Consider the following 57,671-nt stretch of genomic DNA (forward strand, 5'->3'; position numbering starts at 1 on the left):
GGTAACTGCGGGGGGGTGGGCAGTCGCCGGGAGGTGTGGGTGTTCCGCCTGCGGGCGGGTAGTTCTGCGGGGGCGGCGGGTAACCGCGTCCCGGCTCGTTCTTGCCGAGGTCGGGGCGTTCCGGATCGGGGCTGCTGCCGTACTGCGGTCCGTCGGGTGGGTTCTCGCTCACGGTCATCACTCCTCGTAGGGGGACTCGAACAGATTGTGACCGACTGCGTCGCGTCGGGCACTGCGAGTTGTCGGATCGAAACATTGGAATGGGAAGAGAAGTGGGCCCGTCGCCTGGAGGCGACGAGCCCACTCGCGTTGCTTTCCGGGGGATCAGCCGACCTTGACGACCTGCGTTCCACCAGCGAGTTCGTCGTGCTTGCCCTGCTTGGTGGGGCTGGAGTTGATGGTGACCGCGATGACGATGTACGCGATGAACACCAACAGTCCGCCCAGAAGCGGAACGATGTTCAGAAGCAGGAAGGCGTTCCGCTTCGCTGCCTCTGCCTGCGTCGGGTTGCCCCCCGCAGCGCCGAGGGTCCGCAGACCGAGGATCTGCTTGCCGAAGGTCTGACCGCGGCTGGACTCGAGGAACGTGAAGTATGCGAAACCGAGAAGCGCACTGACGAGTCCGAGGATGAACTGCCCGACGAAGCCGTCCCCGGCGATGAAGTACGCGATCAGAGCGATGATGCCGATGATGATTCCGTCGATGAAGCGAGCGGCGAAACGCAGTCCCAGGCTGCCGGGTTGCCCGCCGTTCGGAAGCTGCGAGCCCGACCCGTAGCCGTAGTTGCCGGTCGCCGGAGGTGGCGGGTAGTTGCCGGGCGGGGGGTAGTTACCGGGAGGCGGGTAGTTTCCCGGAGGAGGGTAGTTGCCCGCTGGACTCTGCGGGTACTGCGGCTGGTTGGGGTCCGGACTGCCGCCGTACTGCGGTCCATTGGGTGGATTCTCGCTCACTGACATTCCCCTCGGCTGGAGTATTTATAGTTGCGTACCAATTCTTTACACATGCGCTGGTGAGCGAACCGCATTCCCGAGGGTGTGTCAAGCAGTACACGAGGTCGAGGAGAACGGGCATTTTCGGACCTGTCGATTCTCGACAGGCGAGTGGGCCTGGCCCGAACTATGGTTGTGCATTCGCACCCATTCCGGGACAGGTGAGGGGCTCGCCATGGGCATCAAGGTCGCACTGGAACATCGGACGAGCTATTCGTTCGACCGCATGGTGCGGGTATATCCGCACGAGATCCGTCTGCGTCCGGCGCCGCATTCGCGGACGCCGATCGAGGCATACTCGCTGACTATCGAACCCGCCGAGCATTTCGTCAACTGGCAGCAGGATGTCTTCGGGAATTTCCTTGCGCGCGTTGTCTTTCCCGAACGCACCGATCGCATGTCCGTCACCGTCGGACTCGTCGCCGACATGGCGGTGATCAATCCTCTCGACTTCTTCGTCGAGGACTGGGCGGAACACTTCGGTTTCGAGTACGAGGAACGCGACCTTCCGGATCTGGAGCCGTACCTGCGGGCCGTCGACGAAGAGGAGCCGGGATCGGGGCCGGGGTCGGTCGTCACCGCGTGGGTGGAGAAGCTCGACGCTGCTGTGCGAGAACGTGGTTCGACGATGCGGACGATCGACTTCCTGGTCATGGCGAACAGAGCCGTCCTCGGTGACGTCGAGTACTCGGTCCGCATGGAACCCGGTGTGCAGACGCCCGATCACACGTTGACCTCCGGGGTCGGCTCGTGCCGCGACTCGGCCTGGCTGCTGGTGTCGGTCCTTCGACAGATGGGCCTGGCCGCGAGGTTCGTCTCCGGCTATCTCGTGCAATTGGCGTCGGACGTGAGATCGCTGGACGGCCCGTCGGGTCCCGCTGCCGACTTCACCGATCTGCACGCATGGACCGAGGTCTACCTGCCCGGTGCGGGCTGGGTCGGCCTGGATCCGACGTCGGGGTTGTTCGCCGGCGAAGGTCACATTCCACTGTCCGCGACGCCCCATCCCTCCACGGCCGCAGCCATTTCCGGCGCCACCGGCAAATGCGAGGCCGAACTCGACTTCTCGAACACCGTCGTGCGCGTCCACGAGGATCCCCGCACGACGTTGCCGTACACCGCCGAGCAATGGACGGCCGTTCGCGCGGCCGCAGCGGTCCTCGACGAACGGATGTCCGAGCAGGACATCCGCCTCACGGTGGGGGGCGAGCCGACGTTCGTCGCGATCGAGAATCAGGAGGCACCGGAATGGAACACGACGGCCGACGGCCCGCACAAACGTCGGCTCGCGAGCGACCTCGCCGAACGGTTGCGCACCATCTACGCTCCGGACGGGCTCGTGCAACGCAGCCAGGGCAAGTGGTATCCGGGAGAGCCGTTGCCGCGCTGGCAGATCGGGCTCTTCTGGCGTACCGACGGCGAATCCTTGTGGCGGAACTCCGATCTCGTCGCCGACCCCTGGCCGCCCGACGACCGTAGGCCCGCCCCTGTCGATCCGGCGACGTCACGTGCCCTCGTGGAGAAGCTCGTCGAGGCACTGGGTCTGCCCGAGACTCAGGCCCGCCCGGCCTACGAGGATCCGCTCGTGCGACTTCTGGATCTGGTTCGGCAACCGTACGGAGACCCGCCGCACGACGACGACATCGAGCCGGGTGCCGATTCGGCGGAGACGCGGGCGGCACTGTTGCGCCGACTCGAATCCAGCACCGACGAGCCCGCTGCGTTCGTGCTTCCGATCAGCAGGAGCGCCGACGGCGCCGGCTGGCAGAGCGCCGACTGGACGCTGCGCCGGGGCAGACTGGTTCTGCTCGAGGGCGATTCACCCGCCGGTCTTCGACTGCCGTTGAACGCGATCACGTGGGCGGGCCGACCGCCCGAGAATCCGGACGATCCGACTGCCCCGAAAGATCCACTGCAGCAACGGACACAACGTCCGCCCAGGCAGGTCGACCCGGCCGAAGCGCGCTACGCGCGGCTCGTCGAGACGAACGAGGCTGCGCGCGGTCGCGTCGGGGGCTCGGATGTGACGGCCCTCGTCGCGGAAGTCCGCGACGGAACACTGTACGTGTTCATGCCACCGACCAACCGGCTCGACGACTTCGTCGAGTTGGTCACGCTCGTCGAGAACGCAGCCGCTGCACTCGACACGCCGGTCGTGGTCGAGGGGTACGGTCCGCCGTCGGACCCACGGATCCAGACACTCACCGTGACGCCGGATCCAGGCGTCATCGAGGTCAACGTGCAGCCGACGTCGTCGTGGGGCGAACAGGACGATCTGATGCAGACGCTGTACGAGCAGGCGCGGCAGTCACGTCCGAGCACGGAAGGGTTCGACAACGACGGCACCACCCGCGGCACGGGCGGGGGCAACCACATCACTCTCGGTGGCACGACGCCGTCGGACTCGCCGATTCTGAGGCGACCCGACCTGCTCGTGTCGCTGCTGACGCACTGGCAGCGGCATCCGTCGTTGTCGTACCTGTTCACGGGCAGGTTCATCGGTACGACGTCGCAGGCGCCGCGCGTCGACGAGGGGCGCGAGGAGGCTCTCTACGAGCTCGAGGTGGCGTTCAGCGAGATCGGGCGGATGACGGATGCGGATCGAACCGCGTCACCGTGGGTGGTCGACCGCGCACTGAGACACCTGCTGACCGACATCACCGGCAACACTCACCGGGCCGAATTCTGCATCGACAAGCTGTACAGCCCGGACAGTACCCGGGGTCGGCTCGGTCTGCTCGAGCTGCGTGGATTCGAGATGCCGCCGCACCACCAGATGGCGATGGTGCAGTCGTTGCTGGTGCGGTCGTTGGTCAGCCGGTTCTGGGACGAACCGCTGAAGGCGCCCCTCGTCCGCCACGGCGCGAACCTGCACGGCCGCTACATGTTGCCGCACTTCGTGACCGCCGACATCGGACGCGTCGCCGAAGACCTGCGCGAGCACGGGATCGAATTCGACACCAGCTGGCTCGACCCGTTCACCGAGTTCCGATTTCCCAGGATCGGTACGACGGTCGTCGGCGACGCGGAACTCGAACTGCGCGGAGCCATCGAACCGTGGAACACGTTGGGCGAGGAGTCGACGTCGTCCGGCACCGCGCGGTACGTCGACTCCTCGGTCGAACGGATCCAGGTGCGTGTGGCAGGCGCCGACGACGGCCGCTACCTGGTCACCTGCAACGGCGTGCCCGTGCCACTGCTGCGCACCGATCGGAACGACGTCCAGGCTGCCGGTGTGCGCTACCGGGCGTGGCAGCCGCCGAGCGCGTTGCACCCGACCATCGAGGTACAGAGTCCGCTGCACTTCGACGTCGTCGAGAGACAGACCGGGCGTGCTGTCGGTGGGTGCACCTACCATGTCGTCCACCCGGGAGGCCGGTCGTACGACGGGCCTCCGGTCAACGCCGTCGAGGCGGAATCGCGACGTAACGGTCGGTTCGAGGAGGGCGGATTCGCCGCGGGGAAGGTGAACGTAGCAAGATTGGTCGAAATGCAAGCGCGACAGTCGATCGACGTCACCGCCCCGGGAATGCTCGATCTCCGGCGCACGGGTGTCCTGTTCTGACCGCGGTGCCCACCGGTGACCGGCGGCGTCGACTCGTCCCACGAAAGGAATGACGACTCGATGGTGCCCGTCGATACGGTCGACCCCGCGTCCGGGTCGGTCGACGGCAGCCCCGGCTCGCCTTCGGTCTCCGACCGCTTGGTGTCGCAGTATCACGCACGCCGCAGTACGTTGCGCGGCGCGGACACCCGCTACGACGAATTTCTCGCGCCCGACGGATGCGTCCGGCCGCAGTGGAATCGGCTCGTCCGGGGCATCGATGCCGCGGGGCCAGGTGGGGAGCGCGCTCTGCAGTCACGTGTGCGCCGCCTCGTCGACGACCACGGCATCACGTACAACCCGATTCCGGCCGACGGCGTCGAACGGGTCGCGTCCCCCGTGCGCTGGCGACTGGACAGCGTTCCGCTCGTCCTCTCCGCCGACGACTGGACAGGCCTGGAAGCAGGCCTGATTCAACGATCTCGACTGTTCGACGCTCTGCTCACCGATCTGTACGGCGCGATGGACACGGTTCGAAGGGCGCTCGTCCCGCCCGAACTGGTCTACGGCGACCCCGGCTACATCAGAGCCGCGCACGGCATCACCGTGCCCGGCCCGCATCAGTTGTTCATCCACGCCGCCGACGTCGGTCGGTCGTCGGACGGACGGTTCCGTGTCGTCGCCGATCGCACGCAGGCGCCGTCGGGGATCGGCTACGCGCTCGCCGATCGCCGGGTGATGTCGCGTGCCGCACCGGAATTGTTCGCCGGCACCAATCCTCGGCCGTTGTCGACGTTCGCCCGGGCGATGCGGTCGGCGTTGATCGACGCGGCGCCCGCTGCGGCAGAAGATCCGGTCGTCGTCGTCCTCAGTCCGGGTTCGCAGTCCGAAACGGCGTTCGACCAGGCCTATCTGGCGACGATTCTCGGTTTTCCGCTCGTCGAGAACGCGGATCTCGTCGTTCGCGACGGGGCATTGTGGATGCGCTCGCTCGGCACGTTGCGTCGGGTCGACGTGGTGCTCAGACGCGTCGATGCCGCGTTCACCGATCCGCTCGACCTCCGACCGGATTCACGTCTCGGCGTCGTCGGTCTCGTCGAAGTGTTGCGCCGCGGCGGAGTGACCGTCGTCAACACGCTCGGCAGCGGCATTCTGGAAAGCCCCGCGCTGTACCCGCTTCTCCCGTCGCTCAGCCGGGCGCTGCTGGACGAGGATCTGCTGCTCGAATCCACTCCGACGTACTGGGGTGGTGAACGCTCCGGCTTGTCTCACCTGACGTCGCACGTGCGGTCGCTGCTGTTCACATCGGTGACCACGCGCACGACCGTCCTCGGTCACGACCTGTCCGAAGCGGACGTCGACTCGCTTCTGCGGAAGGTGCGCGCCGAGCCGTGGAAGTGGGTCGGCCAGGACATTCCCGAGTTCGCCGTCGCCCCGTCGGGTTCGGCGTACGGCGGTCAGGTGGGCGCAGCCGAGGTGGGTCTCAGGCTGTTCAGCGTTGCGCAGCGGGTCGGTTACACGCCCATGGCAGGCGGTCTCGGCCGGGTGTTGGTCACCTCGCCGGTGGCAGAGCCACTCATCACGGTGGCCTCCAAAGACGTCTGGGTCAGGTCCGCCGAACGTGCCACTCCCGCCGACGCCGCGGCGCACACCCCGCCCTCGTCCGTCGAAGAGCTTCCGCACTACGCGGCAACCTCAGGCGACGTCGTCAGCTCGCCTCGTGTTCTCGGAGATCTGTTCTGGCTCGGTCGCTACAGCGAACGCGCCGAGGACATGACACGCCTTCTCATCGCAGTCCGCGAACGCTTGCAGGACTTCTCGTCGATGCCGTGGCTCGACGGGAGCGACAGCCTCCCGCTTCTGCTCGAAGCGGTGACGCGGGTGTCGGGAACGGCGCCGGGATTCTTCGACGAGAAGATCCGCGCCGACGCACAGTCCGAACTTCGGTCGCTGACGCTCGCCGTGGACCGACTCGGGTCGCTGGCGCAGTCGATCGACCGTGTACAGCAGGCAGCCCGGCGCGTGCGAGACCAGCTGTCGACCGACACGTGGGCGGTGCTGGCCCGGATCGCCACCGCGCTGGCCGAACTCGAAGCCTCGGAGGGCAACGGCGCGCAGTTGGCGGCGTCGCACACGTCGGTTCTGCGTGGCCTTCTGTCGCTCAGCGGACTCGCGTCGGAGTCGATGGTCCGTGACGCGGGCTGGTACCTGATGGATACCGGCAAGCGCATCGAGCGAGGCCTTCAACTGACGGCGCTTCTGTCGGCGACGTTGAGCCACGCGCTGCCTCCGACGACCGAGCAGGCAGTCATCGACTCGGTGTTGTCGGCTGCCGAGTCCTCGGTGATCTACCGGCGTCGCAATCGTGGGCCCGCGCGGCCGGCGGCCGTCGCACAGTTGCTGTTGTTCGACGAAGGTAATCCGCGGTCGTTGGTGTACCAGCTCGATCGGCTCAAGCACGATCTCGGCTCGCTTCCGGACGCGTCGGGCACCTCACGGCCGGAAGTCCTCGTCGAACAGATGGCCGTGCGGCTTCGGCGCGTCGACCCGGGCGACCTCGAGAGCGTCGACGCGTCCGGTGTGCGCACCGAGTTGGTCGAGCTGCTGGACGGCATTCACGCACAGCTCGAACAGCTTTCGGTTGTCGTGTTGGCGACGCACATGGTTCTGCCGGGCGGAACGCAGCCGCTGTGGGGTTCGAGTGCGCTGTGGGGTTCGAGAGCGCTGCGAGGTTCGACAGGCGAGGTCCGAGAGTGAGCAAGAGCTACCGCATCAGACACATCACCACCTATAAGTACTCCGATCGTGTGACGTCGTCGTACGGGCGGGGCTTCCTGGCGCCGCGAGACACCGAGGCCCAGCGGTGCGTCGAGAAATCGGTGACCGTCGAGCCTGCACCCTCGGATCAGTCGTTCGGCGTCGACGTCTACGGCAACGAAGACGTCTACTTTCATGTCACCACCGACCACGAGACCTTGGTGGTCACGGCGGATTCGCTCGTCGAGGTGTCGGAGCCGACCGGTGCCGACGATGCGCTCGGCACGACGTCGCCCTGGGAGACCGCGCGCCCGCAGTACCTCGGCGTCGACGGTGCCACCGCGGTCGAGTTCGTCCTCGACCTGGACGTTCCCGAGATCACCGACGAGGTTCGTGACTACGCCGCCGTGAGCTTCCCGCCGAACCGGTCGCTGCGTGACGCCGTCGTCGATCTGACGCACCGCATCTTCACCGACTTCACGTACGAGTCCGGTTCGACGACGGTGTCGACGACCGTCGCCGACGTGCTGGGGGCCAGGTCCGGGGTCTGTCAGGACTTCGCGCGGCTCGCGATCGCGTGCCTGCGCTCGAAAGGCCTGGCGGCACGGTACGTCTCGGGCTACCTCGCGACCGAACCGCCTCCCGGCAAGGAACGGATGGTCGGCGTCGACGCGACCCACGCCTGGGCCGCGGTGTGGACACCGGACGGAACATGGCTTGCGTTCGACCCGACCAACGATCAGCTCGTCGACGAGCGTTATGCGACCGTTGCGTGGGGTCGGGACTACGCCGACGTGCCGCCGCTGCGCGGAGTCATCTACACCGAGGCCGAGTCCAGCACAATTTCGGTATCGGTGGACGTGGCACCCGTGACCTGAGCTTTGTCGACCGTCGTGATGCAACTGCGACAGGACCTTTGTGCAGGTCGACCGGAAAGCGTCCGATTCGTTGTGTTGCGGAGGGCACAGTCGGTCGGTGCGACCGGGTACCTTGGTACCCGATGACCGCAACATTGGCAGACCCTGTCTCAGAGGTTGTAGCAGCTGCACAGCAGTTGCTCACCAAGCGCACCGGCGCACCCGTCACGCTCGTCGATGCCGTCGACCTCGGCGGCAGTGGGCAGGCTGTCGTTCTCCGTGTCCGGGTGGCCGAGAACCCATTTCAGCTTCCGCGCACCCTCGTGATCAAGCAGCTCCGTGAGACCGCCGCCGACGCCGACGTTCACGAGGGCAAGCAGACCACCGGCAGTCAGGCGGCGTTTCTCCGGGAGGCGGCGTCGTACCAGTTCGCGACGGCGCTCGCGACGGACAGCAGGCCAGGACCGGACCTGCTCGCCTACGACCTTCACGCCCGGCTGCTCGTGCTCAGCGACCTCGGGGACGCGAGCCCGATCACGACGCTGCTTCGGCATTCCGACACGGCGTCGGTGACCAACTCGCTCATGGCCATGGCGCAGGCGCTCGGACGCATGCACGCGGCAACCGTGGGTCGCGAGGAAGATTTCGCAGCACTGCTGCGGCGTGCCGGGCTGCCGCTGTCCGACGACGGTATCGCGGCTCAGATTCCCGACGCACTGGTTGCCGTTCCACGCATGCTTTCCGACGAACTCGATCTGGGGGAGACGCCGGAGTCGATTCTGCACCGTGTCGAGCGCAGCGGACGGCTGTTCGCGCACGGCGCGTTCCGCGCGTTCAGTCCGGCCGATCTGTGTCCCGACAACATCATCGTCAACGACGAAGGCGTCCGGTTCCTCGACTACGAGTGGGGTGGCTTCCGCGACGCGACTCTGGACATCACGTATGCGTTGGCGTCGTTCCCGGGTTGCCTGTGCCACTTCGATCTGTCCACCGAGCGTGCCCAGGCGATGATCGACGCATGGCGTGCCGAGGTCGTCGGCATCTGGCCGCACCTCGCCGACGATCACGTGCTCGCGTCCAAGATTCTCGACGCGCAGCTCATCTGGGTGTGGCTGTCGACCTACTGGTTCCTGCCGAACGATCATGCACGCATCGCTGCTGCTCGCGAACATCATCTGTCGGTGCCGCGCTCGGCGGCCCTGCTGGCTCGGTGGAGCGTGCTCGCCGATCAGGCAGAGCGGACGGGGGCGTCCGATGTCGCCGAGTTCGCCCACCGCGTCGTCACCGCGCTGCGCGCCAAATGGGACCGGTGATCGGCAGCTCGGCCGTCGTATAGCGTTTTCGACGTGAGTACAGGTTTCGGTGCGGGCTTCGACGACGACGCCGAAGAGAACGGTCTGTTCGAGGCCCCGCAGGCGGAGGACGAGGACATCGCACCCGACGTGACGTCCCCGTCGCCCGCCTCTCGCCCGTATGTCAGGCCCGACGCGCCACTCGCGGTTCGAATGCGCCCGACGACGCTCGACGAGGTGGTCGGGCAATCGCATCTGCTCGCGCCCGGTGCTCCGCTGCGCAGGCTCGTCGACGGCTCGGGCGCGTCGTCGGTCATGCTGTACGGCCCGCCCGGGACCGGCAAGACGACCCTGGCGTCGCTGATCTCGGGTGCGACCGGCCGCAAATTCGAGGCGTTGTCCGCGTTGTCGGCCGGAGTCAAGGAAGTGCGCGGCGTCATCGACCTGGCCCGTCGCAGGTTGACCGCAGGCGAACAGACCGTGCTGTTCATCGACGAGGTACATCGATTCTCCAAGACCCAGCAGGATGCGCTGCTCGCGGCCGTCGAGAACCGGATCGTGCTGCTGGTCGCCGCAACCACGGAGAACCCGTCGTTCTCCGTGGTGTCTCCCTTGCTGTCGCGCTCGCTCGTGCTGCAGTTGCAGCCGCTGAGCAGCGACGACATCGAACTGCTGCTCACCAGGGCCGCGAACGATCCGCGTGGTCTGGACGGCGCCGTGACCATCGACGAGGACGCCATGGCTCACCTGGTGCGGTTGGCGGCCGGTGATGCGCGACGCGCACTGACGGCGCTGGAAGCGGCAGCCGGCGCCGCATCCGGACCGGTGTTGGACCTGAAGACCGTCGAGGCAAGCGTCGACAAGGCCGCGGTGCGCTACGACCGCGACGGTGACCAGCACTACGACGTGATCAGCGCGTTCATCAAGTCCATCCGCGGATCGGACGTCGACGCGGCGCTGCACTACCTGGCTCGGATGATCACCGCGGGGGAAGACCCTCGGTTCATCGCGCGGCGCCTCGTGGTGCATGCGAGCGAGGACGTCGGTATGGCGGATCCGACGGCACTGCAGACGGCGACGGCAGCCGCGACGGCCGTGCAGCTGATCGGAATGCCCGAGGCACGGCTGGCGCTGGCGCAGGCCACCATCCACCTCGCGACGGCGCCGAAGTCCGGTGCCGTGATCGCCGCGCTCGGTGCCGCGATGGCCGACGTCGCCGCAGGCAAGTCCGGATCCGTGCCTGCGCACCTGCGGGACGGTCACTACAAGGGCGCGCAGGCTCTCGGCAACGCCGTCGGATACAAGTACCCGCACAGCGATCCCGGCGGTGTGCTGAGGCAGCAGTATCCACCCGACGAATTGGTCGGCGTCGACTACTACGAGCCCACCGATCACGGCGTCGAACGGGAGATCGGCACGCGCGTCGGGAAGCTCCGGCGTATCGTTCGAGGACGTTAGCGGCGGACCGCGGCGGGGCCTGCGCCTGTGCCGAGTCCGGCGCGTTAACCTGTGTACGTGCAAACCCATGACATTCGCAGGCGTTTCCTCGACCACTTCGTGAAGGCCGGGCACACCGAAGTGCCCAGTGCCTCGTTGGTGCTCGACGACCCCAACCTGCTGTTCGTCAATGCGGGCATGGTGCAGTTCAAGCCGTACTTCCTCGGCCAGCAGACCCCGCCCTTCCCGACCGCGACGAGCGTTCAGAAGTGCGTGCGGACCGGCGACATCGAGAACGTCGGCGTCACGACCCGGCACAACACCTTCTTCCAGATGGCGGGCAACTTCAGCTTCGGCGATTACTTCAAGGAGGGCGCGATCACGCTCGCCTGGGAGCTGATCACGAAGCCCCAGTCCGAAGGCGGTTACGGTTTCGATCCGGAACGGATCTGGGTCACCGCGTACGACCAGGATCCCGAAGCTGCCGAGATCTGGCGACGCGTCGCGGGAATGCCCGACGAGCGGATCCAGTTCCGTGACGGCGCGGACAACTACTGGGACATGGGCGTGCCAGGACCGGGCGGACCGTGCTCGGAGATCTACTACGACCGTGGACCCGAGTACGGCAAGGAGGGCGGGCCCGTCGTCGACGAGGACCGCTACATCGAGATCTGGAATCTCGTCTTCATGCAGGACGTTCGCGGTGACCTGAGTCCGAAGAAGGGCCACCCGCCCGTCGGCGTGCTGCCGAAGAAGAACATCGACACGGGCATGGGTGTCGAGCGTGTCGCGTTCCTGCTGCAGGGTGTCGACAACGTGTACGAGACGGACCTGGTTCGTCCCGTCATCACGAAGGCCGAGTCGCTGTCCGGTCGCACGTACGGCACCGACCACCAGGCGGACGTCCGGTTCCGCGTCATCGCCGATCATGCTCGTACCGCCGTGATGCTGATCGCGGACGGCGTCAACCCCGGTAACGAGGGCCGCGGGTACGTGTTGCGCCGACTGCTGCGTCGCATCATCCGGTCTGCTCGACTTCTCGGGGCCGACAAGCCGAGCATGGCGGAGTTCGTCACCGTCGTGCGGGACACGATGGCCGAGTCGTACCCGGAACTGGTCACCGATTTCGATCGCATCCTCACCGTTGCCGTCGGCGAGGAGACCGCCTTCCTGAAGACGCTCTCGTCCGGTTCGAAGCTGTTCGACACCGCCGCCGAGTCGGTCAAGGCTGCGGGCAAGACGACGATCGGCGGCGCCGAAGCGTTCGCGCTGCACGACACGTACGGATTCCCGATCGACCTGACGCTGGAAATGGCGTCGGAGGCCGGTCTTCAGGTCGACGAAGAGGGCTTCCGGTCGCTGATGGCCGAGCAACGTCGTCGCGCCAAGGAGGACGCGCAGTCGCGCAAGCATGCGCACACCGACCTGTCCGTCTACAAGGACTTCGTCGACACCGCAGCGACCGAATTCACCGGTTTCGACGAATTATCCTCCGAGGCAACGGTTCTCGCGCTCATCTCCGGCGGCGTCCGTGTTCCGACGGCTACTGCGGGTGAATCCGTCGAGGTCATTCTCGACCGCAGCCCGCTGTACGCGGAGTCCGGCGGTCAGATCGCCGACATCGGTTCGATCAGCGCGCCCGGCTTGTCGGTCAAGGTGAACGACGTGCAGAAGATCGCCAAGAAGGTCTGGACGCACAAGGTGACCGTCGAGACCGGGCAGATCACCGAGGGTGACGTCGTCCGCGTCGACGTCGATCCCGCATGGCGCAAGGGCGCGACGCAGGGTCACTCGGGAACGCACATGGTGCACGCCGCGCTCCGACAGGTGTTGGGCCCCAACGCTACTCAGGCGGGCTCGCTCAACAAGCCGGGTTACCTGCGATTCGACTTCTCGTGGCAGGGCGCCCTGTCCGAGGCGCAGCGCAACGACATCGAGGCCGTCGCGAACGACGCGATCGGCGCGGACTTCGCCGTCAACACGATGGTCACCGATCTCGACAGTGCCAAGGCGATGGGCGCGATGGCGCTGTTCGGCGAGAACTACGGCAACGAGGTTCGCGTCGTCGAGATCGGCGGGCCGTTCTCGATGGAGCTGTGCGGTGGTACCCACGTCGGCCACTCGTCGCAGATCGGACCGGTCACGCTGCTCGGTGAGTCGTCCGTGGGTTCCGGCGTGCGCCGAGTCGAGGCGTTCGTCGGTCTCGACTCCTACCGCTACCTTGCGAAGGAGCGCGCGCTGCTCGCCGGAGTCGCGTCGTCGCTGAAGGTGCCGACCGACGAAGTGCCTGCCCGTATCGAGACGCTCGTCGATCGCCTTCGGGTCGCGGAGAAGGAACTCGAAGCGGTGAAGGCTGCGTCGGTTCTGGCCTCGGCAGGGACGCTGGCCGACTCGGCCGAGCGCATCGGGTCGGTCCGCGCTGTCGTCGCGCAGGCTCCCGACGGGGTCGGCGGCAACGACCTGCGCACTCTCGCCGCCGACGTGCGCGGACGTCTCGGGTCCGATCCCGCCGTCGTCGTGCTGTTCGGCACCGTCGACGGCAAGGTCCCGTTCGTCGTGAACGCCAACCAGGGCGCCCAGGACGCCGGAATCAAGGCCGGTGAACTCGTGTCGAGCTTCGGTCCCGCGATCGGTGGCCGCGGTGGTGGCAAGGGGGAGACCGCGCAGGGATCCGGCTCCAACCCGGACGGTATCGCGCAAGCTCTGTCGGGAGTGCGTGCTCGAATCTCGGAACTCGCTTCCTGATCGTGACGGATTCCGCCGGACAGGCCCGGCCGTCCCGTCGCGAACCCGACCGCCCCGGCGACGACGACCCGGGGCCCGGCCGACGCATAGCCATCGACGTCGGAAGCGTGCGCATCGGCGTCGCATCGAGTGATCCGGGTGGGGTGCTCGCGACGCCGGTGGAGACCGTCGCCCGATCCAAGATCAAAGGCCCCGACGCGCCCGATGTCGCTCGGGTGATCGAGATCGTCCGGGAGTACGAGGCCGTCGAGATCGTCGTCGGGCTGCCGCGCACTCTCCGGGGTGAGAGCGGTTCGGCGGTGAAAGCTGCAGAGGGCTTCGCGCGTACATTGTCGCGACGTCTGCCCGGCGTGCCGGTACGCATGGCGGACGAAAGATTGACTACCGTGACTGCGGCGCGTGCACTTCGAGAAAGCGGAGTCCGTGCCAAGGCTCAGCGTTCGGTGATCGACCAGGCTGCGGCCGTCGCGATCCTGCAGGGGTGGCTCGACGAGCGCTCCGGCCGCCTGAACGCGGCACGCACCAGCACCACCAGTTCCGAAGACACAGGTCCGACTCCGGAGGCCGGCGAGTGAACAACTACAGGTACGAGGACGAGGTCCACACCGATCCGATCGGCTATCGAACGGACGAAGGCAGCGAGTTCCATCGTGCCGTGAACGCTCCGGGCCCCCGCGAGGTCGGCCGCAGTCGCGCCCAGCGCCGGCAGGACCTCGAGGCCGAGCGCCGCAAGCGCCGAGGACGGACCGTCGGGTTGGCGTTGGGATTGATCGTCGTCCTGGCCGTAGCCGGAGTGGGGTACTTCGTATTCGATCGTTTCACCGGAGGACCAGGCGGTCCCGAGGATTTCGCGTCGGGAACCGCCGGGCCGTCCGTCGTCGTACGGGTGCATCCCGGTGACACCGCAGAGCAGATCGGCGCCGACGCCGTCGACAAGGGTGTCGTCGCCAGCACCGGTGCGTTCATGAGCGCTGCCGTGCAGAATTCGTCGATCTCCGCGGTGCAGCCGGGCTACTACCTGCTGCCCAGTCATGTTCCGGCGTCCGAGGCCGTCACCGCGCTCGTCGACCCCGCTGCTCGCGTCGGCAGCGTCGTCATCTCCGAGGGCCGTCAGCTGCACGATTCCAGCGACGTGAACACCGAGGCGGTCAAGAAGGGCATCTACACGCTGCTGTCGGAGGCGAGCTGCATCGACACCACCGGCAGCGGCACCCCGACCTGCATCTCGTACGAGGACTTCAACGCCGCAGGCGCGGCCGAGGACTCGTCGACCCTCGGGGTTCCGGACTGGGCTGCGGAACGAGTGAGCACGGTTCCCGACCGTGACCGTCAGCTCGAAGGCCTCATCTCGGCCGGCAGCTGGGACTTCGATCCCACCGCGTCGCCCACCGACATCCTGGCGCAGCTCGTGTCCGAGAGCGCCGAGACCTACGAGAGCACCGGCATTCTGACCGCGGGAGCCAACTCGGGCCTCGATCCGTATCAGACGCTGGTGGCCGCGTCGCTCGTCGAACGGGAATCGCTTCCCCAGGACTTCAGCAAGGTCGCGCGCGTCATCATCAACCGTCTCGCAGAACCGCAGAAGCTCGAATTCGATTCGACGGTCAACTACGCGCTCGACACCACCGAGGTCGCGACGACCGACCTCGACCGAGCCACCGTGACGCCGTGGAACACGTACGCGATGGAGGGTCTGCCTGCCACACCGATCGCGTCGCCCAGTGTCGGGGCGGTCGAGGCAGTCGAGGCGCCCGCCGACGGCGACTGGCTGTACTTCGTGACCATCAACACCGCTGGGGAGACGCTGTTCACCCGGAGCTACGACGAGCATCTGGCGAACATCGGCAAGGTCGAGGACGGCTTCCTCGAGAGCGGACGCTGATCGATGCGCGCTGCGGTACTCGGCAGTCCCATCGAGCACTCGAAGTCGCCTCTTCTGCACCTGGCGGCCTATCGCGCGCTCGGGCTGGACGACTGGACGTACGAGCGAATCCTGTGCACGGGCGAACAGCTGCCCGATCTGGTGTCCGGTCTCGATTCGGACTGGGTCGGACTGTCGGTGACGATGCCGGGCAAAGTCGCAGCGCTGAATGTCGCCGACGAGCGCACCGACCGCGCGGTGTTGGCCGGATCGGCCAACACGCTCGTGCGGACGGCGACGGGGTGGCGCGCGGACTGCACCGACGTCGACGGCGTCGCAGGTGCCCTCATCGAGGCGGGGATCGTCGACCTGACGGGTCGCTCGGTTCTCGTCGTCGGAGCAGGCGGAACCTCGCGTCCTGCCATCGTCGCTCTCGCCGGGCTCGGGGCGGTATCGGTCACCGTCGTGGCGCGATCGGCCGAGCGTGCGCAGGACACCCTCGCGTGCGCGAAGGCAACGGGGATGGCCGCGGACTTCGTGACCATCACGGACCCGAACCTCGCCGGTGTGGCCGCACGCGCCGCAGTGGCCGTCAGTACGGTGCCTGCGGTCGGCGTCGAACCCGTCGCTGCGGCCGTCGCGCATGCTCCGGTCGTCCTCGACGCCATCTACGACCCGTGGCCGACGCCGTTGGCCACGGCCGTCGAGACCGCGGGTGGCACCGTGATCTCGGGTGTGCAGATGCTGCTGAATCAGGCGTACGGCCAGGTCGAGCAGTTCACCGGCAAGCCCGCGCCCAGAGCCGCCATGCGCGCCGCGATCTGAGAAGATTCCACAGGTTCTCTTCGCTCACAGGGCAGATCGCGACCAGGGCATTCCGCGTGAGGGCCGACGCGAGGCACGCGAGCATGCGTGTGTGTACTTTCAAACCCTTCCTGTCGAACTCGGGTCCGCTTCCGCTGCAACGGCCGCCGGATGGCTCGACGGCGGACCCCTGGTCATCGTGTTCGTCTCGTGGTGCGTGTGCCTGTCCTGCATCGACCTGATGTCACGGCGGTTGCCGAATTCGCTGACCGGGACAGGAGCTGCCGCGATCGCCGTGTATTCGGGCGTCGTGGGGGCCGTTCCCGCGATGCTGGCGGGTGCCGTCGCACTGTTCGGTTGCTACCTGGCCGTCCATCTCGCGGCGCCGCGCGCATTGGGCGCGGGCGACGTCAAGTTGGCGTGGTCGCTGGGCGGTGTCACCGGTATGTCGGGTGTCGACGCGTGGGCGGTGGCCGCGGTTGCTGCACCGCTGCTCACCGGCCTGTGCGGGCTTGCGCTGTCGGCTGCCGGCCGCTCACGGACTCCGGTGCCACACGGCCCGGCGATGTGCGCGGCCACCCTGCTGGCACTCGCGGCGTGACGGACGTGGAAGGATAGCTGCGTGCTGCGCTGGATTACTGCTGGAGAATCTCACGGTCCCGCTCTCGTGTCCATCCTCGAAGGAATGGTCGCGGGTGTCGAGGTGACCTCGGACGACATCGCTGCTCAGTTGGCGCGTCGACGACTCGGATACGGGCGTGGTGCCCGCATGAAGTTCGAGGCCGACAAGGTCACCATCACGGGCGGCGTCCGGCACGGCCTGACCCTCGGTGGTCCCATCGCGATCGAGGTCGGAAACACCGAGTGGCCCAAGTGGGAGCAGGTCATGTCGGCCGACCCGGTCGATCAGTCGGTGCTGTCCGACCTCGCCCGCAACAGTCCGCTGACCCGTCCCCGTCCCGGTCACGCCGATTACTCCGGCATGCTCAAGTACGGCTTCGACGACGCGCGCCCGGTGCTCGAACGTGCGAGCGCGCGCGAGACCGCAGCCCGCGTCGCGATCGGAACCGTCGCACGGCGATTCCTGAAGCAGGCGTTCGGCGTCGACGTCGTCTCACACGTCATCTCCATCGGCGCGTCGGAGCCGTACGTCGGCCCTGCGCCGTCCGGTGACGACTTGGACGCGATCGACGCCAGTCCCGTCCGCGCGTTCGACGCCGCGGCCGAGGCATCGATGATCGCCGAGATCGAGGCCGCCAAACGTGACGGTGACACCCTCGGCGGCGTCGTCGAGGTCGTCGTGCACGGTCTGCCCGTCGGACTCGGGTCGTTCGTGAGCGGCGAGCGCAGGCTCGACGCACGGCTCGCGGCCGCCCTCATGGGCATCCAGGCGATCAAGGGCGTCGAGGTGGGCGACGGTTTCGAGACCGCCCGCAGGCGTGGAAGCGCCGCGCACGACGAGATGAAGCCGGGCCCCGACGGAGTTCTGCGGTCGACCAACCGCGCAGGCGGCATCGAAGGTGGCATGACCAACGGCGAGGCGCTGCGGGTGCGCGCTGCGATGAAGCCGATCTCGACGGTTCCGCGCGCGCTCGCCACCGTCGACATGTCGACCGGTGACGAGGCCGTCGCGATCCACCAGCGGTCCGACGTCTGCGCGGTCCCTGCTGCCGGCGTCGTCGCCGAGACGATGGTTGCCCTCGTCGTCGCGCAGGCCGCGCTCGAGAAGTTCGGGGGAGACTCGCTCGCGGAGACGGCGAGCAACGTCGACCACTACGTGAAGGGCTCTGCCGCCCGGCCGCCGCGATGACTCCGTACGCGGTGTTGATCGGCCCGCCCGGTGCCGGCAAGTCGACCATCGGGCGTCGGGTCGCTCAGGCGCTCGAACTGGAACTGCTCGACACCGACGCCGCGATCGAACGGACGACCGGACGGACCATCGCGGACATCTTCGCCGAGGACGGCGAACCCGCGTTCCGCGTCATCGAGGAGCAGGTGGTCGCCGACGCCATCGCGACCCACAGCGGCATCGTGTCGTTGGGAGGGGGCTCGATCCTCTCCGAGCGCACACGCGCGCTGCTGGAGTCGCAGACCGTGGTCTATCTGGAGATCAGCGTTGCCGAGGGCTTGCGCCGCACGGGCGCCAACAATGCTCGACCGCTGCTGGCCGGCCCGGATCCGCGTACGAAGTACCAGAACCTGATGCGTACGAGGCGGCCGCTGTACCGTTCGGCAGCCACCATCCGGGTGCGCACCGACGGGCGCAGTCCGGCACGTGTCGTCACCCAGGTCGTCGCGAAACTGAGAGCGCATCACGAGCACGCGGGTGCCACGACACCGCCCGCACTGGGGCGACCCAACCGATTCGATGGAGGGTGAGAACAATGACCGAGCCCGTACGCGTCATGGTCGAGACCGCAGCGCCGTACCCGGTGATCATCGGCAGGGGACTGCTGGGTGATCTGGTCGGCGAACTGGCCGGGACGGCCACCGTCGCGATCTTTCACCAGCCGCCGCTCGCGGAGACTGCCGAAGCCGTTCGAGAAGCCTTGGCGGCCAAGGGAATCGATGCTCACCGCATCGAGATTCCGGATGCCGAGGACGGCAAGGAACTGGCGGTCGCCGGGTTCTGCTGGGAGGTGTTGGGCCGGATCGGTCTGACGCGCAGCGACGCCGTCGTCAGCCTCGGCGGCGGCGCGGCCACCGATCTCGCCGGTTTCGTCGCCGCGACGTGGATGCGCGGGGTCAAGATCGTGCACGTGCCGACGACGCTCCTGGCGATGGTCGACGCAGCGGTCGGCGGCAAGACGGGCATCAACACCGAGGCCGGCAAGAACCTCGTCGGCTCGTTCCACGAACCCGCAGCAGTCCTCGTCGACCTCGCGACGCTCGAAACCGTTCCGCGCAACGAGATCGTGGCCGGTCTGGCCGAGGTCATCAAGACCGGTTTCATCGCCGACCCGACCATCCTCGATCTGATCGAAGCCGATCCGGACGCCGCGCTCGACCCTCAGGGGACCGTTCTGCCGGAACTCATTCGTCGTTCCGTCGAGGTCAAGGCCCGCGTCGTCGCGGCCGACCTCAAGGAATCGAGTCTGCGCGAGATCCTGAACTACGGACACACGCTCGGCCATGCCATCGAACGCCGGGAGCGCTACCGCTGGCGTCACGGTGCTGCCGTCGCCGTCGGTCTCGTCTTCGCGGCCGAACTGGGTCGCCTGGCCGGCCGTCTCGACGACGCCACCGCCGACCGTCACCGCAGCATCCTCGAGGCGGTGGGGCTGCCGACGACGTACGACGCGGACGCGTTCGGTGATCTGTTGAAGGGCATGCAGACCGACAAGAAGAATCGCGCCGGAATGCTGCGGTTCGTCGTGCTCGACGGCCTTGCCAAGCCGGGACGACTGGAAGGACCGGACCCGAGCCTTCTCGTCGCGGCCTACTCGGCCATCGCACGGGACGACTCCGGCCCGTCCAGCACCGGAATTCTGCTCTAGCTGGTGCTCTTCTTCGAGCCCTGATCTTTCTGCAGGTCTGGACCGACGGCCGGGAACACTTCGGTGTCGGCCGAGTCGTCGGCCCACCGTGCTTGGTCGGCCGTCGACTGCGACGGCGCTGCCTGACCGGTAGCCGACTGACCCGAGGCGTTCGCGCCGACCGTGTGATGTTCGCGGCGGTGCTGCTCGCGCTCGGCGTCGGTCGCGGCGAGCTTCTTCTTCGCATCGCGCGAAGCGAGAAGGCGTCCGAGGAACACGGCGATCGTCGCTGGAATGAAGATGACGAGGATCGTGAACGCGGCGCCCGACGTCAGTTCGAAGAACAGCGAATTCTGGCCGACGCTGAACTCGACGAGGAATCCGACCAGCCACGCGAGAAGGCCTGCCAGTAGACCACCGACGACCGCGGCCTTCAGCCAGACCATCGTCAGATCCTTGCCGTATTCGGGATCGGGATTGGCATGTCGGTCGCGGATTCCGTCGATTCCGGCCCACACGACGACCGCCAGCAGCACGGCGGCCATGCCCACCCAGCGCAGCTGCGAGCCGTGCGTCGGCCACTGCGCGACGGCTGCCCCCAGCAGTATCCGCACCCCCACGTTGATCAGACCCATACCGATTCCGCGCACAACCCACCCAGTCATGGGGTCAGCCTATCCCTACCCGCCGGTAAGTGTGTCCGGCCCCACAGAATTTCGTGACGGTCTACGACATCGATGGGCCGTGGCAGCTGCGTCGAACGATAGGTTGGAGGAATGTCTGCAGACCGGAAACGAGCCGACTTCGGAGCGCGTCGAGCCGCGCTACGTCGCGCTCTGCACGCGAAGAACCTCGACGCACTCCTGGTGACCGATCTCCTCAACATCCGGTACCTGACCGGGTTCACCGGGAGCAACGCCGCCCTCGTGGTGTCCGCCGCCGATTCCGACGGGAACGAGGACGGAACCGTCATCTGCACCGACGGTCGGTATCTCTCCCAGGTCGCCGCCCAGGTTCCCGACCTTCGTGCGTCGATCGACAGGTCGTCGGCGACGGCGTTGCTGACCGACGACCGGGCGGCGCCGTCCGGGAACGTGGGATTCGAAAGCCATGTCGTGACGGTCGACCAGCACGACGCGTGGAGTGCTCTGGACGCGGCTCCGACGCTCGTCCGCAGTCCGGGCCTCGTCGAGGATCTGCGCATGGTCAAGGACGAGCACGAGATCGGGCTGTTGCGCGACGCGTGTCGTGCCGCGGACGAGGCCTTCGCGCTACTGATCGAGCGCGGGGGAATCAGAGCCGGACGTACCGAGCTCGAGGTGGCGCGCGAGCTCGAAGCTCAGATGCTCGACGCGGGTGCCGACGGCATCTCGTTCGAGACGATCGTCGCAGCGGGTGCGAATTCCGCCGTGCCTCACCATCGGCCCACGGCGGCTGTACTCGCGACGGGTGACTTCGTGAAGTTCGACTTCGGTGCGCTCGTCGGCGGGTACCACTCGGACATGACACGCACGGTCGTCATCGGGGAGCCCGACGCGTGGCAGAAGGAGATCTACGAGCTCGTGCTGCGGTCTCAGGCCGCGGGCCGAGAGGCGCTGGCACCCGGCGTGAGCACGGCTTCGGTGGACGCGGCATCACGATCGGTCATCGAGGACGCCGGGTACGGGGAGCTGTTCCTGCACGGCCTCGGACACGGTGTCGGCCTCGAAATCCACGAAGCGCCGGGAATTGCACGCACCAGCACCGGTACACTGCTGAGCGGTGCAGCTGTGACCGTCGAGCCGGGTGTGTACATCTCGGGGCGCGGTGGCGTCCGGATCGAAGACACACTCGTCGTTCGCGACGGCGGACCCGAGTTGCTCACCATGACCAGCAAAGAACTGATTCTCGTGTGACGCACGGCGCAGGCGAGAAATACGAGGAGACGTAAGAGCCAGTGGCTTCTACCAGCGATTTCAAGAACGGTCTCGTTCTCAACATCGACAACCAGCTGTGGTCGATCATCGAGTTCCAGCACGTCAAGCCGGGCAAGGGCCCCGCTTTCGTGCGTACGAAGCTGAAGAACGTGCTGTCGGGCAAGGTCGTCGACAAGACGTTCAACGCAGGCGTCAAGGTCGACACCGCGACGGTCGATCGTCGCGACATGACGTACCTGTACCACGACGGCAGCGACTACGTCTTCATGGACGGCGACACCTACGACCAGATCTCGATCTCCGAGGCGACGGTCGGCGACGGCGCACGCTTCCTGCTCGAGAACATGCAGGTTCAGGTCGCGACCCACGAGGGCGCGCCGCTGTACGTCGAGCTGCCCGTCACGGTCGAGCTCGAGGTCAAGCACACCGATCCCGGTCTCCAGGGCGACCGCTCCACCGGCGGCACCAAGCCTGCAACCCTCGAGACCGGCGCCGAGATCTCCGTTCCGTTGTTCATCAACACCGGCGACAAGCTGAAGGTCGACTCGCGTGACGGCAACTACCTCGGGCGTGTGAACTCCTAACGTGTCGTCGAAGAAGAACCAAGCACGTCTTGCATCGAAACAGCCCGAGCAGCCGAAGAAGCTCGGTGCGCGCCACAAGGCTCGCAAGCGGGCCGTGGACTTCCTGTTCGAGGCCGAGGCGCGTGACACCGATCCGGTGGACCTGGCCAAGGAGCGTATCGAGTTGGCGCGCGGCGACGATACGATCGCGCCCGTCAGCGAGTACACCGAGACGCTGGTCGTCGGTGTCGCCGAGAATCTCGATCGTCTCGACGGTGTGATCTCCGACCACCTGACGGATTGGACGCTGAACCGGCTTCCGGCCGTCGACCGCGCGATTCTGCGTGTCGCGGTGTGGGAACTCTTCCACGCGACGGATGTGCCGCCGGTCGTGGCCGTCGACGAAGCCGTCGAACTCGCGAAGCAGCTGTCCACCGACGATTCGCCGTCGTTCGTCAACGGCGTTCTCGGCCAGATCGTGCTCGTGGCGCCTCAGGTTCGAGCGGCAGCCGCGGCCGTGTCCTCGCGTACTGCCGAGGACAAGCCCGCCGACTCCTGAGTATCTTTCGAATCGCTCCTCCCCGCCGCTCGTGCGGGGAGGAGCGATTGCTAGGCTGTGTCACCGTCAGACATCCTTTAACGATCCGTCCAGAGAGGCGGAGAAGGAGGTCGTAGTTTGCCTGCGCCCGAAAGTTCTTCCGTTCCCGACAATCGACCTGGTTCTTCCCGCGAGCTGCTGTCCGCCGCGGATGTGGGCCGGACCATCGCCCGGATGGCGCATCAGATCATCGAGAAGACCGCGCTGGATTCCGCGGACGGCCCCCGTGTCGTCCTCCTCGGCATTCCGACGCGCGGCACCACGCTCGCCGAGCGCCTCGCCGAGCGCATCGAGGTCTTCAGCGGTGTGCGCCCGCCGCTCGGCTCGCTCGACATCACGCTGTACCGCGACGATCTGCGGAACAAGCCGCACCGCCCCCTGGAGCGGACTCTCGTCCCCGAGGGCGGAATCGACGACGCACTCGTGGTTCTCGTCGACGACGTCCTGTTTTCCGGCCGGACAGTGCGGTCAGCGCTGGACGCGCTGCGTGACCTCGGTCGCCCCAGGGCCGTTCAGCTGGCCGTTCTCATCGACCGCGGACATCGCGAACTCCCGTTGCGCGCCGACTACGTCGGAAAGAACGTGCCGACGGCTCGGACCGAGGACGTGTCGGTGTCTCTGACCGAGCACGACGGGCAGGACGGTGTATCTATCTCAGCCGGGAGCGGAGCCCGCAGGAGTGACCCAGATGGAAACAAAGGTGTAGTGCAGTGAAGCATCTGCTGTCCGTGGCCGATCTGACCCGCGAGACCGCGACCGAGCTGCTCGACGAGGCCGATCGGTTCGAGCAGGCGCTGCTGGGCCGCGAGGTCAAGAAGCTCCCGACTCTCCGCGGCCGTACGGTCATGACCGTCTTCTTCGAGAACTCGACCCGCACCCGTGTGTCGTTCGAGGTCGCAGGCAAGTGGATGAGCGCCGACGTCATCAACGTCAGCGCCAGCAGCTCGTCGGTGTCGAAGGGGGAGTCGTTGCGGGACACCGCGATGACGCTGCGTGCCGCGGGCGCGGACGCGCTGATCGTGCGTCACCCGGCATCGGGTGCGGCACACCAGATCGCCGCGTGGACGAAGGGCCAGGGCGACGGGGCGGGACCCGCGATCATCAATGCAGGTGACGGAACCCACGAGCACCCCACGCAGGCGCTGCTCGACGCCGTGACCCTGCGCCAACGTCTCGGTGACATCGAGGGCAGGCGCATCGGCATCGTCGGCGACATCCTGCACAGTCGCGTCGCGCGATCGAACGCGATTCTGTTGTCGACGCTCGGCGCCGAGGTGGTTCTCATCGCGCCGCCGACGCTACTGCCCGTCGGAGTCTCCGGCTGGCCGGTCCGCGTGTCGCACGACATCGATGCCGAACTGCCCTCGCTCGACGCCGTGCTGATGCTGCGCGTGCAGGCGGAACGGATGAACGGCGGATTCTTCCCGTCGGCGAAGGAGTACTCGATCACATACGGGCTGTCCCAGAAGCGGATGGACCTTCTCCCGGAGCATGCCGTCGTGCTGCACCCGGGACCGATGCTGCGCGGTATGGAGATCGCGTCGTCGGTGGCCGATTCACCCAGAACTGCTGTACTGCAACAGGTTACGAACGGAGTTCACGTGCGCATGGCGGTGCTGTTCCGATTGCTCGTCGGCTCGGACGGAGGTGCGCTGTGAGTGTTCTGCTGCGCGGCGTTCTGATCTACGGCGAGGAACCCGCTACCGACGTCCTGATCGACGACGGCCAGATCGCCGCCATCGGATCCGATCTCGACGCAGGTGATGCCGAGGTCGTCGAGGCGGGCGGGCAGATTCTGCTCCCCGGATTCGTCGACCTGCACACCCACCTGCGCGAGCCCGGCCGCGAGGACACCGAGACCATCGAAACCGGTTCTGCCGCAGCCGCACTGGGTGGTTACACGGCGGTGTTCGCGATGGCCAACACCAACCCCGTCGCCGACTCGGTCGTCATCACCGATCACGTGTGGCGTCGCGGCCAGGAGGTCGGACTCGTCGACGTGCACCCGGTCGGTGCCGTCACGGTCGGTCTCGGGGGCAAGCAGCTCGCCGAGATGGCGACGATGGCGAGTGGCGTCGGCAAGGTCAAGATGTTCTCCGACGACGGCAAATGCGTCGACGACCCGCTGATCATGCGTCGCGCGCTCGAATACTCGAGCTCGCTCGGGGTGCTCATCGCGCAGCACGCCGAGGAGCCGCGTCTGACCGTCGGTGCCGTCGCACACGAGGGGCCGACGGCAGCTCGCTTGGGTCTCGCCGGCTGGCCGCGTGCCGCCGAGGAGTCGATCGTCGCCCGTGACGCTCTGCTCGCTCGCGACGCCGGAGCGAAGGTGCACATCTGTCACGCGTCGACGGCGGGAACCGTCGAACTGCTCAAGTGGGCACGCGCACAAGGGATTTCGATCTCGGCCGAGGTGACGCCGCATCACCTGCTGCTCGACGATTCGCGCCTCGAGACGTACGACGCCGTCAACAAGGTGAACCCGCCGCTGCGCGAGGCGTCCGACGTCGCGGCGCTGCGCACGGGCCTCGCCGACGGCACGGTCGACTGCGTCGCGACCGATCACGCGCCACACGCCGAGCAGGACAAGTGCTGTGAGTTCTCGCAGGCGCGTCCGGGCATGCTCGGTCTGGAGACCGCCCTCGCGATCGTCGCGCAGACGATGGTCGAGCCCGGTCTGCTCGATTGGCGTGGCGTGGCCCGCGTCATGAGCGAGCGTCCGGCGGAGATCGTCGGACTCGCCGACCAGGGGCGTCCGATCGAGGTCGGAGAGATCGCGAACCTGACGCTCGTCGACCCGGACGCATCGTGGACGGTCGAGGGCAGGAAGTTCGCCAGTATCTCCGAGAACACGCCGTTCGAGCAGATGGCGTTCTCGGCCAGAGTCACCACGACGCTGCTGCGCGGACGGATCACTGCCCTGGGCGGCGCCGTTCGCGTCGCGACGGAGGCATAGCCGTGGACAGAGTGGTCATCGTCGTCGCGTTCGTCGTCTTCTGGCTGGCGATGATCGGATTGATCTTCTGGGGCTGGCGTGGCCGGCAGAAGCGTCAGGCGGACCGGATCGGGGTGTTCCCTCCCGTGCCCGCCGATCTCGGGGCACCGTCGATCGCCGCTGCGACCGGCCTGTACGTCGGCAGCACGATCGCGCCGAACTGGCAGGACCGCATCGCCGTCGGCGACATCGGCCACCGCGCGACGGCGGAACTGTCGCGGTACGAGAAGGGCATCCTGCTCGAGCGAACAGGGGAGTCCACCATCTGGATTCCGCAGGAGTCCATTCGCGGGATCAGAACCGATCGTGCGTTGGCGGGCAAGGTCATGAGCAAGGACGGCCTGCTGGTCATCCGCTGGACCCTGCCGACCGGCACCGAGATCGACACCGGCTTTCGAGCCGACGACAAGCTCGTCTACCCCACGTGGGTCGACACACATCCGAACACAGGCACGAACGACTCGAAGGAGACACCCGCGTGAGCAGCGCAGTTCTTGTTCTGGAGGACGGCCGGACGTTCCGTGGCACCACCTTCGGCGCCACCGGACGGACTCTCGGCGAAGCCGTCTTCTGCACCGGTATGACCGGATACCAGGAAACCTTGACCGACCCCAGCTACCACCGTCAGATCGTCGTCGCGACGGCGCCGCAGATCGGCAACACGGGCTGGAACCAGGAAGACGGCGAAGCCGCGAGCGCCCAGGATCCCAACAAGATCTGGGTCGCAGGCTACGTCGTCCGTGACCCGGCACGACGCACGTCGAGCTGGCGATCGACCGGATCGCTGCAGGAACAGCTCGAGGCGCAGAACGTCGTCGGCATCGCCGGCATCGACACGCGCGCTCTCGTACGCCACCTGCGCACCCGCGGTTCGATGCGCGCGGGCGTCTTCTCCGGTGACGCACTCGGCACGGAGACGGAGATGCTCGAGCAGGTCGTCGGTCAGCCGTCGATGCTCGGTGCCGACCTGGCCGGTGAGGTCACCACCGACACCGGCTACGTGATCGAGCCCGAAGGCGGCGACGCCCGATTCACCGTCGCCGCAGTCGATCTCGGCATCAAGACGAACACACCGCGTATGTTCGCCCAGCGCGGCATCCGTGTGCACGTGGTTCCGTCGGCAGCCACCATGGACCAGATTCTGGAGCTGAATCCCGACGGCGTCTTTCTGTCCAACGGACCGGGCGACCCAGCGACTGCCGACGCCAACGTCGCGCTGACCCGCGAGGTTCTCGGACGCGGACTGCCGTTGTTCGGCATCTGCTTCGGAAACCAGATCTTCGGCCGCGCGCTCGGACGCTCGACGTACAAGATGAAGTTCGGCCACCGCGGCATGAACATCCCCGTCGTCGAGCACACCACCGGACGCATCGCCATCACCGCGCAGAACCACGGCTTCGCGCTCGAAGGCGAAGCAGGCGAGGAGTTCGACACCGACTTCGGCCGCGCCCGGATCAGCCACACGTGCGCCAACGACGGCACCGTCGAAGGCGTCGAACTGCTGAGTGGACGCGCGTTCTCGGTTCAGTACCACCCCGAGGCCGCGGCGGGCCCACACGACGCCGCGTACCTCTTCGATCGGTTCACATCAGTGCTCGAGGGAGTTGACAAGTAATGCCACGCCGCAGCGATCTGGGACACGTCCTGGTCATCGGTTCGGGACCGATCGTCATCGGACAGGCCTGTGAGTTCGACTATTCCGGCACTCAGGCGTGCCGGGTACTTCGCGAGGAGGGCCTGCGCGTCAGCCTCGTGAACTCGAACCCGGCCACCATCATGACCGACCCGGAGTTCGCCGACGCCACCTACGTCGAGCCGATCACCGCCGACTTCATCGAGAAGATCTTCGCTCGCGAGGCCGAGCAGGGACATCCGATCGACGCCGTTCTCGCAACCCTCGGTGGCCAGACCGCGCTCAACGCCGCCGTCGCGCTGCACGAGCAGGGGATCCTCGAGAAGTACGACGTCGAGCTCATCGGCGCGGACTTCGACGCCATCCAGCGTGGCGAGGACCGTCAGAAGTTCAAGGACATCGTGTCCAAGGTCGGAGGGGAGAGCGCGCGCTCTCGCGTCTGCTACACGATGGACGAGGTGCGTGAGACCGTCGCCGAGCTGGGCTTCCCGGTCGTCGTGCGGCCGTCGTTCACGATGGGCGGCTTGGGCTCGGGCATGGCCTACGACGACGCCGACCTCACGCGCATCGCCGGAGGCGGGCTCGCCGCGTCGCCGACCGCGAACGTGCTCATCGAGGAGTCCATCCTCGGCTGGAAGGAATACGAGCTCGAGCTCATGCGCGACGGCCGCGACAACGTGGTCATCGTCTGCTCCATCGAGAACGTCGACCCGGTCGGTGTGCACACCGGCGACTCGGTCACCGTCGCCCCGGCGATGACGCTGACCGACCGCGAATACCAGAAGATGCGCGACCTCTCGATCGACATCCTCCGCGAGGTGGGCGTCGACACCGGTGGTTGCAACATCCAGTTCGCGATGGACCCGACGGACGGCCGCCTCGTCGTCATCGAGATGAACCCGCGTGTCTCGCGGTCGTCGGCACTGGCGTCGAAGGCCACCGGCTATCCGATTGCGAAGATGGCCGCCAAGTTGGCCATCGGCTACACCCTCGACGAGATCGTCAACGACATCACGAAGGAAACCCCGGCGTGCTTCGAGCCGACGCTGGACTACGTCGTCGTCAAGGCGCCGCGGTTCGCGTTCGAGAAGTTCCCGGGCGCCGACGGCACGCTCACGACGACGATGAAGTCCGTCGGCGAGGCTATGTCGATCGGCCGTAACTTCGCCGAGGCGTTCGGCAAGGTCATGCGGTCGCTCGAGACGAAGCGAGCGGGTTACTGGACCGGCCCCGAGGTCGAGGCCGTGAACCTCGAGTCGTTGCTGAAGGACCTGTCGGTCCCGAAGGACGGCCGGATGTACGGCATCGAGAAGGCGTTCGAACTGGGCGCGACCCTCGAGCAGCTGTTCGACGCCACCAAGATCGACCCGTGGTTCCTCGACCAGTTCCAGCAGATCCACGAACTCGGACACGAACTGCGTGCCGCCGAGAAGTTCGACGAGGCGCTCCTGCGTCAGGCCAAGTACCACGGCCTGTCGGACCGCCAGATCGCCGCGGTGCGGCCGGAACTCGGCGGTGAAGACGGTGTTCGCGCCTTGCGCGTCGAGCTGGGTGTCCACCCCGTCTACAAGACGGTCGACACCTGCGCAGCCGAGTTCGAGGCCAAGACGCCGTACCACTACGGCACCTACGAGCTCGATCCGAACGCCGAGTCCGAGGTCGCCGAACAGCGCGAGCGTCAGAAGGTGCTCATCCTCGGTTCGGGCCCGAACCGCATCGGCCAGGGCATCGAGTTCGACTACTCGTGTGTGCACGCGGCGCAGACGCTGTCGCAGGCCGGCTACGAGACCGTCATGGTCAACTGCAACCCGGAGACCGTGTCGACCGACTACGACACCGCCGACCGCCTGTACTTCGAGCCGCTGACGTTCGAGGACGTGCTCGAGGTATATCGAGCCGAATCGCAGTCCGGCACCGTGGCAGGTGTCATCGTGCAGCTCGGTGGCCAGACGCCGCTGGGACTGGCGAAGCGCCTGAAGGCTGCGGGTGTTCCCATCGTCGGAACCAGCCCCGAGGCGATCGACCTGGCCGAGGATCGCGGCGAGTTCGGTCGTGTCCTCACCGAGGCGGGCCTGCCTGCTCCGAAGTTCGGAACCGCGACGACGTTCGACGGCGCTCGCGAGATCGCGGGCGGTATCGGCTATCCCGTCCTCGTGCGTCCGTCGTACGTGCTCGGCGGCCGCGGCATGGAGATCGTCTACGACGAGGCATCGCTCGCCGACTACATCTCGCGTGCGACCGAGATCTCGCACGACCGTCCGGTTCTCGTCGACCGCTTCCTCGAAGACGCGGTGGAGATCGACGTCGACGCACTGTGCGACGGAACCGAGGTCTACCTCGGTGGCGTCATGGAACACATCGAGGAAGCCGGTATCCACTCCGGCGACTCGGCGTGTGCGCTGCCGCCGATCACGTTGGGCAAGGCCGACATCGAGAACGTGCGACGGTCCACCGAGCTGCTCGCCAAGGGCATCGGCGTGAAGGGACTGCTCAACGTCCAGTACGCGCTCAAGGACGACATTCTGTACGTCCTCGAAGCGAATCCGCGTGCGAGCCGGACGGTTCCGTTCGTGTCCAAGGCCACGGCCGTGCAGCTGGCCAAGGCGTGTGCGCGCGTCATGCTCGGTGAGTCGATCGCCGACCTGCGGGCCGAAGGCATCCTGCCTGCCGAGGGCGACGGCGGGACGACCCCGCTGGACGCGCCGATCGCCGTCAAGGAAGCGGTCCTGCCGTTCAACCGATTCCGTCGCGCCGACGGCACGGGCGTCGACACGCTGCTGAGCCCGGAGATGAAGTCGACGGGCGAGGTCATGGGTATCGACGCGGACTTCGGTACCGCCTTCTCCAAGAGCCAGACGGCGGCATACGGTTCGCTGCCGACGTCGGGCTCGGTGTTCGTATCGGTCGCCAACAAGGACAAGCGGTCGCTGATCTTCCCGGTCAAGCGTCTCGCCGACCTGGGCTTCACGATCCTCGCGACCGAGGGCACCGCAGAGGTGCTGCGTCGCAACGGCGTCGAGTGCCAGCAGGTCTACAAGCAGTCCGGTGAGGACGTACCTGCAGGGGAGTCGACGATCGTCGACCGCATCCTCGCCGGGGACGTCGCGATGGTGATCAACACCCCGTACGGCAACTCGGGACCGCGCGTCGACGGCTACGAGATCCGCAGCGCCGCGGTGGCACAGAGCATTCCGTGCATCACGACGGTGCAGGGCGCGTCGGCGGCAGTGCAGGGCATCGAAGCCGCCATTGCCGGTGGGGTGGGAGTGCGGTCGTTGCAGGACCTGCACGCGGCCATCGCGGGCGCCTCGGTCACGGCATGAGCAAGACGTGGGCGGATCGGCTGCGCGCTGCGACGGCGGCGCGCGGCCGGCTCTGCGTCGGCATCGATCCGCACCCGTCGCTGCTCGACGCCTGGGGTCTGCCCCGATCGGCCGACGGGTTGGAGACCTTCGCCGAGCTGTGCGTCGAGGCGTTCGTCGGCGAGGTCGCCGTCGTCAAGCCTCAGGTCGCGTTCTTCGAGGCCTACGGCAGCGCGGGGTACGCCGTGCTCGAACGCACCGTCTCGGTATTGCGTGACGCAGGCACACTCGTCGTCGCCGACGCCAAGCGCGGCGACATCGGGAGCACGATGAGCGCCTACGCGCAGACGTGGCTCGGGGAGGACTCGCCGCTGTCGTCCGACGCGGTCACCGTCTCCCCGTACCTGGGGTTCGATTCGCTGCGCGAGACGTTCGACCTGGCCGCGCGAAACGGTCGAGGAGTGTTCGTCCTCGCGCGAACGTCCAACGCCGAGGGGGCGGACCTGCAGACCGCGACGGCGTCCCATCGGTCGGTCGCGCAGTCCATCGTCGACGGGGCTGCCGACATCGACCGGGACGGACGCGCCACGGCCGGTCTCGTCGTCGGCGCAACGCGTGATCACGGTCTGGATCTCAGCGACTTCACCGGCCCGATCCTCGCTCCCGGGCTCGGCGCTCAGGGCGCGGGTGTCGACGATCTCGCCCAGATCTTCGCGGGTTCCCGAGAGCTTCTGCTGCCCAACTCGTCTCGCGGCGTGCTCGCGGCAGGGCCGTCGGTCACCGCTCTTCGCGATGCCGCCACCACCCTCCGCGACGAAGTAGAAGCGGGCCTCGCATAGACCATGGTTGCGACCCCGTCAGCTCCGGGGGCAAGTTCGCCATGCGGGTCGCGCGTCGGTAACGTCGCTGATGTTGCTGGTGACCACGAGTTGCGCAGCAGCGACGTGCGCGACCCGCCATTCCGTGCACTGTCCACCCCACGATGAGACGGAGGAAACGTGGCGCTTCCCCAGTTGACCGCAGAGCAGCGTGCCGCTGCTCTGGAGAAGGCGGCTGCCGCCCGTAAAGTCAGGGCCGAGCTCAAAGAGCGCCTCAAGCGAGGCGGCACCGATCTGAAGCAGGTGCTCAAAGACGCCGAGACCGACGAGATCCTCGGCAAGATGAAGGTATCGGCACTTCTCGAGGCATTGCCGAAGGTGGGCAAGGTCAAGGCGCAGGAGCTGATGACCGAGCTGGAGATCGCGCCGACGCGTCGTCTCCGTGGCCTCGGCGATCGCCAGCGCAAGGCACTGCTGACCAAGTTCGATTTCGACGCCTGAGTGCACGTACAAGCGGAGGTAGCGCACGTGTCCGATCGTGACGCGTCATCGCCCCGGAGGGGCCGGCTCATCGTTTTGGCCGGTCCCTCCGGCGTCGGTAAGTCCAGTGTCGTCCGCGTCGTTCGACGCGTACTGCCCGAACTGTGGTTCAGCGTGTCCGTCACCACGCGCGACCCACGTCCGGGTGAGATCGACGGTGAGGACTACCACTTCGTCACCGCCGCGGAGTTCGATCGCATGATCGAGGCAGGGGAGCTGCTCGAATGGGCCAGCGTCCACGGTGGCCTGCATCGGTCCGGCACCCCGGCCGCGCCGGTCGAAGAGGCGCTCGAGCAGGGGAAACCGGTGCTTCTGGAGCTCGACCTCGCCGGCGCGCGAGCGGTACGGGTGTCGAAGCCCGAGGCGCAGCTGGTGTTCATGGCACCGCCGACGTGGGACGACCTCGTTCACCGACTCACGTCGCGGGCGACCGAGGAATCGGCGGCCACCGCACGCCGACTGGAGACCGCCAAGGTCGAACTGGCCGCGCAGGACGAGTTCGACACGGTCATCGTCAATACCGATGTCGACCATTCGTGCGAAGAGTTGGTATCCTTGTTGGTCGGTAGCTCGTCGGTCGGCCCTTCCTGAGGTTCTCGGCCTCCGAGGTTCACGAGCACGAACAACCTTTTCGCAGTTCAGTACGTATGCAGCATCGACGCTATTCAGGGAGATTCCATAGTGAGCAGCACTTCAGTGGCCGGTTCCGACTTCGACGCGCGTAGCGCACTCCCGGCTTACGACACGCCGCTCGGGATCACCAACCCTCCGATCGACGAGCTCCTCGCGCGCACGTCGTCGAAGTACGCGCTGGTCATCTACGCAGCCAAGCGCGCGCGTCAGATCAACGACTACTACAACCAGCTCGGCGACGGCATCCTCGAGTACGTCGGCCCGCTCGTCGAGCCGGGCCTGCAGGAGAAGCCGCTGTCCATCGCGCTTCGCGAGATCCACTCCGATCTCCTCGAGCACTCCGAAGGCGAATAAGAACCGAACAAGGAATCAGCCAAGTTGCGCGTAGTCGTCGGTGTAGGCGGAGGTATCGCCGCCTACAAGAGCTGTTCCCTCATTCGAAGGTTCACCGAGAACGGTGACCACGTCCGCGTCATCCCGACCGAATCCGCGCTCGAGTTCGTCGGCCGCGCAACATTCGAGGCGTTGTCGGGCAACCCGGTCCACACCGGAGTGTTCGCCGACGTTCCCGAGGTGCCTCACGTGCGCCTCGGGCAAGAGGCGGACCTGGTCGTCGTCGCGCCTGCGACCGCCGATCTGATCGCTCGGATGGCAGGCGGCCGGGCCGACGATCTTCTGACCGCCACGTTGTTGACGGCGAGATGTCCCGTCGTCGTCGCGCCTGCGATGCACACCGAGATGTGGGAGCACCCGGCGACGGTCGCCAACGTCGCCACTCTGCGCAGTCGGGGCGTCACGGTCATCGAACCCGCTTCGGGGCGGCTGACCGGCCGCGACACCGGCGCGGGACGGCTTCCCGAGCCCGACGAGATCCACGCGCTCGCGATGCTGTCGGCAGAGCGCACCGATTCGCTTCCGCACGATCTCACCGGCCGCCGCGTCGTCGTGACAGCAGGCGGCACCCGCGAACCGCTCGATCCGGTTCGGTTCCTGGGCAATCGCAGCTCCGGCAAACAGGGCTACGCCATCGCCCGCGTCGCGGCGCAGCGCGGTGCGCGTGTGACGTTGATCGCCGGCTTCACCGCGAATCTTCCGGATCCGGCCGCCGTCGACGTCGTTCACGTCAAGACCGCGCACGAGATGCGGGACGCGGTGACGCAGTACTCGGCCGACGCCGACGCCATCGTCATGGCTGCGGCCGTCGCGGACTTCCGCCCTTCCAGTATCGCGACGAGCAAGATCAAGAAGGGCGCCCACGAGCCCGACTCGATCCCGCTCGTCCGCAACGACGACATCCTCGCCGGTCTCGTCGACGCGCGTCGGAACGGGGATATCGACAAAGCCACGGTCATCGTCGGTTTCGCCGCCGAGACCGGTGACGAGCACGGCGACGTCCTGACCTACGCACGCGCGAAGCTCGAACGCAAAGGTTGCGATTTGCTCGTCGTCAACGCGGTCGGCGACGGCAAGGCGTTCGAGGTGGATCACAACGACGGATGGCTCCTCGGATCGGACGGATCGGAAGCCGCTCTCGGTGCCGGGTCGAAGGCGCTGCTCGCCAGTCGCGTCGTCGACGCGGTGGTCTCCGTGCTGTCCGATGTTTCACATTCGGATCTCGGGTGATTTCAAGGGTGCACGGGCGACATCGACGCGACTAGTGTCGGTGTGCCAGAACGCCCATGTGTGCTTACCTGCAGTAACAGCGTGACCGTAGACAATGGAAGTGCCGACCGGAGCAGCGGCTCCGATCGGCCGGGAAACACGTCGAGAGGAAATCCGTGAGCAAGTCCGGCAGTCGGCTCTTCACCAGTGAGTCCGTGACCGAGGGTCACCCAGACAAGATCTGCGACGCCATCAGCGATTCGATTCTCGACGCGCTCCTCGCGGAGGATCCGCGTGCGCGCGTGGCGGTGGAGACGCTCGTCACGACCGGCCAGGTTCACGTCGCGGGCGAGGTCAACACCACCGCCTACGCCGACATTCCGAAGATCGTGCGCGACAAGGTGCTCGAGATCGGCTACGACTCGTCCGCCAAGGGCTTCGACGGCAACTCCTGTGGCGTCAACATCGCCATCGGTGCGCAGTCTCCGGAGATCGCGCAGGGCGTCGATCACTCCCACGAGGCACGCGTCGAGGGCCTGTCCGACGACGAGATCGACCGGCAGGGCGCAGGCGATCAGGGTCTGATGTTCGGCTACGCCAACACCGACACCCCCGAATTGATGCCGCTGCCCATCGCGCTCGCACACCGGCTGTCGCGTCGTCTCACCGAGGTTCGTAAGTCGGGTGTGCTTCCGTACCTGCGTCCGGACGGCAAGACCCAGGTCACCATCGAGTACGACGGGGACGACGCGGTGCGCCTCGACACGGTCGTGGTGTCGACGCAGCACGCCGCCGACATCGACCTCGACAACCTGCTGACGCCCGACATCCGCGAGAAGGTTCTCGGCTCGGTACTCGAAGAACTGAACGTGCCCACGCTGGACACGTCCAACATTCGTCTGCTCGTCAACCCCACCGGCAAGTTCGTGCTCGGTGGACCGATGGGCGACGCAGGTCTGACCGGCCGCAAGATCATCGTCGACACCTACGGCGGAATGGCGCGCCACGGTGGTGGCGCGTTCTCGGGCAAGGATCCGTCGAAGGTCGACCGGAGCGCCGCGTACGCGATGCGCTGGGTCGCCAAGAACGCCGTCGCCGCAGGTCTGGCCGACCGCATCGAGGTCCAGGTCGCCTACGCCATCGGCAAGGCAGCCCCCGTCGGTCTGTTCGTCGAGACCTTCGGTACCGAGAAGACCGACCCGGCGCGCATCCAGTCGGCGATCAACGAAGTCTTCGACCTGCGTCCGGGCGCGATCATTCGCGATCTCGACCTCCTCCGCCCGATCTACGCGCCGACCGCCGCCTACGGTCATTTCGGTCGTACCGACATCGCGTTGCCGTGGGAGTCGACCGACCGCGCGGAGAAGCTGCGCGCGGCAGCGGGTCTCTGAGCAGCACAGCGCGAGCGGCAGCACCCGAGCTCCCCATAGGTCGGGTTCTGCCGCTCTTGCCGTTACCGCACCTCGATCGCGAGTTCGACTATCTCGTCCCCGCCGAATTCGCCGACGACGCGAAGGTCGGCGTTCGTGTCCGCATCCGCTTCGCGGGTCGACTCGTCGACGGTTTCGTCGTCGAACGCGTGGCGACCACCGAGCACACCGGCAAGCTGGGGTGGCTCGACCGCGTCGTGTCCGACGAGCAGGTTCTGACGCCGGAGGTCAGCCGGCTGGTGTCGGCCGTCGCGCATCGCTACGCGGGAACGCGTGCCGACGTTCTCCGGCTGGCGGTTCCGCCGCGTCACGCCAAGGTCGAGTCCGAGGATCCGCCCGAAAAACCGGACGTTCCAGAACCCGTGGTCGACGAACGAGCGTGGAGCAGCTATACCCACGGGTCCGCGTTTCTCGATGCACTCCGCGCCGGCCGCAATCCACGGGCCGTCTGGCAGGCCCTTCCGGGCGAGGAGTGGGCGCGTCGGCTCGCCGAGCTCGCGGCAACGTGTGTCGCCGTGGGCCGCAGCGCCGTCATCGTGGTGCCCGATCAACGCGACCTGGATCGGGTCGCGGCCGCGTGTGAAGCGGCAGCGGGCCCGGACGTCGTGGCTGCGCTCTCCGCCGGGCTCGGTCCGGCCAAGCGATACCGGAGATGGCTCGGCGTGCTGCGTCGAGACGTGTCGATCGTGGTCGGTACCCGCAGTGCCGTTTTCGCACCCGCCGCGAATCTCGGTCTCGTCGTGCTGTGGGACGACGGTGACGACGGATACGCCGAGCCGCGTTCGCCGTATCCGCACGCCCGTGAAGTCGCGTTGCTGCGAGCGTTCGAGACCGGATGCGGCGTGGTCCTCGCCGGACACGCACGCACCGCAGAGGCCGAAGCGCTCGTCGACTCGGGATGGGCCCACGATCTCGTGGCGCCACGAGACGTGGTCCGCGCCCGGCAGCCTCACGTCGTCGCGTTGGCCGACAGCGATCATGCGCTGGCCCGCGATCCGGGAGCCCGCGCTGCGAGGCTGCCGGCGATTGCCTTCGACGCTGCGCGAACAGCGGTGAAGAACGACCTACCGGTGCTGGTGCAGGTACCGCGCGGCGGCTACATCCCGTCTCTCGCGTGCGGAAAATGCCGGACCCCAGCGCGATGCCGCCGATGCAACGGCCCGTTGGCACTACCGTCGGCGCCAGGAGCCGACGGGGCCGCGAGCCCCACGTGCACGTGGTGTGGCATCGCCGACACCAATCATCGCTGCACCGTGTGCGGCTCGCGCGCGCTCCGCGCAGTCGTCGTCGGAGCGCACCGCACCGCCGAGGAACTGGGACGCGCATTCCCCGGCGTCACGGTGCGAACATCGGGGGGCCCGGCAGTTCTGGACACCGTCGAACCCGGTGCGTCGCTTGTCATCTCGACGGTCGGCGCCGAGCCGTGGGCTCCGGGCGGGTACGGTGCTGCGCTGCTTCTCGACGGATGGGCGCTGCTCGGCCGAGCCGACCTGCGTGCGGCCGAGGAAGCGCTGCGACGCTGGATGACGGCAGCTGCCCTCGTACGTCCGGGAGCCGAGGGCGGCCGCGTCGTGGTCGTCGCGGAATCCGAGATTCCGACGGTTCAGGCTCTGGTCCGGTGGGATCCAGTAGGGCACGCGCGAAGTCAACTCGACGAGCGCGCCGAGGTGCGCTTCCCGCCTGCTGTCCATGTCGCGGCCGTCGATGGCACGACCGCCGCGATCATGGCTCTCGTCGAGACGGCCGAATTGCCCGAGGGGACAGAGGTTCTCGGGCCGGTGGACCTTCCCGAGGGGCAACGGCTGCCTGCGGGCGGCGGCGAGGACAGGATGCCAGGAGACGTGCAACGGCTGTTGTTGCGGGTCCCGCGTGCCGCCGGGGGAGCGCTGGCGCACGCGCTCGCCGACGCTCAGGCGGTTCGGAGCGCGCGGAAGAACACCGAGGCGGTCCGCGTGCAGATCGATCCCATTCGTATCGGTTGAGTCACCGCTCGGCTGCCGGTCCGCATAGAGTCCTCGGCGACGACGTGGCACCACACGAAACTCGGCCGCGAGGAGGGCGCTTCGAATGCACCGCAGGCAGTGGGTTCGGCGGGTGGCGACGGGACTGGCCGGCATCGCGGGGGCGCGGTTCGCGGGTCGGAGTTTCGCACATGCGGCACCCGGGACCGGATCGGCCGATCTACCGACGCCGGCGGTGCCGCTGGGCGAACTGGTGCGCATCGTCTCGTTGTCGCACGTCAACGATCCGGCGTCCACACCGATCTTCTCCGGCGACCCGGAGTTCGTGCTGGAGACAGCCGCGACGGTCGCCGAGGACGGGTACTACCTGCAGAACGTGCGCCAGGGTGAGCACACGGGAACGCACTGGGGTGCGCCTGCGCACTTCCAGGACGGAGGCCTGACGGCGGACCGACTCGTACCCGAGGATCTGTTCCTGCCTGCCGTCAAGATCGACATTCGCGACAAGGCCGCGGCCGACGCCGACTATGCGGTCACCGTCGCCGATCTGCAGGAGTGGGAAACTGCACACGGGCGAATCCCGTCCGGAGCTGCGGTCGTGCTCTGGACCGGCTGGGAATCGCGATGGGGCACCGATGCATACGTGGGCGCGGACGCCGACGGTGTGACCCATCAGCCCGGATTTTCCGCCGACGCCGCCCAGTGGTTGATCGACACGGGCAGGCTCGCCGTTCGCGGCGCACTCGGCACCGATACGTTCGGTCCCGATCTCGGTAACGACGACACGTATCCGGTGTCGGAAAAGCTGTACGACCAGCACCGCATCAGCCTCGAAAACCTGACCAACCTCGGATCGTTGCCCACCACCGGTGCTTACATCCTGGTCGGCGGCCCGATCAATCGCGCCGGATCGGGTTCTCCTGCAACGATATTCGGGTTGGTTCCGCGGCTGTCCTGACGCGGGTGAGCTCGACCGTCAGGGGGTTGCCATCGATGCATTGTCGATATATCGTCAATATGTCCAAACGATACGACAAGGAGCAAGGACATGGAAAACTACTTCGACATGCACCGCATGCCCTGGATGGGCATGGCGGAACGTGCCCAGAAGCGGCGAGCGTTCACGATGTGGATGCCGCAGGATGCGTCCGGTCCCGAGGATTCGCGACCGGATTCAGGTCATCGTGGCGGGCCGGGTCACCGTGGTGGCCATGGGCGTCGCGGACACGGCGGCGACGGACTCCGCGGAGACGAACACCGCGGACGCGGCGACCGGAATCGCGGCTTCGGGCCAGGTGGCTTCGGACCGGGCGGATTCGGCGGTTTCGGGCCGGGCGGCGACTTCGGACGAGGTCGAGGACGCGGCGGACGTGGTCGGCGAGGAGACGTCCGATCGGCAATTCTGTTGTTGCTGGCGGAATCTCCCATGCACGGCTACGAGCTGATCCAGCAGATCGTCGCGCGAAGCGAGGGTGCGTGGAAGCCGAGTCCGGGATCGATCTATCCCGCCCTGTCCCAGTTGGAAGACGAGGGCCTCGTTCTGATCGAGAAAGTCGACGGCCGCAAGACTGCACGACTCACCGAGCAGGGAACCACCTTCGTCGACGAGCACCGAGCTGAGCTGGGCGCCCCGTGGGACGACGTGCGCCGCAGCGTCGGCGGTGACGCTCTGGATCTGCGCGGTCTCATCGGCCAACTGATGGGCGCAGCAGGCCAGGTTGCAGCAGTCGGGACGCCCGACCAGGTGAAGGCGGCCGGTGAGGTTCTCACCGACGCACGGCGACGTCTCTACCGCATTCTCGCCGAGGACGATGCCGACAACGGCGACGCCGCGTCGTCGCCTACGGCGGAGTGATCGATGAGCTGCGACAGCGGTTCCCTAGAATAGGTAGTTCGTCGTACGGAATCGAACTACCTATTCTTCGGGAGCCAACTGGTGCGTGTTGTGTTTGCAGGGACGCCTGATGCGGCGGTTCCGTCGCTGGAACGGCTGATCGCGTCGACGAAACACGATGTGGTGGCCGTCGTGACGCGGCCCGATGCCCACGCCGGACGCGGCCGCAAGGTCAATCGCTCCCCCGTCGGACTACTGGCCGACCAGCACGGGATCCCGGTTCTGACCCCGAGGCGTCCGTCCGAACCCGAATTCGTGTCGGAACTGACCGATCTCGCTCCCGACGTGTGCCCCGTCGTCGCGTACGGCGCTCTACTTCCGCGGCCCGTTCTCGACATCCCTCGCTTCGGCTGGATCAATCTCCATTTCTCTCTTCTCCCTGCGTGGCGCGGAGCAGCGCCCGTGCAGGCGTCGATCGCCGCAGGAGACGACATCACCGGCGCATCGACCTTCCTGCTGGACGACGGCATGGACACCGGTCCTGTTCTCGGCGTCGTCACCGAGACGATTCGCCCGACCGACACGTCGGGAGATCTGTTGCACCGGCTGTCGGTGAGCGGTGCGGAGCTTCTGGAGGCGACGCTCGACGCCATCGAATCCGGTGAGGCATCGGCAATCCCGCAACCCACGGACGGTGTGTCCCACGCCGCGAAGGTGACCGTCGACGCGGCCCGCATCGACTGGTCGGCGTCGTGGACGGCGGTCGACCGGCATATTCGTGCCGTCACTCCCGCGCCGGGCGCCTGGACGACGATCGGAGATCTGCGTGTGAAGATCGGACCGGTCCGTCCGTCCGACGAGACGCTCGAACCCGGAGAGGTTCTGGCGCGCAAGGACGGTGTCCACATCGGAACCGGTGACGGCTCGATCGTTCTCGGTGACGTGCAACCGCAGGGCAAGAAACTCATGAAGGCAGCAGATTGGGCGCGCGGCGCACGATCGATCGACGGGACGGTGGCGCAGTGAGCGACCGCAGCAGTAACTCGAACCGAGACGGCAACCCCGACAACGCCGGTCGGCGTCGTTCCGGCGGCGGATCGGCTCGCGGCGGTCGGCCGCAGCGCAGTCCCGGATCTCGTGGTGGCGGTGGCCAGCGACCCCAGCGCGGGCGCGGACCGTCGTCGGCACCGCCGATCGATCCGGCACGGCTGGCTGCGCGCGATGTTCTGAAGGCAGTTCGTGAACGCGATGCGTACGCCAATCTCGTTCTGCCAGGACTGCTTCGGGATCGCAAGCTGGACAGCCGCGACGCGGCGCTCGCGACCGAACTTGCCTACGGCGCGTGTCGCGCCCGTGGGTTGCTCGACGCGGTCGTCGAATCAGGTTCGGGCAGAACGATTTCCGAGATCGACGGCGGTCTGCTCGACATTCTTCGTCTCGGCGCCTACCAACTGTTGCGCACGCGTGTCGCGCCGCACGCCGCCGTCGCCACGTCCGTCGACCTGACGCGCGCCGAATTCGGCAGCGGCAAAGCGGGATTCGTCAATGCCGTACTGCGGCGGGTGTCGGAGAAGAGCGCCGAGGAGTGGGTCGCCGAGCTCGCTCCGGACGCGGAGAAGGATCCGGTGGGGCACCTCGCGTTCGAACATGCCCACCCGAGATGGATCGCGCAGGCATTCGCCGACGCACTCGGTGCCGACGCGGGCGAGCTGGCGGCGGTCCTCGAAGCCGACGATGCCCGTCCGGCGGTCCACCTCGTCGCGCGTCCCGGAGAGATCTCGGCCGAGGAACTGGCGTTGATCACCGGGGGAGAAGAGGGAAAGTACTCGCCCTACGCGGTCTACCTCGACGGCGGCGACCCCGGCAAGCTCGACGCGGTCCGCGACGGTCTCGCCGGGGTGCAGGACGAGGGCAGCCAGCTCGTCGCGCGGGCGCTGACGCTGGCACCGCTCGACGGTCCCGACGGGGGTCGTTGGCTCGACCTGTGTGCGGGGCCGGGCGGCAAGGCGGCGCTGCTCGGTGCACTGGCCGAGATCGACGCGGCGCAGGTCGACGCCGTCGAGCCTGCGGCGCACCGGGCCGAACTGGTGCGCAAGACGACCAAGGCGCTGCCCGTCACCGTGCACGCCGTCGACGGACGCGATCCGGGCCTGGATCCGGGGTACGACCGCGTCCTCGTCGACGCGCCCTGCACCGGTCTCGGAGCGTTGCGTCGTCGCCCCGAGGCACGGTGGCGACGCTCGCCGAAGGACGTCGCCGAGCTGGTGACGTTGCAGAAGCAGCTGTTGGCCTCCGCGATCGAACTGGTGCGTCCCGGCGGGGTCGTGCTCTATTCGACCTGCTCACCGCACCTGTCGGAGACCTCGGCCGTCGTCGCCGACGCGGTCCGCAGGCACGGTGTGGAGGAGCTCGACACCCGCGCACTGGTGCCCGATGTGCCGGGTGTCGGCGACGGCACCTCGGTGCAGTTGTGGCCGCACCGACACGGAACGGATGCCATGTTCCTGGCGGCGCTACGCAAGCCGTCGTGATCGATAGTCGCTCGGTGGCACGCCCACGAGTTCGGTGAACTCCCGGGTGAAGTGCGCCTGGTCGAACCAGGCGTAGCGCGCCGCCAGATCGGCGATGGAGCCGGAGAATCCGTCGTCGAGATCGGTGATGGCGTCATGAATGCGGTACCGGTTCAGCACCCATTCGGGGGTCGTGCCCACGTACCGCGGTCGCACACGCGGAACAGGAGTACGCGATGGTGACGGGAAAGGACACCGCGCTCGGCTTCGGTCGCGTCGAGGACTACGTCTCGCCCGCGTGGCCGAATCCCCACGGCAGCAAGCAGTTCCATGTCGATCTCGCCGTGGACGACCTCGACGACGCCGCGCGCCGGGCCGTCGACCTCGGGGCTGTGCTTCCCGATGATCAGCCCGGGGAGACGTGGCGGGTGCTGCTCGATCCGGCGGGCCATCCGTTCTGTCTGACGAAGGCGGAGAACTGGGGTTGACGGCAACCGCCTGTGACGGCTGATACAGGGCCGCACTAGGCTGCGCATGTGGCTGCTCCGATGATCGCTCCGTCGATATTGTCCGCCGATTTCGCTCGTCTGGGGGAGGAGGCCGACGCTGTCACCGGTTCGGACTGGCTGCATGTCGACGTCATGGACGCGCACTTCGTTCCGAACCTGACGTTGGGCCTGCCCGTGGTGAAGAGCCTGTTGAAGGCGACGGACATCCCGCTGGACTGCCATCTGATGATCGACGACCCCGGCCGGTGGGCGCCGTCGTACGCCGAGGCAGGTGCGTACAACGTGACGTTCCACGCCGAGGCAACGGACGATCCGATCGCAGTGGCGAAGGACATTCGGGCGGCAGGCGGGAAGGCGGGCCTGTCGGTCAAGCCGAACACCCCGATCGAGCCCTACCTGGAAATCTTGAAGGAATTCGACACGCTGCTGGTGATGAGCGTCGAGCCCGGCTTCGGCGGGCAGTCGTTCATTCCCGACGTGCTCGGCAAGGCTCGAACCGTGCGGAAACTCGTCGACTCCGGTGAGCTGACGCTCGTCGTCGAGATCGACGGTGGAATCAACGTCGACACCGTCGAGCAGGCGGCCGAGGCAGGCGTCGACTGCTTCGTCGCCGGCTCTGCCGTGTACGGCGCTGCCGATCCCGCCGCTGCGGTCCGTGGACTCCGCGAGCAGGCAGGGCGCGCGTCGGCACATCTTTCCCTCTGATGTCGGATCCCGCCGCGTCCGACTATGTGCCGGACTACGCGGCCGCGATGCGCACGGCGATCGACGCGTCGGAATCGGCACGGGGACGTACGAGCCCCAATCCGCCCGTCGGCGCAGTGATCCTCGATGCCGCCGGCGCGGTCGTCGGTATCGGGTCCACGCAACCACCCGGTGGTCCTCATGCCGAGATCATGGCGTTGCGCGAGGCCGGTGACCGGGCTCGGGGCGGTACGGCCGTCGTCACGCTCGAGCCGTGCAACCACACCGGTCGGACCGGGCCGTGTGCAGTCGCGCTGATCGATGCCGGTATCGCCCACGTGATCCACGCCGTCGACGACCCCAACCCCGTGGCGATGGGCGGCGCGGACAGGCTGCGCGACGCGGGTGTCGTCGTGGAATCCGGTCTGGAGGCCGACGCCGTCTCGCACGGTCCGTTGCGCGCCTGGCTGCACAAGCAACGAACGGGCAGGCCGTTCGTGACGTTGAAGTACGCGGCAGGTCTCGACGGACGCAGTGCCGCCGCAGACGGAACGAGTCAGTGGATCACCGGTCCCGACGCGCGCGCTCACGTCCACGCCGAGCGCGCGAAGCTCGACGCCGTCGTCGTCGGGACCGGAACAGTGCTGGCCGACGACCCGCTGCTGACCGCACGGCTGACCGACGGGTCCAACGCCGCCCGGCAGCCGCTGCGCGTCGTCGTCGGGCGACGTGAGATACCGGCCGGTGCTCGTATACGCGGAGACGACGCGCAGACGGCGTTCGTCCGCAGTCACGACCCACTCGACGTCCTCGCCGTTCTGGCCGACCACACCGATGTGCTGGTCGAAGGTGGTCCGACTCTGGCGGGTGCGTTTCTCGCAGCGGGCGTGGTCGACCGAATCGTGGCCTACATCGCGCCCGTCGTGCTGGGGTCGGGCAGAGCCGCGGTGGAGAATGCGGGGGTCGGAACAATTGCCGACGCCCTGCGGTTCTCGATCGAGAGTGTGCAGACGCTGGGGACCGACCTGGTCGTCGTCGCCGTACCGAAAGAAACAGGAGTGACGTAGACAGTGTTCACCGGGATAGTCGAAGAGCTCGGCGAGATCGTCGGCAAGGAAGACCTGGCCGACGCGGCGCGGTTCACCGTCAAGGGACCTGTCGTCACGTCGGATGCAGGTCACGGAGATTCGATCGCGGTCAACGGTGTGTGCCTGACCGTGGTGGACGTCCTCGACGGGATCTCCTTCACCGCCGACGTCATGCAGGAGACATTGAACCGGTCAAGCCTGCAGCGGCTGGAGGTGGGCAGCCGCGTGAACCTCGAACGCGCTGCGTCGCTCGGCAGCAGGCTCGGCGGACACCTCGTTCAGGGGCATGTCGACGGCACCGGAACGGTCGTCAGCCGCTCGCGCTCCGAGAACTGGACGGTGGTGCGCATCGCGCTGCCGACCTCGGTCGCCCGATACGTCGTCGAGAAGGGATCGATCACCGTCGACGGTGTCTCGTTGACGGTGTCCGGCCTGGGCGAGGATGCGGACGGTCACTGGTTCGAGATCTCGCTGATCCCGACGACACTCGAGCTCACCACCCTCGGCCGGTCGCCGGTCGGTACGCCGGTGAACCTCGAAGTCGACGTCATCGCGAAGTACGTCGAGCGCCTGCAGACCCTCGCCGCAGACTGACCGAACCGGAAAGTAGTGTTGGAGGGGTATCTGCGCCGACGTCTGAAGTCGGTGCGGAACGAGACACTTTGGAGCGTACGACGTGACTAGGTTCGACAGTATCGAGCGTGCTGTCGCCGACATCGCCGCAGGCAAAGCCGTGGTGGTGGTCGACGACGAGGATCGCGAGAACGAAGGCGATCTGATCTTCGCCGCCGAGAAGGCCACCCCCGAGCTCGTGGCGTTCATGGTGCGATACACGTCCGGATACCTCTGTGTTCCGCTGTCCGGCGACGACTGCGACCGGCTCGGTCTGCCTCCGATGTACGCGACCAACCAGGACAAGCACGGCACGGCGTACACGGTCACCGTCGATGCGCGCGAAGGCATCGGAACCGGTATCTCCGCATCCGATCGTGCCGCGACCATGCGTCTGTTGGCCGACCCGAACAGCGGCGCGGGCGACTTCACTCGTCCGGGCCACGTCGTGCCGCTGCGCGCCAAGGACGGCGGCGTGCTGCGACGCCCCGGCCACACCGAGGCCGCCGTCGACCTGGCACGCATGGCGGATCTTCGTCCCGCCGGTGTGATCTGCGAGATCGTCAGTCAGAAGGACGAGGGTGAGATGGCTCGCACCGACGAGCTGCGTGTCTTCGCCGACGACCACGATCTCGCGCTCATCTCCATCGCCGATCTCATCGCATGGCGTCGCAAGCACGAGAAGCACGTCGTACGCGTCGCCGACGCACGGATCCCGACGTCGCACGGCGTTTTTCGCGCCGTCGGCTACCAGAGCGTGTACGACGACGTCGAGCACGTAGCCCTCGTGCGCGGCGACATCGCAGGCCCCGACGGCGACGGCAGCGACGTGCTCGTGCGCGTCCACTCCGAATGCCTCACCGGCGACGTCTTCGGGTCTTTGCGCTGCGATTGCGGTCCGCAGCTCGACGCCGCACTCGAGATGATCGCGCAGGAAGGCCGCGGCGTCGTGCTGTACATGCGTGGCCACGAAGGCCGCGGCATCGGTCTGCTGCACAAACTGCAGGCCTACCAGCTGCAGGACGCGGGATCGGACACCGTCGACGCGAACCTCCAACTCGGATTGCCCGCCGATTCGCGCGACTACGGCATCGGTGCGCAGATCCTGGTCGACCTCGGCATCTCGTCGATGCGTCTGCTGACCAACAACCCTGCCAAGCGCGTCGGACTCGACGGCTACGGTCTGCACGTCACCGAGCGGGTGCCGATGCCCCTGCGCGCGAACGCCGAGAACCTGACGTATCTCCGGACCAAACGCGACCGCATGGGCCACGACCTCGTCGGCCTGGACGAGTACGAGTTGGGTCACAAGGCCGGCTCCACCCCGGACATCGAGTTGGGAACGAATCCATGAGCGGCGAGGGCGAACCCGTACTCCAGTTGTCCGGTGCTGCCGATCTGAAGTTGGCGATCGTGGCGGGCCAGTGGCACAAGACGGTGTCCGAGGCGCTGCTCGACGGAGCCACTCGCAAGGCCGACGAGGCAGGTGTCACCGACGTGACCGTCGTACGCGTCGCGGGTGCCATCGAGCTTCCCGTCGTCGCGCAGCAGTTGGCGCGCACGCACGACGCAGTGGTTGCGTTGGGCGTCGTCATCCGGGGCGGCACGCCGCACTTCGAGTACGTCTGCGACGCCGTCACGGCCGGTCTGACGCGGGTGTCGCTCGACGAGGGCACTCCTGTCACCAACGGTGTTCTGACGACCAACGACGAGCAGCAGGCGCTCGATCGTGCCGGGCTTCCCGGGTCGAGCGAGAACAAAGGCGCCCAAGCGGTGGCCGCGGCCATCGACACGGCGTTGACGCTGCAGCGACTACGGCAGCCCAGTGTCGACGGGGCTGCGCGATGACCGAGCCCGGTCGCTGGGAACTCGAAGTCAGATCTCGGAAGTCCGCCCGATACGCCGTCGTCGCGGCGATCGTACTGGTCACCGCGCACGTGACCGTCGCCGTTCTCTTGCGAGTGTCGCCGACCGGTGTGTACTTCCGTACCGCCGACCAGCTGGCGCTCGCCGGCATCGGCTTCTTGCTCGCCGGCATCGCGTTGCTGCTGACGCGTCCGCGTGTGCGGGTCGGCGCGGAAGGGGTCGCGGTCCGCAACATCCTGTCCGAGCGACTCATCGAGTGGGATCTCGTTCGGGGTCTGTCGTTCCCCGACGGCGCCATGTGGGCACGCGTCGACATTCCCGACGACGAGTTCATCCCGGTCATGGCCATCCAGTCGAACGATCGCGACCGAGCCGTCGCAGCCGTGCGCACGTTCCGCGCTCTCGAAGCCAAATACGCAGGGTCCGACACGTGATGTTCCGCGTCGGACCCTGCGGCTAGCCTGGATTACGTGTCCGATCCCTCTACGTATCGCCCGGCCACCGGGACCATCCCGGTCGAACCCGGCGTGTACAAATTTCGTGATCCGCACGGACGCGTGATCTACGTCGGCAAGGCCAAAAGCCTGCGCAGCCGACTCAATTCGTACTTCGCGGACGTCGCGTCGTTGCATCCGCGTACCCGCCAGATGGTCACCACCGCAGCGTCCGTCGAATGGACGGTCGTCACCACCGAGGTGGAGGCGCTGCAGCTCGAGTACAACTGGATCAAGGAGTTCGATCCGCGGTTCAACGTTCGGTATCGCGACGACAAGAGCTACCCGATGCTCGCCGTCACGATGAACGAGGAGTATCCGCGGCTGTTCGTCTACCGCGGTCCGAGACGCAAAGGTGTGCGGTACTTCGGGCCGTACGCGCACGCGTGGGCCATCCGGGAGACCCTCGATCTACTGCTGCGAGTGTTCCCGGCGCGTACCTGCTCGGCGGGAGTGTTCAAGCGGCACAGCCAGATCGGCAGGCCCTGCCTGCTGGGGTACATCGACAAGTGTTCGGCGCCCTGCGTGGACCGCGTCAGCGCCGAGGAGCACCGCAAGATCGTCGAGGATTTCTGCGATTTCCTTTCCGGCAAGACCGACAAGCTCGTGCGGCAACTAGAGAAGCGCATGCAGGAGGCGTCCGAGGAACTCGATTTCGAGACCGCGGCTCGGCTGCGCGACGACGTCGGCGCACTCCGACGCGCGTTGGAGAAGCAGGCTGTCGTTCTCGGTGACGGCACGGACGCCGACCTCGTCGCCTTCGCCGCCGACGACCTCGAAGCCGCCGTGCAGGTCTTCCACGTGCGCGGTGGGCGGGTGCGCGGCCAGCGGGGCTGGGTCGTGGAGAAGGCGGGAGAAGTGGTCGAGCAGCAAGCCGAGAACCGTGACGATCTGCCTGCTCTCGTCGAGCAGTTCCTGACGCAGTTCTACGGTGAGCAGGCTGCCATGTCGATTCAGTCGCCCGGTGTCGACGACGCAGGCGCCAATGCGGTTCCGCGTGAGGTCCTCGTTCCGGTCATGCCTGCCAACTCCGATCAGGTACAGCAATGGCTCAGCCGTCTGCGCGGGTCCAACGTGCAGCTTCGGGTTCCGCAGCGCGGTGACAAGAAGGCGCTGGCCGAGACCGTCGAACGCAACGCCAAGGAGGCGCTGCAGCAACACAAGCTCAAGCGTGCAGGTGACTTCACGTCCAGATCGGCTGCGCTGCAGGGTATTCAGGAGGCGCTCGATCTCGACTCCGCGCCTCTGCGGATCGAGTGCATCGACATCTCGCACGTACAGGGCACCGATGTCGTCGCCTCGCTCGTCGTGTTCGAGGACGGTCTCCCGCGCAAGAGCGACTATCGCCATTACTCGATCAAGGAAGCGGCGGGCGACGGACATTCCGACGACGTCGCCAGCATCGCCGAGGTGACGCGTCGCCGATTCCTCCGGCACAGTTCCGACGCCGGTGGCGGTGGCGACCTGTCAACCGAGGCCGCGTTGGATCCGCAGACCGGACGCCCGAAGCGCTTCGCGTACCCACCGAACTTGTTCGTCGTCGACGGCGGCGCTCCCCAGGTCGCAGCCGCCTCCGAGGTTCTGGACGAGCTGGGCGTGACCGATGTCGCGATCGTCGGTCTGGCCAAGCGTCTCGAAGAGGTGTGGGTGCCGGGCGAGTCGGATCCGGTCATCCTGCCGAGGACCAGCGAGTCCCTGTACCTGCTGCAACGGGTGCGCGACGAGGCACACCGATTCGCCATCAGTTTCCACCGCAGCAAGCGTTCGCGTCGCATGACGGCGTCGGCGCTGGACTCGGTACGCGGGCTCGGCGAGACGCGTCGTAACGCTCTCGTGGCGCATTTCGGATCCGTCGCCAAGCTGAAGCAGGCGTCGGTCGAAGAAATCGTCCAGGTACCGGGAATCGGCGAGATGACGGCGAAGTCGGTGCTCGAGGCACTGGGTGCGGAGTCCGGCCCTGTCATACCGGACACCGTCGGGTCGGACACTTCGGACATCGTCGGTCAAGATGGAGTCACGGGCAGCGACGCTGCCGATCGGGGTCGGGAAGATGCAACTTCGACAGGGTGAGGCGTGACGTGAGCAAACCGGATGTACAGCCGGCGCCGGACGCGACGGCGGCGGACAGCGCGAGCGACAACAGCGACGACGTCGTCCCACCGCACCCAGGCGGTATCGAGGTCGCCCTCGTCACCGGCTTGTCGGGCGCGGGGCTTCGTACTGCCGCCAAGGCGCTCGAGGACATGGGGTGGTACGTCGCGGACAACCTGCCACCCGAGCTGATCTCGAAGATGGTCGATCTGGGCCTGGAGTCGGACCCGCGCATCGAACGGCTCGCACTCGTGATGGACGTGCGCAGCCGTCTGTTCACGGGCGACCTCGGCTGGGTCGTCCGGGAACTCGATTCCAAGGGCGTCCGCAATCGTGTCTTGTTCCTCGACGCCACCGACGCGGCGCTGATTCGACGGTTCGAGTCCAACCGACGTAGCCACCCACTCCAGAACGACGGGCAGGACGGCACGCTGACCGAAGGCATCGCAGCCGAGCGGCTCCGCCTCGCGCAGGTCAAGGCGGCAGCCGACGTGACGATCGAGACCTCGTCGCTGTCGGTGCACCAGCTACGTCGCAAGATCGAGGCCGCGTTCGGAGGCGCGGATGCCGCGATGATCGGCGTCACCGTGCAGTCCTTCGGCTTCAAGTACGGTCTTCCGATCGACGCGGATCTGGTGTGCGACGTCAGATTTCTGCCCAACCCGCACTGGGTTCCGGAGCTCCGCGAGCACACTGGTCGGGACGAGGCGGTCCGCGACTACGTCCTGGAGCAGGACGGGGCCCAGGACTACTTGAACACCTACCACCATCTGTTGCAGCTGACGGTGGACGGATATCGGCGGGAAGGCAAGCGATACATGACGGTTGCAGTCGGGTGCACCGGAGGAAAACATCGAAGCGTAGCCATGTCGGAAGCGCTAGCCGCGATGCTGGAACAACACGACGACCTGTCGGTGCGGGTGCTGCATCGAGACATGGGTCGCGAATGACCGACCTGCAGCCGGACGACACGTCGTCGAAGAAGATCGTCGCGCTGGGTGGAGGTCACGGCCTGTATGCCACGCTGAGCGCGGCCCGCAGGCTCGCCTCCGACGTGACGGCCGTGGTGACCGTCGCGGACGACGGGGGATCGTCGGGTCGCCTTCGCGCCGAGCTCGGTGTCCTTCCGCCCGGTGACCTGCGGATGGCATTGGCCGCGCTGGCCGCCGAGAACCCGCGCACCCGCATGTGGGCCGACGTGCTTCAACATCGCTTCCGCGGTACCGGGGCGTTGGCGGGACACTCGGTGGGCAATCTCATACTGGCCGGGCTCACCGAGGTGCTCGGTGACACGGTTCTGGCGCTCGACGAGGTGTCCGATCTGCTGGGAATCCGCGGCAGGGTGCTCCCGATGGCACCCGTTCCGCTCGACATCGAGGCGGACGTCTCGGGGCTGGAGGACGATCCTCGGGTCAGCCGCGTCATACGGGGTCAGGTGGCCGTCGCGACGACACCCGGCAAGGTGCGGCGTGTCCGTCTGATGCCTCCCGACCCACCGGCGACGCCGGAAGCGGTGGAGGCCATCGGCGCGGCCGACCTCGTCGTGCTGGGTCCCGGCTCGTGGTTCTCCAGTGTCATTCCCCACGTTCTCGTCCCGGACCTACTGGCTGCTCTCGACCGATCGACGGCGCCGAAGGTCCTGGTGTTGAATCTCGCGCCGGAGTTGGGGGAGACCACCGGATTCTCCGCCGAGCGGCATCTGCACGTACTCTCCCAACACGCGCCTGACTTCGGAGTCGACTACGTCCTCGTCGACTCGCTCTCCGTGCCTGCCGGGGGAGAGCGAGACCACCTCGCCCGTGCGGCTGCCAGGCTGGGAGCCGAGGTCGTCTACGACGATGTCGCCGAATCAGGTACTCACGCGCATCATTTCGGAAAGTTGGCGGCAGCGCTCGGTAGCATCGTCTCGTCGCGAGACGGGACTGCGCCGACGACGTCGCGCAGAGAGGGGATCATTTCGTGGCCATGACAGCGGAGGTGAAAGACGAGCTCTCGAGGCTCGCGATCACCCAGGTGAGCTGCAGGAGAGCCGAGGTGTCGGCTCTCCTGCGGTTTGCAGGTGGGCTTCACATCGTTGCGGGGCGTGTCGTCGTCGAGGCGGAGGTCGATCTGGGGTCGATCGCGCGGCGCCTGCGGCGGGAGATCTTCGACCTCTACGGCTACTCGTCGGACGTGCACGTTCTCAGTGCAGGCGGTCTGCGCAAGAGCTCTCGCTACGTCGTGCGCGTCGCGAAGGACGGCGAAGCGCTGGCTCGCCAGACGGGACTGCTCGACATGCGCGGTCGGCCCGTGCGTGGTCTCCCCGCACAGGTCGTCGGCGGGACGGTCGGCGACGCCGAAGCGGCATGGCGCGGTGCCTTTCTCGCTCATGGGTCGCTGACCGAGCCGGGTCGCTCGTCGGCGCTCGAGATCAGCTGCCCCGGTCCGGAAGCCGCGCTGGCGCTCGTCGGTGCAGCCAGACGACTGGGTGTGGCAGCCAAGGCGCGTGAGGTGCGTGGCACCGATCGCGTCGTCGTCCGCGACGGCGAGGCCATCGGCGCTCTGCTGACCCGCATGGGAGCTCAGGACACTCGCCTCGTCTGGGAGGAACGCCGCATGCGACGCGAGGTGCGTGCGACCGCCAACCGGCTCGCGAACTTCGACGACGCCAACCTACGACGCTCCGCACGTGCTGCAGTCGCGGCGGCGGCACGCGTCGAACGGGCGTTGGAGATCCTCGGCGACGACGTTCCCGACCATCTCGCCGCGGCGGGTTCGTTGCGAGTCCAGCATCGACAGGCGTCCCTGGAGGAGCTCGGCCAGCTGGCCGATCCGCCGATGACGAAGGATGCCGTCGCGGGAAGGATCCGCCGTCTGCTGTCGATGGCGGACCGAAAAGCGAAGGACACCGGCATTCCGGACACCGAGTCGGCCGTCACCGCGGAACTGCTCGACGAGGCGTGAATGCCCTGGTAGCGGACGACCCGCGCGCGAGTCGTGACTGCGCACTAGGGTGGGATCTGCTGCGTGCGGATGTCCACATGCACGAAATCCGACAAACGGTTCAACAACTTAGGAGCGAACAGTGACGATCCGGGTAGGCGTGAACGGCTTCGGCCGCATCGGACGTAACTTCTTCAGGGCAGTCGATGCGCAGAAAGCTCTGGGCACCACCGACATCGAGATCGTGGCTGTCAACGACCTCACGGACAACGCAACCCTGGCGCACCTGCTCAAATACGACTCCATCCTCGGCCGTCTGCCGCACGACGTGAGCCTCGAGGGCGACGACACCATCGTCGTCGGCGACCAGAAGATCAAGGCGTTGTCGCTGCGCGAGGGCCCGTCCGCACTTCCGTGGGGCGACCTGGGTGTCGACGTCGTCGTGGAGTCCACCGGCATCTTCACCGATGCGGCCAAGGCCAAGGGTCACCTCGACGCAGGCGCCAAGAAGGTCATCATCTCCGCGCCCGCCAAGGGTGAGGACATCACCATCGTGATGGGCGTCAACGACGACAAGTACGACGGCAGCCAGAACATCATCTCGAACGCGTCGTGCACCACCAACTGCCTCGGACCGATCGCCAAGGTTCTCGACGACGAGTTCGGCATCGTCAAGGGCCTCATGACGACCGTCCACGCGTACACGCAGGACCAGAACCTGCAGGACGGCCCGCACAGCGACCTGCGCCGTGCGCGCGCTGCCGCTCTGAACGTGGTTCCGACCGGAACGGGCGCCGCGAAGGCGATCGGCCTGGTTCTCCCGCAGCTGCTCGGCAAGCTCGACGGCTACGCCCTGCGTGTGCCGATCCCGACCGGCTCGGTCACCGACCTGACGGCCAACCTGAAGAAGTCGGCCAGCGCCGCGGACATCAACGCTGCGATGAAGGCGGCCTCCGAGGGCGCGTTGAAGGGCATCCTGAAGTACACCGAGGATCCGATCGTCTCGTCGGACATCGTCACCGACCCGCACTCGTCGATCTTCGACGCGGGCCTGACCAAGGTCATCGACGACCAGGTCAAGATCGTCTCCTGGTACGACAACGAGTGGGGCTACTCCAACCGCCTCGCGGATCTCATCGGCCTCGTCGGAAAGTCTCTCTGATCACATGGCAGTCAAAACACTGCAGGATCTGATCGCCGCCGGGGTGTCCGGCCGCGCTGTGCTGGTCCGATCGGACTTCAATGTTCCGATCGAGAACGGTGTCATCACCGATCCGGGCCGGATCGTCGCGTCGCTTCCGACGCTGAACGCCCTGCTCGACGCGGGCGCCAAGCTCATCGTGACGGCGCATCTCGGACGACCGGATGGCAAGCCCGAGTCGAAGTACTCGTTGGCGCCTGTCGCGTCGAAGCTCGGCGAGCTGCTGGGCAGGCACGTGCAGCTGGCCGGCGACGTCGTCGGGCAGGATGCCCAGGCGCGCGCCGAGGGACTGACCGACGGCGACGTCCTCCTGCTCGAGAACATCCGCTTCGATCCGCGCGAGACCAGCAAGGACGAGGCGGAGCGTGCCGCGCTCGCCGCCGAGTTGGTGGCGCTGACCGACGGCGAAGGTGCGTTCGTGTCCGACGGCTTCGGTGTGGTCCACCGCAAGCAGGCGTCGGTCTACGACGTCGCGAAGTTGCTCCCGTCGTACGCGGGCAACCTGGTCGGCACCGAGGTCGACGTCCTGAAGACGCTGACCGAGACCCCGCAGCGCCCGTACGCGGTCGTGCTGGGTGGCTCGAAGGTGTCCGACAAGCTCGCGGTCATCGAAGCATTGGCACCGAAGGTCGACACACTCGTCATCGGCGGCGGAATGTGCTTCACGTTCCTCGCGGCTCAGGGACAGTCCGTCGGTTCGTCGCTGCTGCAGGACGACATGATCGACACGTGCAAGGACCTGCTCGAGCGTTTCGGTGACGTCATCCACCTGCCGAAGGACGTCGTCGTCGCCGATTCGTTCTCCGCGGATGCGGAAGCGAAGACGGTGCCGTCGTACGAGATTCCCGACGGCTGGATGGGTCTGGACATCGGCCCGGAGTCCGTCGAGCGTTTCGGTGCGGTTCTGCGCGCGGCCAAGACGGTGTTCTGGAACGGCCCCATGGGTGTGTTCGAGTTCGAGAAGTTCGCGGCAGGCACCAAGGGTCTCGCCGAGGCGATCGTCGCGGCGACCTCGAACGGCGCTTTCAGCGTCGTCGGTGGCGGCGACTCCGCTGCCGCGGTCCGGGCCCTCGGACTTCCGGACGACGGTTTCTCGCACATCTCCACCGGAGGAGGGGCGTCGCTCGAATACCTCGAGGGCAAGCAGCTCCCCGGTCTCGCAGCCCTGGAGGACTGAACAGATGGCACGTAAGCCGCTTATCGCCGGCAACTGGAAGATGAATCTCAACCACCTCGAGGCCATCTCGTTGGTACAGAAGATCGCGTTCTCGTTGCCCGCGAAGTACTTCGACAAGGTCGACGTGACGGTCATCCCGCCGTTCACCGACATCCGCAGCGTGCAGACGCTGATCGAGGGTGACAAGCTGCTGCTCACCTTCGGTGCGCAGGACGTGTCGGCTCACGACTCGGGTGCGTACACCGGTGAGATCAGCGGTGGCATGCTCGCCAAGCTGGGATGCACGTTCGTCGTCGTCGGACATTCCGAGCGCCGCACGCTGCACAGCGAGGACGACGCGACGGTCCTGGCCAAGACCAAGGCTGCGCTGAAGCACGGGCTGACGCCGATTGTCTGCATCGGCGAAGGCCTGAACATTCGAGAGGCCGGTGAGCACGTGTCGTACAACGTCGCTCAGCTGCGTGCGTCGCTCGAGGGGCTGTCCGCCGAGGACATCTCCAAGATCGTCATCGCGTACGAGCCCGTGTGGGCCATCGGTACCGGCAAGGTGGCCAGCGCTGCGGATGCGCAGGAAGTGTGCGCAGCCATTCGCGAGGAACTGCAGACGCTGGCGTCCGCCGATGTCGCGGCCGGCGTTCGAATCCTCTACGGCGGATCGGTCAACGCCAAGAACGTCGGCGAGATCGTCGCGCAGAACGACGTCGACGGCGCCCTCGTCGGTGGTGCGTCGTTGAAGGCGGACGAGTTCGCCACCCTGTCGGCCATCGCCGCAGGGGGACCCCTGCCCTGATCTTCTGGGCGACACCCGACCGGAGCTGCCGTGCCACTGTCTCGCGAGAGGCGGTGGCACGGCAGTCGGCGTTCGACAGGTAGGCTGTCAGCGGTCGTGAGCTGAATCGATGTGAGGCGGACATGGAACTGTTTCTGGATATCTTGCTGGTCGTCACCAGCTTGGCGCTGATTCTTCTGGTGCTGTTGCACCGGGGTAAGGGCGGCGGTCTGTCCAGTCTGTTCGGTGGCGGCGTGCAATCGTCTCTGTCGAGTTCGACGGTCGTCGAGAAGAACCTCGACCGCTTGACCATCTTCACCGGCATCGTCTGGCTCATCGCGATTCTCGGCATCGGCCTCGAGATCAAGTTCTCCTGACTGTCGCGGCCTCACCGAGGTCATTTGTAAAGACATGCCGACACGACGTGGTGTGAACTGCGGATGCGGGGGCGTTCGGCGATACTGTACGAATGAGTGAAACCCCTGTGGAGTCGGCTGGATCTCCTGCGTTCGTCACACCGACGACCCAGGGTCGCGAGCTGACCGAACCGCTGCGCGAGGACATCCGTTATCTCGGTGGGATTCTCGGCGACATCATTCGCGAACACGAGGGTGAGGAGACGTTCGACCTCGTCGAGCGGGCGCGTGTCGAATCGTTCGCCGTCCGCCGTTCGGAGGTCGATCGAGGCACCTCCGTCGGCATGTACGCCGATACCGCTGTAGCCCAAGCGATTCCGCTCATCCGCGCATTCAGTCATTTCTCGCTCCTGGCCAACCTCGCCGAGGATCTGCACCGCGAGCGTCGACGCGCGATTCACCTCGACCGCGAGGATCCGCCGCAGGACAGCAGCCTCGAGGCGACCTGGCTCAAGCTCGACGCCGCGAACCTCACGCGCGACCGGATCGCGTCCGCATTGACCGATGCCCTTGTCTCGCCGGTCATCACGGCGCATCCGACGGAGACGCGTCGGCGCACGGTGTTCGACGTACAGTCCAAGATCACCGAGCTGATGCGTCGTCGAGAGGTCGCGATGGCTGCGGCGCCGAACAAGGCGTCGGCCGCGAAAGAGCTTGCGTCCGTTGATGCCTCGATCAGGCGTCAGGTGCTGACACTGTGGGAGACGGCGTTGATCCGCTTGTCCCGCTTGCGGATCCAGGACGAGATCGAGGTCGGGCTCCGGTACTTCGAGACATCGCTCTTCGACGTCATCCCGGCGCTGAACGCGGATGTCCGTGCCGCACTGCGCACACGGTACCCCGAGGACGGTCTGCTGCCGCGGCCGATCCTGCGCCCCGGTTCGTGGATCGGCGGCGACCGCGACGGCAACCCGAACGTCACCGGCGACGTCGTGCACACCGCGACACACCAGGCGGGATACGTCGCCTTCGCGCACTACCTGGACCAGTTGGTCGCGCTGGAGAAGGAACTGTCGATGTCGGCGCGGTTGGTCGACATCGCCGACGAATTGACCGCCCTCGCTGCGGAGTCGGGAGATCCCGACGACCGACGGGAGGACGAGCCGTACCGCGTCGCAGTCCGTGGAATTCGTGCCCGACTCACCGCCACCGCGGTTGCAGTGCTCGACTCGCTGCCTGTCTCTGCGCTCGACCTGGGCGCGACGCCGTATGCCGCCCCGCAGGACGTGTTGAACGATCTCGACGTCATCGACCGAGCACTGCGTGCCGACGGCGACGCACTGATCGCCGACGACCGTCTGCTCGCGCTCCGACAAGCCGTCGAGACGTTCGGGTTCCATCTGCAGGCCCTGGACATGCGTCAGAACTCGGAGACGCACGAAGAGGTCGTTGCCGAACTGTTGGCGTGGGCCGGTGTGCATCCGGACTACGCGTCGCTGGGGGAGGACGAGCGGGTCGCACTGCTGTCTCGGGAGCTGACGACGCGTCGTCCGCTCGTGGCAGCCGACGCCCGACTGAGCGACCTTGCGACCAAGGAACTCGGCATCGTCCGCGCCGCGAAGACGGCGATCGATCATCTCGGCCCCGACACGATCCAGAACTACATCATCAGCATGTGTCAGTCGGTCAGCGACATGCTCGAAGCGGCCCTTCTGCTCAAGGAAGCAGGCATCTTCGATCCGGGTGCGGACGGGTCGGCCCCGACGTCGACCGTCGGCGTCGTGCCGCTGTTCGAAACGATCGA

Annotated in this window: 52 protein-coding genes (1 of these 52 running past the window's edge); 49 read left to right on the top strand and 3 right to left on the bottom strand. The window is 67.0% G+C overall.

Going from position 1 to position 57,671, the window contains the following annotated elements:
• Positions 1-324: 324 nt before the first annotated feature.
• On the bottom strand, positions 325-951 hold the full coding sequence (locus HQ354_RS02430) for an RDD family protein (protein ID WP_254303477.1): 627 nt from the start codon (positions 949-951) through the stop codon (positions 325-327).
• A 214-nt stretch (positions 952-1,165) separates the two neighbouring features.
• Between HQ354_RS02430 and HQ354_RS02435 the strand changes: the two genes are divergently transcribed.
• The 13 genes from HQ354_RS02435 (at position 1,166) to aroB (ending at position 19,784) form a co-directional block, all read left to right on the top strand.
• On the top strand, positions 1,166-4,555 hold the full coding sequence (locus HQ354_RS02435) for a DUF2126 domain-containing protein (RefSeq protein WP_222634107.1): 3,390 nt from the start codon (positions 1,166-1,168) through the stop codon (positions 4,553-4,555).
• A gap of 60 nt (positions 4,556-4,615) precedes the next feature.
• Positions 4,616-7,291, top strand: a complete 2,676-nt coding sequence (locus HQ354_RS02440; RefSeq protein WP_068424340.1) for a circularly permuted type 2 ATP-grasp protein — start codon at positions 4,616-4,618, stop codon at positions 7,289-7,291.
• Positions 7,288-8,169, top strand: coding sequence for a transglutaminase family protein (locus HQ354_RS02445; protein ID WP_068424339.1), 882 nt, complete (start codon positions 7,288-7,290; stop codon positions 8,167-8,169). Before HQ354_RS02440 ends, HQ354_RS02445 begins: the two co-directional genes overlap by 4 nt.
• A gap of 122 nt (positions 8,170-8,291) precedes the next feature.
• A complete protein-coding gene (locus HQ354_RS02450; protein WP_068424338.1) occupies positions 8,292-9,461 on the top strand; it encodes a kinase in 1,170 nt (389 codons plus the stop codon).
• Positions 9,462-9,494: 33 nt separating this feature from the next.
• Positions 9,495-10,898, top strand: coding sequence for a replication-associated recombination protein A (locus HQ354_RS02455; protein WP_068424337.1), 1,404 nt, complete (start codon positions 9,495-9,497; stop codon positions 10,896-10,898).
• 57 nt (positions 10,899-10,955) lie between these two features.
• On the top strand, positions 10,956-13,622 hold the full coding sequence (gene alaS / locus HQ354_RS02460; protein ID WP_222634108.1) for an alanine--tRNA ligase: 2,667 nt from the start codon (positions 10,956-10,958) through the stop codon (positions 13,620-13,622).
• A 2-nt stretch (positions 13,623-13,624) separates the two neighbouring features.
• Positions 13,625-14,197 (top strand): Holliday junction resolvase RuvX, encoded by a 573-nt coding sequence (gene ruvX / locus HQ354_RS02465; protein ID WP_068424335.1) that lies wholly within the window; start codon positions 13,625-13,627, stop codon positions 14,195-14,197.
• The gene (gene mltG / locus HQ354_RS02470) at positions 14,194-15,504 is read left to right on the top strand and encodes an endolytic transglycosylase MltG (RefSeq protein WP_068424333.1); all 1,311 of its coding nucleotides are present in this window, start codon (positions 14,194-14,196) and stop codon (positions 15,502-15,504) included. Before ruvX ends, mltG begins: the two co-directional genes overlap by 4 nt.
• Before the next feature lie 3 nt (positions 15,505-15,507).
• Complete coding sequence (locus tag HQ354_RS02475) at positions 15,508-16,308, top strand: shikimate dehydrogenase (protein ID WP_222634109.1); 801 nt, start codon at positions 15,508-15,510, stop codon at positions 16,306-16,308.
• 175 nt (positions 16,309-16,483) lie between these two features.
• Positions 16,484-16,888: a prepilin peptidase gene (locus tag HQ354_RS02480; protein WP_371828798.1), complete on the top strand. Its 405-nt coding sequence runs from the start codon at positions 16,484-16,486 to the stop codon at positions 16,886-16,888.
• A 21-nt stretch (positions 16,889-16,909) separates the two neighbouring features.
• Complete coding sequence (gene aroC / locus HQ354_RS02485; RefSeq protein ID WP_068424329.1) at positions 16,910-18,097, top strand: chorismate synthase; 1,188 nt, start codon at positions 16,910-16,912, stop codon at positions 18,095-18,097.
• Entirely contained in the window at positions 18,094-18,666 is a 573-nt protein-coding gene (locus HQ354_RS02490; RefSeq protein WP_068424327.1) for a shikimate kinase, read from the top strand. The genes aroC and HQ354_RS02490 overlap by 4 nt, the downstream gene beginning before the upstream one ends.
• Before the next feature lie 5 nt (positions 18,667-18,671).
• A complete protein-coding gene (gene aroB / locus HQ354_RS02495; protein WP_068424326.1) occupies positions 18,672-19,784 on the top strand; it encodes a 3-dehydroquinate synthase in 1,113 nt (370 codons plus the stop codon).
• On the opposite strand, the gene HQ354_RS02500 is transcribed toward aroB, so the two are convergent.
• Positions 19,781-20,428 (bottom strand): B-4DMT family transporter, encoded by a 648-nt coding sequence (locus HQ354_RS02500; protein WP_068424325.1) that lies wholly within the window; start codon positions 20,426-20,428, stop codon positions 19,781-19,783. The genes aroB and HQ354_RS02500 overlap by 4 nt on opposite strands.
• Positions 20,429-20,539: 111 nt before the next feature.
• On the opposite strand from HQ354_RS02500, the gene HQ354_RS02505 reads away from it, so the two are divergent.
• From HQ354_RS02505 to HQ354_RS02600, 20 genes are all read left to right on the top strand, one after another.
• Complete coding sequence (locus HQ354_RS02505) at positions 20,540-21,658, top strand: Xaa-Pro peptidase family protein (protein WP_068424324.1); 1,119 nt, start codon at positions 20,540-20,542, stop codon at positions 21,656-21,658.
• A gap of 41 nt (positions 21,659-21,699) precedes the next feature.
• The gene (gene efp, locus HQ354_RS02510; RefSeq protein ID WP_068424322.1) at positions 21,700-22,263 is read left to right on the top strand and encodes an elongation factor P; all 564 of its coding nucleotides are present in this window, start codon (positions 21,700-21,702) and stop codon (positions 22,261-22,263) included.
• 1 nt (position 22,264) lies between these two features.
• Positions 22,265-22,801, top strand: a complete 537-nt coding sequence (gene nusB / locus HQ354_RS02515; RefSeq protein WP_068424320.1) for a transcription antitermination factor NusB — start codon at positions 22,265-22,267, stop codon at positions 22,799-22,801.
• A gap of 117 nt (positions 22,802-22,918) precedes the next feature.
• On the top strand, positions 22,919-23,554 hold the full coding sequence (gene pyrR, locus HQ354_RS02520; protein ID WP_068424318.1) for a bifunctional pyr operon transcriptional regulator/uracil phosphoribosyltransferase PyrR: 636 nt from the start codon (positions 22,919-22,921) through the stop codon (positions 23,552-23,554).
• Positions 23,551-24,498: an aspartate carbamoyltransferase catalytic subunit gene (locus tag HQ354_RS02525; protein WP_068424316.1), complete on the top strand. Its 948-nt coding sequence runs from the start codon at positions 23,551-23,553 to the stop codon at positions 24,496-24,498. The genes pyrR and HQ354_RS02525 overlap by 4 nt, the downstream gene beginning before the upstream one ends.
• Positions 24,495-25,796, top strand: coding sequence for a dihydroorotase (locus HQ354_RS02530; protein WP_068424314.1), 1,302 nt, complete (start codon positions 24,495-24,497; stop codon positions 25,794-25,796). The genes HQ354_RS02525 and HQ354_RS02530 overlap by 4 nt, the downstream gene beginning before the upstream one ends.
• Before the next feature lie 2 nt (positions 25,797-25,798).
• A complete protein-coding gene (locus HQ354_RS02535) occupies positions 25,799-26,317 on the top strand; it encodes a transporter (protein WP_068424313.1) in 519 nt (172 codons plus the stop codon).
• Entirely contained in the window at positions 26,314-27,450 is a 1,137-nt protein-coding gene (carA, locus tag HQ354_RS02540) for a glutamine-hydrolyzing carbamoyl-phosphate synthase small subunit (RefSeq protein ID WP_068424312.1), read from the top strand. Before HQ354_RS02535 ends, carA begins: the two co-directional genes overlap by 4 nt.
• Positions 27,450-30,791, top strand: a complete 3,342-nt coding sequence (gene carB / locus HQ354_RS02545; RefSeq protein ID WP_068424310.1) for a carbamoyl-phosphate synthase large subunit — start codon at positions 27,450-27,452, stop codon at positions 30,789-30,791. The genes carA and carB overlap by 1 nt, the downstream gene beginning before the upstream one ends.
• Positions 30,788-31,609: an orotidine-5'-phosphate decarboxylase gene (gene pyrF / locus HQ354_RS02550; protein WP_068424308.1), complete on the top strand. Its 822-nt coding sequence runs from the start codon at positions 30,788-30,790 to the stop codon at positions 31,607-31,609. Before carB ends, pyrF begins: the two co-directional genes overlap by 4 nt.
• 159 nt (positions 31,610-31,768) lie before the next feature.
• Positions 31,769-32,089 (top strand): integration host factor, actinobacterial type, encoded by a 321-nt coding sequence (gene mihF, locus HQ354_RS02555; RefSeq protein WP_068424306.1) that lies wholly within the window; start codon positions 31,769-31,771, stop codon positions 32,087-32,089.
• A 27-nt stretch (positions 32,090-32,116) separates the two neighbouring features.
• On the top strand, positions 32,117-32,719 hold the full coding sequence (gmk, locus tag HQ354_RS02560; RefSeq protein ID WP_068425940.1) for a guanylate kinase: 603 nt from the start codon (positions 32,117-32,119) through the stop codon (positions 32,717-32,719).
• Between the two features lie 90 nt (positions 32,720-32,809).
• The gene (gene rpoZ, locus HQ354_RS02565) at positions 32,810-33,115 is read left to right on the top strand and encodes a DNA-directed RNA polymerase subunit omega (RefSeq protein WP_068424304.1); all 306 of its coding nucleotides are present in this window, start codon (positions 32,810-32,812) and stop codon (positions 33,113-33,115) included.
• A 24-nt stretch (positions 33,116-33,139) separates the two neighbouring features.
• Complete coding sequence (gene coaBC, locus HQ354_RS02570; RefSeq protein WP_068424302.1) at positions 33,140-34,384, top strand: bifunctional phosphopantothenoylcysteine decarboxylase/phosphopantothenate--cysteine ligase CoaBC; 1,245 nt, start codon at positions 33,140-33,142, stop codon at positions 34,382-34,384.
• Positions 34,385-34,539: 155 nt separating this feature from the next.
• On the top strand, positions 34,540-35,754 hold the full coding sequence (metK, locus tag HQ354_RS02575) for a methionine adenosyltransferase (RefSeq protein WP_068424300.1): 1,215 nt from the start codon (positions 34,540-34,542) through the stop codon (positions 35,752-35,754).
• Positions 35,751-37,775 (top strand): primosomal protein N', encoded by a 2,025-nt coding sequence (locus HQ354_RS02580; protein WP_222634224.1) that lies wholly within the window; start codon positions 35,751-35,753, stop codon positions 37,773-37,775. The genes metK and HQ354_RS02580 overlap by 4 nt, the downstream gene beginning before the upstream one ends.
• A gap of 85 nt (positions 37,776-37,860) precedes the next feature.
• Positions 37,861-38,712, top strand: coding sequence for a cyclase family protein (locus tag HQ354_RS02585; RefSeq protein ID WP_167676746.1), 852 nt, complete (start codon positions 37,861-37,863; stop codon positions 38,710-38,712).
• A gap of 90 nt (positions 38,713-38,802) precedes the next feature.
• The gene (locus HQ354_RS02590) at positions 38,803-39,609 is read left to right on the top strand and encodes a PadR family transcriptional regulator (protein ID WP_254303476.1); all 807 of its coding nucleotides are present in this window, start codon (positions 38,803-38,805) and stop codon (positions 39,607-39,609) included.
• 81 nt (positions 39,610-39,690) lie between these two features.
• Positions 39,691-40,614 (top strand): methionyl-tRNA formyltransferase, encoded by a 924-nt coding sequence (gene fmt, locus HQ354_RS02595; RefSeq protein ID WP_222634110.1) that lies wholly within the window; start codon positions 39,691-39,693, stop codon positions 40,612-40,614.
• Positions 40,611-42,119 (top strand): transcription antitermination factor NusB, encoded by a 1,509-nt coding sequence (locus HQ354_RS02600; protein WP_222634111.1) that lies wholly within the window; start codon positions 40,611-40,613, stop codon positions 42,117-42,119. Before fmt ends, HQ354_RS02600 begins: the two co-directional genes overlap by 4 nt.
• Here the strand turns inward: HQ354_RS02600 and HQ354_RS02605 are convergent.
• Positions 42,102-42,299, bottom strand: a complete 198-nt coding sequence (locus HQ354_RS02605; RefSeq protein ID WP_254303475.1) for a helix-turn-helix domain-containing protein — start codon at positions 42,297-42,299, stop codon at positions 42,102-42,104. The two genes, HQ354_RS02600 and HQ354_RS02605, sit on opposite strands and share 18 nt — an antisense overlap.
• A gap of 35 nt (positions 42,300-42,334) precedes the next feature.
• On the opposite strand from HQ354_RS02605, the gene HQ354_RS02610 reads away from it, so the two are divergent.
• The 16 genes from HQ354_RS02610 to ppc all read left to right on the top strand — a co-directional run.
• Entirely contained in the window at positions 42,335-42,586 is a 252-nt protein-coding gene (locus HQ354_RS02610) for a VOC family protein (RefSeq protein ID WP_167674268.1), read from the top strand.
• A gap of 48 nt (positions 42,587-42,634) precedes the next feature.
• Positions 42,635-43,312 (top strand): ribulose-phosphate 3-epimerase, encoded by a 678-nt coding sequence (rpe, locus tag HQ354_RS02615; protein ID WP_068424289.1) that lies wholly within the window; start codon positions 42,635-42,637, stop codon positions 43,310-43,312.
• Positions 43,312-44,358, top strand: coding sequence for a bifunctional diaminohydroxyphosphoribosylaminopyrimidine deaminase/5-amino-6-(5-phosphoribosylamino)uracil reductase RibD (ribD, locus tag HQ354_RS02620; protein WP_068424287.1), 1,047 nt, complete (start codon positions 43,312-43,314; stop codon positions 44,356-44,358). The genes rpe and ribD overlap by 1 nt, the downstream gene beginning before the upstream one ends.
• Before the next feature lie 3 nt (positions 44,359-44,361).
• Positions 44,362-44,973, top strand: coding sequence for a riboflavin synthase (locus HQ354_RS02625; RefSeq protein WP_222634112.1), 612 nt, complete (start codon positions 44,362-44,364; stop codon positions 44,971-44,973).
• Positions 44,974-45,055: 82 nt separating this feature from the next.
• On the top strand, positions 45,056-46,345 hold the full coding sequence (locus tag HQ354_RS02630; protein ID WP_068424283.1) for a bifunctional 3,4-dihydroxy-2-butanone-4-phosphate synthase/GTP cyclohydrolase II: 1,290 nt from the start codon (positions 45,056-45,058) through the stop codon (positions 46,343-46,345).
• Positions 46,342-46,839 (top strand): 6,7-dimethyl-8-ribityllumazine synthase, encoded by a 498-nt coding sequence (ribH, locus tag HQ354_RS02635; protein ID WP_222634113.1) that lies wholly within the window; start codon positions 46,342-46,344, stop codon positions 46,837-46,839. Before HQ354_RS02630 ends, ribH begins: the two co-directional genes overlap by 4 nt.
• Positions 46,836-47,291: a PH domain-containing protein gene (locus tag HQ354_RS02640; protein ID WP_222634114.1), complete on the top strand. Its 456-nt coding sequence runs from the start codon at positions 46,836-46,838 to the stop codon at positions 47,289-47,291. The genes ribH and HQ354_RS02640 overlap by 4 nt, the downstream gene beginning before the upstream one ends.
• Positions 47,292-47,327: 36 nt before the next feature.
• The gene (gene uvrC / locus HQ354_RS02645; protein WP_068424274.1) at positions 47,328-49,421 is read left to right on the top strand and encodes an excinuclease ABC subunit UvrC; all 2,094 of its coding nucleotides are present in this window, start codon (positions 47,328-47,330) and stop codon (positions 49,419-49,421) included.
• Positions 49,422-49,525: 104 nt separating this feature from the next.
• Positions 49,526-50,392, top strand: coding sequence for an RNase adapter RapZ (rapZ, locus tag HQ354_RS02650; RefSeq protein WP_068425934.1), 867 nt, complete (start codon positions 49,526-49,528; stop codon positions 50,390-50,392).
• Complete coding sequence (gene yvcK / locus HQ354_RS02655; RefSeq protein WP_222634115.1) at positions 50,389-51,411, top strand: uridine diphosphate-N-acetylglucosamine-binding protein YvcK; 1,023 nt, start codon at positions 50,389-50,391, stop codon at positions 51,409-51,411. The genes rapZ and yvcK overlap by 4 nt, the downstream gene beginning before the upstream one ends.
• Positions 51,402-52,385, top strand: coding sequence for a DNA-binding protein WhiA (gene whiA / locus HQ354_RS02660; protein ID WP_068424269.1), 984 nt, complete (start codon positions 51,402-51,404; stop codon positions 52,383-52,385). The genes yvcK and whiA overlap by 10 nt, the downstream gene beginning before the upstream one ends.
• Positions 52,386-52,506: 121 nt before the next feature.
• Complete coding sequence (gene gap, locus HQ354_RS02665) at positions 52,507-53,526, top strand: type I glyceraldehyde-3-phosphate dehydrogenase (RefSeq protein WP_222634116.1); 1,020 nt, start codon at positions 52,507-52,509, stop codon at positions 53,524-53,526.
• A 4-nt stretch (positions 53,527-53,530) separates the two neighbouring features.
• A complete protein-coding gene (gene pgk, locus HQ354_RS02670; RefSeq protein ID WP_114329550.1) occupies positions 53,531-54,742 on the top strand; it encodes a phosphoglycerate kinase in 1,212 nt (403 codons plus the stop codon).
• A 4-nt stretch (positions 54,743-54,746) separates the two neighbouring features.
• Entirely contained in the window at positions 54,747-55,532 is a 786-nt protein-coding gene (gene tpiA / locus HQ354_RS02675; RefSeq protein ID WP_167676721.1) for a triose-phosphate isomerase, read from the top strand.
• 122 nt (positions 55,533-55,654) lie between these two features.
• The gene (secG, locus tag HQ354_RS02680) at positions 55,655-55,888 is read left to right on the top strand and encodes a preprotein translocase subunit SecG (protein WP_068424261.1); all 234 of its coding nucleotides are present in this window, start codon (positions 55,655-55,657) and stop codon (positions 55,886-55,888) included.
• Positions 55,889-55,980: 92 nt separating this feature from the next.
• Positions 55,981-57,671, top strand: the 5' portion of a protein-coding gene (gene ppc, locus HQ354_RS02685; protein ID WP_167676719.1) for a phosphoenolpyruvate carboxylase. Its footprint extends 1,138 nt past the window's final position; 1,691 of the gene's 2,829 nt are visible here — the first part of the coding sequence; the start codon lies at positions 55,981-55,983; its stop codon lies off the right edge, out of view.

The sequence above is a fragment of the Rhodococcus sp. BP-261 genome, assembly GCF_019835205.1.
GTDB classification, from domain to species: Bacteria; Actinomycetota; Actinomycetes; order Mycobacteriales; family Mycobacteriaceae; genus Rhodococcoides; species Rhodococcoides kyotonensis_B.

Coding starts and splice junctions, on each gene's coding strand:
- HQ354_RS02590 (WP_254303476.1), top strand. CDS start 38,803: ATGGAAAACTACTTCGACATGCACCGCATGCCCTGGATGGGCATGGCG.
- HQ354_RS02640 (WP_222634114.1), top strand. CDS start 46,836: ATGACCGAGCCCGGTCGCTGGGAACTCGAAGTCAGATCTCGGAAGTCC.
- HQ354_RS02475 (WP_222634109.1), top strand. CDS start 15,508: ATGCGCGCTGCGGTACTCGGCAGTCCCATCGAGCACTCGAAGTCGCCT.
- HQ354_RS02610 (WP_167674268.1), top strand. CDS start 42,335: ATGGTGACGGGAAAGGACACCGCGCTCGGCTTCGGTCGCGTCGAGGAC.
- HQ354_RS02585 (WP_167676746.1), top strand. CDS start 37,861: ATGCACCGCAGGCAGTGGGTTCGGCGGGTGGCGACGGGACTGGCCGGC.
- yvcK (WP_222634115.1), top strand. CDS start 50,389: ATGACCGACCTGCAGCCGGACGACACGTCGTCGAAGAAGATCGTCGCG.
- aroB (WP_068424326.1), top strand. CDS start 18,672: ATGACCGAGCCCGTACGCGTCATGGTCGAGACCGCAGCGCCGTACCCG.
- ribD (WP_068424287.1), top strand. CDS start 43,312: ATGTCGGATCCCGCCGCGTCCGACTATGTGCCGGACTACGCGGCCGCG.
- HQ354_RS02440 (WP_068424340.1), top strand. CDS start 4,616: ATGGTGCCCGTCGATACGGTCGACCCCGCGTCCGGGTCGGTCGACGGC.
- tpiA (WP_167676721.1), top strand. CDS start 54,747: ATGGCACGTAAGCCGCTTATCGCCGGCAACTGGAAGATGAATCTCAAC.
- HQ354_RS02505 (WP_068424324.1), top strand. CDS start 20,540: ATGTCTGCAGACCGGAAACGAGCCGACTTCGGAGCGCGTCGAGCCGCG.
- carB (WP_068424310.1), top strand. CDS start 27,450: ATGCCACGCCGCAGCGATCTGGGACACGTCCTGGTCATCGGTTCGGGA.
- HQ354_RS02500 (WP_068424325.1), bottom strand. CDS start 20,428: ATGACTGGGTGGGTTGTGCGCGGAATCGGTATGGGTCTGATCAACGTG.
- HQ354_RS02490 (WP_068424327.1), top strand. CDS start 18,094: ATGACTCCGTACGCGGTGTTGATCGGCCCGCCCGGTGCCGGCAAGTCG.
- HQ354_RS02450 (WP_068424338.1), top strand. CDS start 8,292: ATGACCGCAACATTGGCAGACCCTGTCTCAGAGGTTGTAGCAGCTGCA.
- secG (WP_068424261.1), top strand. CDS start 55,655: ATGGAACTGTTTCTGGATATCTTGCTGGTCGTCACCAGCTTGGCGCTG.
- pyrF (WP_068424308.1), top strand. CDS start 30,788: ATGAGCAAGACGTGGGCGGATCGGCTGCGCGCTGCGACGGCGGCGCGC.
- pgk (WP_114329550.1), top strand. CDS start 53,531: ATGGCAGTCAAAACACTGCAGGATCTGATCGCCGCCGGGGTGTCCGGC.
- ribH (WP_222634113.1), top strand. CDS start 46,342: ATGAGCGGCGAGGGCGAACCCGTACTCCAGTTGTCCGGTGCTGCCGAT.
- HQ354_RS02435 (WP_222634107.1), top strand. CDS start 1,166: ATGGGCATCAAGGTCGCACTGGAACATCGGACGAGCTATTCGTTCGAC.